This window comes from Comamonas sp. C24C (assembly GCF_053345995.1).
Genome location: NZ_JBKFBC010000003.1, coordinates 262,148 through 317,844 on the forward strand (window position 1 = coordinate 262,148; position 55,697 = coordinate 317,844).

General features: G+C 63.3%; 53 protein-coding genes (1 of these 53 cut by a window edge). 27 read left to right on the plus strand and 26 right to left on the minus strand.

Features of this window, described 5'->3' with window-relative positions; all coding sequences use genetic code 11:
• The 9 genes from tolA to ACLBXN_RS08120 all read right to left on the minus strand — a co-directional run.
• Positions 1-1,068, minus strand: a 1,068-nt coding sequence (tolA, locus tag ACLBXN_RS08080; RefSeq protein WP_447611777.1) for a cell envelope integrity protein TolA, incomplete at its 3' end; no start/stop codon positions are given.
• A 77-nt stretch (positions 1,069-1,145) separates the two neighbouring features.
• Positions 1,146-1,577, minus strand: a complete 432-nt coding sequence (locus ACLBXN_RS08085) for a biopolymer transporter ExbD (protein WP_012839211.1) — start codon at positions 1,575-1,577, stop codon at positions 1,146-1,148.
• A gap of 150 nt (positions 1,578-1,727) precedes the next feature.
• Positions 1,728-2,432, minus strand: a complete 705-nt coding sequence (gene tolQ / locus ACLBXN_RS08090) for a protein TolQ (RefSeq protein ID WP_043005484.1) — start codon at positions 2,430-2,432, stop codon at positions 1,728-1,730.
• Entirely contained in the window at positions 2,429-2,863 is a 435-nt protein-coding gene (gene ybgC / locus ACLBXN_RS08095; RefSeq protein WP_447611778.1) for a tol-pal system-associated acyl-CoA thioesterase, read from the minus strand. Before ybgC ends, tolQ begins: the two co-directional genes overlap by 4 nt.
• Before the next feature lie 52 nt (positions 2,864-2,915).
• A complete protein-coding gene (locus ACLBXN_RS08100) occupies positions 2,916-4,109 on the minus strand; it encodes a pyridoxal phosphate-dependent aminotransferase (protein ID WP_447611779.1) in 1,194 nt (397 codons plus the stop codon).
• A gap of 206 nt (positions 4,110-4,315) precedes the next feature.
• Positions 4,316-4,852: a transcription antitermination factor NusB gene (nusB, locus tag ACLBXN_RS08105; RefSeq protein WP_043005483.1), complete on the minus strand. Its 537-nt coding sequence runs from the start codon at positions 4,850-4,852 to the stop codon at positions 4,316-4,318.
• Positions 4,845-5,318 (minus strand): 6,7-dimethyl-8-ribityllumazine synthase, encoded by a 474-nt coding sequence (gene ribH / locus ACLBXN_RS08110; protein WP_003053262.1) that lies wholly within the window; start codon positions 5,316-5,318, stop codon positions 4,845-4,847. Before ribH ends, nusB begins: the two co-directional genes overlap by 8 nt.
• Before the next feature lie 15 nt (positions 5,319-5,333).
• Positions 5,334-6,455: a bifunctional 3,4-dihydroxy-2-butanone-4-phosphate synthase/GTP cyclohydrolase II gene (ribBA, locus tag ACLBXN_RS08115; RefSeq protein ID WP_003053263.1), complete on the minus strand. Its 1,122-nt coding sequence runs from the start codon at positions 6,453-6,455 to the stop codon at positions 5,334-5,336.
• Between the two features lie 340 nt (positions 6,456-6,795).
• Positions 6,796-7,101, minus strand: coding sequence for a 2Fe-2S iron-sulfur cluster-binding protein (locus ACLBXN_RS08120; RefSeq protein ID WP_211458575.1), 306 nt, complete (start codon positions 7,099-7,101; stop codon positions 6,796-6,798).
• A 552-nt stretch (positions 7,102-7,653) separates the two neighbouring features.
• Here ACLBXN_RS08120 and ACLBXN_RS08125 point away from each other — a divergent pair.
• The 3 genes from ACLBXN_RS08125 to ACLBXN_RS08135 all read left to right on the plus strand — a co-directional run bounded on the left by ACLBXN_RS08125 (position 7,654) and on the right by ACLBXN_RS08135 (position 12,231).
• On the plus strand, positions 7,654-8,565 hold the full coding sequence (locus ACLBXN_RS08125) for an SDR family NAD(P)-dependent oxidoreductase (RefSeq protein WP_034376464.1): 912 nt from the start codon (positions 7,654-7,656) through the stop codon (positions 8,563-8,565).
• Positions 8,566-8,882: 317 nt separating this feature from the next.
• Positions 8,883-10,409 carry a glutamate--cysteine ligase gene (gene gshA / locus ACLBXN_RS08130; RefSeq protein ID WP_447611780.1) on the plus strand — a complete coding sequence of 509 codons (1,527 nt, stop codon included), beginning with the start codon at positions 8,883-8,885 and terminating at the stop codon, positions 10,407-10,409.
• Positions 10,410-10,563: 154 nt separating this feature from the next.
• On the plus strand, positions 10,564-12,231 hold the full coding sequence (locus ACLBXN_RS08135; RefSeq protein WP_447611781.1) for a methyl-accepting chemotaxis protein: 1,668 nt from the start codon (positions 10,564-10,566) through the stop codon (positions 12,229-12,231).
• 17 nt (positions 12,232-12,248) lie between these two features.
• On the opposite strand, the gene ACLBXN_RS08140 is transcribed toward ACLBXN_RS08135, so the two are convergent.
• Together ACLBXN_RS08140 and ACLBXN_RS08145 are read right to left on the minus strand one after the other, a co-directional pair.
• Positions 12,249-12,467 carry an oxidoreductase-like domain-containing protein gene (locus tag ACLBXN_RS08140; RefSeq protein WP_080757974.1) on the minus strand — a complete coding sequence of 73 codons (219 nt, stop codon included), beginning with the start codon at positions 12,465-12,467 and terminating at the stop codon, positions 12,249-12,251.
• Positions 12,464-12,688 (minus strand): hypothetical protein, encoded by a 225-nt coding sequence (locus ACLBXN_RS08145; RefSeq protein WP_043005478.1) that lies wholly within the window; start codon positions 12,686-12,688, stop codon positions 12,464-12,466. Before ACLBXN_RS08145 ends, ACLBXN_RS08140 begins: the two co-directional genes overlap by 4 nt.
• A 123-nt stretch (positions 12,689-12,811) precedes the next feature.
• Between ACLBXN_RS08145 and ylqF the strand changes: the two genes are divergently transcribed.
• Together ylqF and ACLBXN_RS08155 are read left to right on the plus strand one after the other, a co-directional pair.
• The gene (ylqF, locus tag ACLBXN_RS08150; RefSeq protein ID WP_043005477.1) at positions 12,812-13,759 is read left to right on the plus strand and encodes a ribosome biogenesis GTPase YlqF; all 948 of its coding nucleotides are present in this window, start codon (positions 12,812-12,814) and stop codon (positions 13,757-13,759) included.
• A gap of 154 nt (positions 13,760-13,913) precedes the next feature.
• Entirely contained in the window at positions 13,914-16,199 is a 2,286-nt protein-coding gene (locus ACLBXN_RS08155; RefSeq protein WP_447611782.1) for an EAL domain-containing protein, read from the plus strand.
• Between the two features lie 61 nt (positions 16,200-16,260).
• Here the strand turns inward: ACLBXN_RS08155 and ACLBXN_RS08160 are convergent, their stop codons facing one another.
• On the minus strand, positions 16,261-17,460 hold the full coding sequence (locus tag ACLBXN_RS08160) for a M20 aminoacylase family protein (RefSeq protein WP_211458583.1): 1,200 nt from the start codon (positions 17,458-17,460) through the stop codon (positions 16,261-16,263).
• 339 nt (positions 17,461-17,799) lie between these two features.
• Between ACLBXN_RS08160 and ACLBXN_RS08165 the strand changes: the two genes are divergently transcribed.
• Positions 17,800-18,819 (plus strand): DHH family phosphoesterase, encoded by a 1,020-nt coding sequence (locus ACLBXN_RS08165; RefSeq protein WP_447611783.1) that lies wholly within the window; start codon positions 17,800-17,802, stop codon positions 18,817-18,819.
• A 52-nt stretch (positions 18,820-18,871) separates the two neighbouring features.
• Here ACLBXN_RS08165 and ACLBXN_RS08170 read toward each other — a convergent pair whose 3' ends face one another.
• Positions 18,872-19,624, minus strand: coding sequence for a pseudouridine synthase (locus tag ACLBXN_RS08170; RefSeq protein WP_211458587.1), 753 nt, complete (start codon positions 19,622-19,624; stop codon positions 18,872-18,874).
• Between the two features lie 201 nt (positions 19,625-19,825).
• Here ACLBXN_RS08170 and rarD point away from each other — a divergent pair, with 201 nt between their 5' ends.
• Both rarD and ACLBXN_RS08180 read left to right on the plus strand, forming a co-directional pair.
• Complete coding sequence (rarD, locus tag ACLBXN_RS08175; protein ID WP_447611853.1) at positions 19,826-20,716, plus strand: EamA family transporter RarD; 891 nt, start codon at positions 19,826-19,828, stop codon at positions 20,714-20,716.
• 81 nt (positions 20,717-20,797) lie between these two features.
• A complete protein-coding gene (locus ACLBXN_RS08180; RefSeq protein WP_447611784.1) occupies positions 20,798-21,793 on the plus strand; it encodes a diaminopimelate dehydrogenase in 996 nt (331 codons plus the stop codon).
• 99 nt (positions 21,794-21,892) lie between these two features.
• Here the strand turns inward: ACLBXN_RS08180 and ACLBXN_RS08185 are convergent, their stop codons facing one another.
• Positions 21,893-23,188 (minus strand): MFS transporter, encoded by a 1,296-nt coding sequence (locus ACLBXN_RS08185; RefSeq protein WP_447611785.1) that lies wholly within the window; start codon positions 23,186-23,188, stop codon positions 21,893-21,895.
• Positions 23,189-23,532: 344 nt separating this feature from the next.
• Here ACLBXN_RS08185 and ACLBXN_RS08190 point away from each other — a divergent pair, with 344 nt between their 5' ends.
• Positions 23,533-23,880 carry a MoaF-related domain-containing protein gene (locus ACLBXN_RS08190; protein WP_043005470.1) on the plus strand — a complete coding sequence of 116 codons (348 nt, stop codon included), beginning with the start codon at positions 23,533-23,535 and terminating at the stop codon, positions 23,878-23,880.
• A 420-nt stretch (positions 23,881-24,300) separates the two neighbouring features.
• Here ACLBXN_RS08190 and ACLBXN_RS08195 read toward each other — a convergent pair whose 3' ends face one another.
• Complete coding sequence (locus tag ACLBXN_RS08195; protein WP_043005469.1) at positions 24,301-25,134, minus strand: META and DUF4377 domain-containing protein; 834 nt, start codon at positions 25,132-25,134, stop codon at positions 24,301-24,303.
• 381 nt (positions 25,135-25,515) lie between these two features.
• On the opposite strand from ACLBXN_RS08195, the gene ACLBXN_RS08200 reads away from it, so the two are divergent.
• A complete protein-coding gene (locus tag ACLBXN_RS08200) occupies positions 25,516-26,022 on the plus strand; it encodes a DUF2242 domain-containing protein (RefSeq protein WP_447611786.1) in 507 nt (168 codons plus the stop codon).
• A gap of 113 nt (positions 26,023-26,135) precedes the next feature.
• Here the strand turns inward: ACLBXN_RS08200 and ACLBXN_RS08205 are convergent, their stop codons facing one another.
• The 5 genes from ACLBXN_RS08205 to ACLBXN_RS08225 all read right to left on the minus strand — a co-directional run bounded on the left by ACLBXN_RS08205 (position 26,136) and on the right by ACLBXN_RS08225 (position 33,871).
• Positions 26,136-27,014 (minus strand): peptidoglycan DD-metalloendopeptidase family protein, encoded by an 879-nt coding sequence (locus tag ACLBXN_RS08205; protein ID WP_447611787.1) that lies wholly within the window; start codon positions 27,012-27,014, stop codon positions 26,136-26,138.
• Between the two features lie 113 nt (positions 27,015-27,127).
• A complete protein-coding gene (locus ACLBXN_RS08210) occupies positions 27,128-27,754 on the minus strand; it encodes an FMN-binding negative transcriptional regulator (RefSeq protein ID WP_447611788.1) in 627 nt (208 codons plus the stop codon).
• A 118-nt stretch (positions 27,755-27,872) separates the two neighbouring features.
• Entirely contained in the window at positions 27,873-29,999 is a 2,127-nt protein-coding gene (locus ACLBXN_RS08215; protein ID WP_447611789.1) for a DUF3300 domain-containing protein, read from the minus strand.
• Between the two features lie 324 nt (positions 30,000-30,323).
• Positions 30,324-31,745, minus strand: coding sequence for a YdgA family protein (locus tag ACLBXN_RS08220; protein ID WP_447611790.1), 1,422 nt, complete (start codon positions 31,743-31,745; stop codon positions 30,324-30,326).
• Positions 31,746-32,053: 308 nt separating this feature from the next.
• The gene (locus ACLBXN_RS08225) at positions 32,054-33,871 is read right to left on the minus strand and encodes a glutamine--tRNA ligase/YqeY domain fusion protein (protein WP_043005465.1); all 1,818 of its coding nucleotides are present in this window, start codon (positions 33,869-33,871) and stop codon (positions 32,054-32,056) included.
• 226 nt (positions 33,872-34,097) lie between these two features.
• On the opposite strand from ACLBXN_RS08225, the gene ACLBXN_RS08230 reads away from it, so the two are divergent.
• From ACLBXN_RS08230 to ACLBXN_RS08250, 5 genes are all read left to right on the plus strand, one after another.
• Entirely contained in the window at positions 34,098-34,430 is a 333-nt protein-coding gene (locus tag ACLBXN_RS08230; RefSeq protein ID WP_043005464.1) for a hypothetical protein, read from the plus strand.
• 133 nt (positions 34,431-34,563) lie between these two features.
• Positions 34,564-35,007 carry a type II 3-dehydroquinate dehydratase gene (gene aroQ, locus ACLBXN_RS08235; RefSeq protein WP_447611791.1) on the plus strand — a complete coding sequence of 148 codons (444 nt, stop codon included), beginning with the start codon at positions 34,564-34,566 and terminating at the stop codon, positions 35,005-35,007.
• The gene (locus ACLBXN_RS08240) at positions 35,001-35,939 is read left to right on the plus strand and encodes an alpha/beta fold hydrolase (protein ID WP_447611792.1); all 939 of its coding nucleotides are present in this window, start codon (positions 35,001-35,003) and stop codon (positions 35,937-35,939) included. The genes aroQ and ACLBXN_RS08240 overlap by 7 nt, the downstream gene beginning before the upstream one ends.
• A complete protein-coding gene (gene arfB / locus ACLBXN_RS08245) occupies positions 35,936-36,346 on the plus strand; it encodes an alternative ribosome rescue aminoacyl-tRNA hydrolase ArfB (RefSeq protein ID WP_447611793.1) in 411 nt (136 codons plus the stop codon). Before ACLBXN_RS08240 ends, arfB begins: the two co-directional genes overlap by 4 nt.
• A gap of 196 nt (positions 36,347-36,542) precedes the next feature.
• Positions 36,543-37,235, plus strand: coding sequence for an alpha/beta hydrolase (locus ACLBXN_RS08250; protein WP_043005460.1), 693 nt, complete (start codon positions 36,543-36,545; stop codon positions 37,233-37,235).
• Here ACLBXN_RS08250 and ACLBXN_RS08255 read toward each other — a convergent pair.
• The 3 genes from ACLBXN_RS08255 to ACLBXN_RS08265 all read right to left on the minus strand — a co-directional run bounded on the left by ACLBXN_RS08255 (position 37,229) and on the right by ACLBXN_RS08265 (position 38,769).
• On the minus strand, positions 37,229-37,561 hold the full coding sequence (locus ACLBXN_RS08255; RefSeq protein WP_043005486.1) for a DMT family transporter: 333 nt from the start codon (positions 37,559-37,561) through the stop codon (positions 37,229-37,231). The two genes, ACLBXN_RS08250 and ACLBXN_RS08255, sit on opposite strands and share 7 nt — an antisense overlap.
• A 141-nt stretch (positions 37,562-37,702) precedes the next feature.
• Positions 37,703-38,509, minus strand: coding sequence for a type I methionyl aminopeptidase (gene map / locus ACLBXN_RS08260; RefSeq protein ID WP_447611794.1), 807 nt, complete (start codon positions 38,507-38,509; stop codon positions 37,703-37,705).
• On the minus strand, positions 38,506-38,769 hold the full coding sequence (locus ACLBXN_RS08265) for a ParD-like family protein (RefSeq protein WP_407713665.1): 264 nt from the start codon (positions 38,767-38,769) through the stop codon (positions 38,506-38,508). Before ACLBXN_RS08265 ends, map begins: the two co-directional genes overlap by 4 nt.
• A 386-nt stretch (positions 38,770-39,155) precedes the next feature.
• Here ACLBXN_RS08265 and ACLBXN_RS08270 point away from each other — a divergent pair, with 386 nt between their 5' ends.
• Positions 39,156-40,535 (plus strand): NAD(P)/FAD-dependent oxidoreductase, encoded by a 1,380-nt coding sequence (locus ACLBXN_RS08270; protein ID WP_407713664.1) that lies wholly within the window; start codon positions 39,156-39,158, stop codon positions 40,533-40,535.
• A 1-nt stretch (position 40,536) separates the two neighbouring features.
• On the opposite strand, the gene ACLBXN_RS08275 is transcribed toward ACLBXN_RS08270, so the two are convergent.
• The 3 genes from ACLBXN_RS08275 to ACLBXN_RS08285 all read right to left on the minus strand — a co-directional run bounded on the left by ACLBXN_RS08275 (position 40,537) and on the right by ACLBXN_RS08285 (position 44,901).
• Positions 40,537-42,207 (minus strand): phospholipase D family protein, encoded by a 1,671-nt coding sequence (locus ACLBXN_RS08275; protein WP_447611795.1) that lies wholly within the window; start codon positions 42,205-42,207, stop codon positions 40,537-40,539.
• Between the two features lie 22 nt (positions 42,208-42,229).
• Complete coding sequence (locus tag ACLBXN_RS08280) at positions 42,230-43,837, minus strand: alkaline phosphatase D family protein (RefSeq protein ID WP_447611796.1); 1,608 nt, start codon at positions 43,835-43,837, stop codon at positions 42,230-42,232.
• Positions 43,838-43,923: 86 nt separating this feature from the next.
• On the minus strand, positions 43,924-44,901 hold the full coding sequence (locus ACLBXN_RS08285) for an NADPH:quinone oxidoreductase family protein (protein ID WP_043005454.1): 978 nt from the start codon (positions 44,899-44,901) through the stop codon (positions 43,924-43,926).
• 123 nt (positions 44,902-45,024) lie between these two features.
• Between ACLBXN_RS08285 and surE the strand changes: the two genes are divergently transcribed.
• The 11 genes from surE to ispG form a co-directional block, all read left to right on the plus strand.
• Positions 45,025-45,810 (plus strand): 5'/3'-nucleotidase SurE, encoded by a 786-nt coding sequence (gene surE, locus ACLBXN_RS08290; protein WP_447611797.1) that lies wholly within the window; start codon positions 45,025-45,027, stop codon positions 45,808-45,810.
• Complete coding sequence (locus tag ACLBXN_RS08295; RefSeq protein WP_034376608.1) at positions 45,807-46,592, plus strand: protein-L-isoaspartate(D-aspartate) O-methyltransferase; 786 nt, start codon at positions 45,807-45,809, stop codon at positions 46,590-46,592. The genes surE and ACLBXN_RS08295 overlap by 4 nt, the downstream gene beginning before the upstream one ends.
• A 13-nt stretch (positions 46,593-46,605) precedes the next feature.
• Positions 46,606-47,475 (plus strand): peptidoglycan DD-metalloendopeptidase family protein, encoded by an 870-nt coding sequence (locus ACLBXN_RS08300; RefSeq protein WP_447611798.1) that lies wholly within the window; start codon positions 46,606-46,608, stop codon positions 47,473-47,475.
• A gap of 2 nt (positions 47,476-47,477) precedes the next feature.
• Positions 47,478-48,536, plus strand: a complete 1,059-nt coding sequence (locus ACLBXN_RS08305) for an RluA family pseudouridine synthase (RefSeq protein WP_447611799.1) — start codon at positions 47,478-47,480, stop codon at positions 48,534-48,536.
• A gap of 99 nt (positions 48,537-48,635) precedes the next feature.
• Positions 48,636-49,787 (plus strand): SMC-Scp complex subunit ScpB, encoded by a 1,152-nt coding sequence (scpB, locus tag ACLBXN_RS08310; protein WP_447611800.1) that lies wholly within the window; start codon positions 48,636-48,638, stop codon positions 49,785-49,787.
• On the plus strand, positions 49,784-51,373 hold the full coding sequence (locus tag ACLBXN_RS08315; RefSeq protein ID WP_447611801.1) for a pseudouridine synthase: 1,590 nt from the start codon (positions 49,784-49,786) through the stop codon (positions 51,371-51,373). The genes scpB and ACLBXN_RS08315 overlap by 4 nt, the downstream gene beginning before the upstream one ends.
• A 122-nt stretch (positions 51,374-51,495) precedes the next feature.
• A complete protein-coding gene (gene ndk / locus ACLBXN_RS08320) occupies positions 51,496-51,921 on the plus strand; it encodes a nucleoside-diphosphate kinase (RefSeq protein ID WP_003053316.1) in 426 nt (141 codons plus the stop codon).
• A gap of 130 nt (positions 51,922-52,051) precedes the next feature.
• Positions 52,052-53,173, plus strand: a complete 1,122-nt coding sequence (gene rlmN, locus ACLBXN_RS08325) for a 23S rRNA (adenine(2503)-C(2))-methyltransferase RlmN (protein WP_447611802.1) — start codon at positions 52,052-52,054, stop codon at positions 53,171-53,173.
• Positions 53,174-53,198: 25 nt separating this feature from the next.
• Positions 53,199-54,050: a type IV pilus biogenesis/stability protein PilW gene (pilW, locus tag ACLBXN_RS08330; RefSeq protein ID WP_447611803.1), complete on the plus strand. Its 852-nt coding sequence runs from the start codon at positions 53,199-53,201 to the stop codon at positions 54,048-54,050.
• Positions 54,043-55,026, plus strand: coding sequence for a helix-turn-helix domain-containing protein (locus ACLBXN_RS08335; protein ID WP_447611804.1), 984 nt, complete (start codon positions 54,043-54,045; stop codon positions 55,024-55,026). Before pilW ends, ACLBXN_RS08335 begins: the two co-directional genes overlap by 8 nt.
• Before the next feature lie 19 nt (positions 55,027-55,045).
• Positions 55,046-55,697 carry the 5' portion of a flavodoxin-dependent (E)-4-hydroxy-3-methylbut-2-enyl-diphosphate synthase gene (gene ispG / locus ACLBXN_RS08340; protein ID WP_447611805.1) on the plus strand. Its footprint extends 629 nt past the window's final position, so the window shows 652 of its 1,281 coding nt (coding positions 1-652); the start codon lies at positions 55,046-55,048; its stop codon lies beyond the right edge, outside the window.

Below are 55,697 nucleotides of genomic sequence, written 5' to 3' on the forward strand. Positions count from 1 at the left end.
CACGGCGTCGTCCCAGGCCGCGTTGCCGCTGGACTTGGAGATCGTGGCGCTGGTGATGGTGCCGTCCGGTGCCGTGCGCACGCGAACCTCGGCACGCGGATTGCCGCTGACCGCATCGGGGTAGACGATGTTGGGCTTGACGCGCGCTGCCACCTTGGCCGCATAACCCGCCGAGGGGCCGCCGCTGGCACTGCTGCCCGCACCACCCGTGCGGCTGCCGCCGCTGCCGGCCTGATCGCTGCCGCCGGAGCCGCCAGCCAGCCCTTGCAGGCGTGCCAGCTCGGCCTTGCGGCGGTCATCGGCTGCCTTGGCATCCTTGGCGTCCCTGGCAGCCTTCTCCTTGGCTTCCTTGGCTGCCTTTTCCTTATCGGCCTTGTCCTTCTCGGCTTTTTCCCTGGCAGCCTTGTCCTTGGCGGCTTTGTCGGCCTTTTCCTTTTCGGCCTTTTCCGCTTTTTCCTTCTCGGCCTTGTCCTTGGCAGCCTTGTCGGCCTTTTCCTTTTTCTCGTGCTCGAGCTTTTCCTTGCGTTCCTTCTCCGCCTTTTCAGCCTTCTGCTTTTCCAGCTGAGCCTTTTCGGCCTTTTCCTTCTCGGCCTTGTCCTTCTCGGCCTTGTCCTTCTCTGCTTTTTCCTTGCGTTCTTTTTCCCGCTGTTCGCGGGCTTCCTGCTCCGCCTTTTCCTTCTTCAGCTGCTCCTGCTTTTTCTTCTTGGCCAGGGCGATCTCGGCCTCATGATCGTCGTCAGGGGCCTGGACCTTGGGGGCTGGAGCAGGAGGAGGCAGAGGCGCAACCACGGGCTCCGGTGGAGGTGGCGGCGGCTCGGGTGCCGGGGGCGGTTCCGGAGTGGGCTCCGGGGCAGGGGGCGGCGGTGTCACGGCGGCGGCAGAGGCGGGCGCGGAACTGCTCCAGACCTCGGCTTCGACCATGGCTTCGTCGGCTTCTTTGGGGGGGCGCACCGTCCACAGTAGGGCCGCGATCAGCAACCCGTGCGCGGCCAGGGCGAGCGACCATGAGCGCGCCCGGCCTTTGGGGCGGGGCGGGGCAAACTGATCGCGATCTTGCTGGTTAGGCATGGTGAATTGGTGGTCTGCGCGGGCTGCGGCTTCAATGCATCAAAGTCGCGGCCGGAGGCAGAGCTTCCTGTAGGGGATCAATTGCTGGAAGAGGAAACGACGCCGAAGGCAATGCGCTTGACGCCGGCCTTGGACAGCGTGGTGTGCGCCTTCATGACGTCGTCAAAAGGCAGACCCTTGTCGGCGATGATCTGGATGGCGCTGTCCTCGCCCTGGCCTTGCTGCCAGGACTGGGCCAGACCCTTGAGGTCGTCGAGCTTGATGGTCTGGGTGTTGCTGCCGTTCTTGAACTGGATGCTGCCGTCCTTGTCGAGCAGCACATAGGCAATGTTCTTGGTCGGCGGGCGCGAGGACTTGCCCGCGCTGGGCACGTTGATGGAGCCCGGCGTGAGCATGGGCGCCGTCACCATGAAGATGATGAGCAGCACCAGCATCACGTCGATGAAGGGCACCATATTGATTTCGTTGACGGTGCGGCGATTGCGACCGCGTGAACTCATGGCTGGCATGGATCACACTCCTTACAAATAGACTGCTCAGCGCAGGCCCAAGACACCCGGCAAGGGCTGCCGCGCAGCAGGGGCTGCCCCAGCGAAGCTGTCGCCCTCCTGCCGAAGAGGGAGGGAGCAGGCGCGAAGCGACTCAGGGCCTGCTTCATCTCAATGGCCGGAGGCGGAGCCGCTGGCCGTGGCGCCGACATTGCGCTGCAGGATATTGGAGAACTCCTCGATGAAGGTCTCTTCCTGGCTGGCGATGCGGTCGATGTGGTGGGCGTAGCGGTTGTAGGCCGTCACGGCGGGGATGGCTGCAAACAGACCCATGGCGGTGGCGACCAGGGCTTCGGCAATGCCGGGGGCCACGGTGGCCAGCGTGATCTGCTCCATATTGGCAAAGCCGGTGAAGGCGTGCATCACGCCCCACACGGTGCCGAACAGGCCGACATAGGGCGAGACCGAGGCCACCGTGCCCAGGAAGGACAGGCCGGATTCGATTTCGTCGAGTTCGCGCTGGAAGCTCGCGCGCATGGCACGGCGCGTGCCGTCCATCAGCGTGGCGACATCGCCGATACGGCGCTCGCGCAGCTTCTGGTATTCACGCATGCCGCTGGCAAAGATGCGCTCCATGGGGCCGCCGGTCTTGGCATTCTGCGCCGCAGAGGCGTAGAGGTCGTTGAGGCTGGTGCCCGACCAGAAGTCCTGCTCGAAGTTGTCGTTGAGCGTGCGCACGCGCTTCAAGGTCTGGGCCTTGCGGAAAATGGTGGCCCAGCTCGCTATGGATGCGATCACCAGGATCAGCATGACCAGTTGCACCACCCAGCTGGCCTGCATGATGAGGCTGAGGATGGACATGTCTTGGGAGTTCATGAAAGTTGCTCCAGGATATGGTTCGGAATTCTCGCGGGGCGCATGGTCGTGCCATCCACCCACCCAATTCGGATCGAGCCCGTGCACAGCGGCGTGGACTCTTGGGACTGACTGTCGGAATGCACCAGCAGCGCCTGCTGCTCGATTGTGAGCGAAGCACGGCCGGCACTTTTCAAGCTAGCGGTAACAAAGAGTTGGTCATCGAGTCGCGCCGGGTGCAGATATTCAAGCTGCGCAGACGTTACGACAAAGATGCCGCCGGTTTGTTCCCGCAGCTTTTGCTGGGCGATGCCCAGCGAGCGCAACCACTCGGTGCGGGCACGCTCGAAGAACTTGAGGTAGTTGGCATAGAACACGACGCCGCCGGCGTCGGTGTCTTCCCAGTAAACGCGCATCGGGAATGTGAACACCCCGGTTGCGGCGGCTTGCATGGCATCGGCCCCGTCAGGCAAGGGCGCTGGTTGGCTCTGCATCATCACGGATTCAGCAGAAGAGCTTTTTCATGCGAGCAATGGCTTCCTGCAACTGCTCCATCGAGTTGGCGGTGGAAAAGCGGACATAGTTCGCCGTCTCGGCCTGACCGAAGTCGCGGCCGGGGGTGATGGCCAGGTGAGCCTGGTTCATCAGTGCATAGGCAAAGTCCCAGCTGCCCTTCACGCCGAGCTTTTCGGCCGCGGCGCGGCAGTCGGCCCAGGCGTAGAAGGCGCCGTCGGGCTTGACGGGCACGGGCAGGCCGATCGATTCGAGAGCCGGGATGAAATAGTCGCGGCGGGCCTTGAACTCGGCGCGGCGGCGTTCGTATTCGGCGATGCTTTCGGGCTCGAAGCAGGCCAGGGCCGCATATTGCGAGACGGTGCTGGCGCAGATGAACAGATGCTGGGCCAGCATCTCGATGGGCGCGACCAGCGATTCGGGCACCACCATCCAGCCAAGGCGCCAGCCCGTCATATTGAAGTATTTGCTGAAGCTGTTGATGGAGATGATGTCATCGCCCAGCTGCAGGGCCGATTGGCCGAAGGCTTCGTCGTAGGACAGGCCCAGGTAGATTTCATCGACGATGGTCAGCCCGCCTTTGGCGCGCACGACGTCGTGGATGCGGCGCAGCTCGTCGGGAGCAATCGAGGTGCCCGTGGGGTTGGAAGGCGAGGCCAGCATCACGCCGCGTGTGCGCTCGCCCCAGGCTGCTTCGACCTTGGCGGCGCTGAGCTGGAAGCGCTCCGCAGCCGAAGAGGGGATCAGCACCGGCTTGCCCTCGGCCGCCGAGACAAAGTGGCGGTTGCAGGGGTAGCTGGGATCGGGCATCAGCACCTCGTCGCCCTCGTCGATCAGGGCCAGGCAGGCCAGCTGCAGCGCGGCCGAGGCGCCGGCCGTGATGATGATGCGGCGCGCCGGCACGTCCACGCCGAAACGGCTGGCGTACCAGGCGCTGATGCGCTCGCGCAGTTCGGGCAGGCCCGGTGCCTGGGTGTATTGCGTGCGGCCGCCGCGGATGGCGCGCTCAGCCGCTTCCTGCACCAGAGGCGGGGCGCTGAAGTCCGGCTCGCCGATGTTCAGGTAGATCATGGGCGTGCCGCTGGCGCTGGACTGGCGGGCCACTTCCTGCGCGTGCTTGGCCATTTCCATGACGTAGAAAGGCTCGATGCGTTGGGCGCGGCGGGAAAGCTCGATGACGGACATGGACGACGTTATTCTTTCAATCAATCAGCGTTCGGGAGCAATCTGGCAACTGCAGGGCGTGCGCTGCAGCAGCTTTGCGCCCATAAAAAAACTGCAACCAGCCAGCGGGTGCACGATAGCACCAGCGGCCCTGTTGCAGTGTTTGCTTTGACTATGCATGCAGCGGCAGCAGGGCCGCGCAGGCGCGGCGCTGCTGGTCAAGCGCTTCAGCTGGCAGACTTGTTGGCGCGGTCATGCGCCACTTCGGTGGCACGCAGCTCGGGTGCCAGCCCGTTGAGCACGGCGTTGACATACTTGTGACCGTCGGTGCCGCCAAATTCCTTGGCCAGCTCGATGCACTCGTTGAGCACCACGCGCCAGGGCACGTCAGGGCAGTTCTGGAACTCGTACACGCCAATCCACATGCAGGCATGTTCGATGGGCGAGATCTCTGTCAGGCCGCGATCGAGCTTGGGCGTGATCAGTGCATCCAGGGAGACTTCGTTTTCCACGCAGCCGCGCAGCAGTGCGTCGTAGTGCACCACGTCGGCCTTGTGAAAGCCGGCCAGATCGCGCGTGAAGCGGTCGATGTCGAGCACCGCATTGCGGCCCACGATGTGCTGATACAGACCTTGCAGTGCGAATTCGCGTGCGCGGCTGCGGTTGGACTTGGAGCCCGCCTTGCGTGCGCCGGTGCTGGTCAGGCCGGTGCGCTTCTGGGGTGGGCGGCGCGAGCCGGACTCGCTGGATTGTTCTTCACTCATGATCGTCGTAGGAGTTGAGCAGATTGGCCATTTCCACGGCGACGCGGGCTGCGTCGCGGCCCTTCTCGACCTGGCGGGCGATGGCCTGCTCCATGTTTTCAGTGGTGATGATCGCGTTGGCGATCGGCAGCCGGTAGTCCAGGCTCAGGCGTGTCACGCCTGCGCCCGATTCGTTGGCTACCAGCTCGAAGTGGTATGTCTCCCCACGGATGATGCAGCCCAGCGCCACCAGGGCGTCGTACTGATCGGTGTCGGCCAGTGTCTGCAGCGCCACGGGCACTTCGAGTGCGCCGGGGACGGTGACATGGTCGATGTTCTCGGTCTTCACACCCAGTGCCAGCAGCTCGTCGCGGCAGGAGGCAAACAGGGTGTTGGTAATGCTTTCGTTGAAGCGTGCCTGCACGATGCCGATCTTCAGTCCGGCGCCGTTGAGGTTCTGGCCTTGGCCTTTTTCTGCGTTTTGCATCTGGTGTTCCGTCTCTTATTCCTTGGGGATGTAACCCGTGATTTCCAGGCCGTAGCCCGCCATGCTGGGCATGCGGCGGGGCTGGCCCATAAGCTGCATCTTGCTCACGCCCAGCTCGCGCAGGATTTGCGCGCCCACGCCATAGGTGCGCAGGTCCATGCGGCCGCGCTCAGGCGCCTGGGCCGAACGGGCCTTGCCTTCGAACTGGGTCAGCAGCTGCTCGCCGGACTCGCTGCAGTTGAGCAGCACGGCCACGCCCTGGCCATTGCCGTTGATGTACTTGAGGCTTTCGTCCAGGCACCAGGAATGCTGGTTGCGGCCGGTTTCGAGCGCATCGAGCACCGACAGCGGCTCGTGCACGCGCACGGGCACGGTGGTGTCGGGCTGCCATTCGCCCTTGACCAGTGCCAGGTGCACGGAGCCGCTGGGCACGTCGCGGAAGGCATGGGCGATGAATTCGCCATGGGCCGTCTGCATGGGGCGGCTGCCCACTTTCTGCAGCAGGGATTCGTTGCGGCTGCGGTATTCGATGAGGTCGGCAATCGTGCCGATCTTGATGCCATGCTCGGCGCAGAACAGCTGCAGATCGGGCAGGCGGGCCATGGTGCCGTCGTCCTTCATGATCTCGCAGATCACGGCCGAGGGCGTGCAGCCTGCCAGCGCGGCCAGATCGCAACCGGCTTCGGTATGGCCGGCGCGCATGAGCACGCCGCCGTCCACGGCCTGCAGCGGGAAGATATGTCCGGGCTGAACCAGATCGCTGGGCTGGCTGTTCTTGTTCACGGCCACCTGGATGGTGCGCGCGCGGTCGGCAGCCGAGATGCCGGTGGTCACGCCTTCGGCGGCTTCGATGGAGATGGTGAAGGCCGTGCTGTATACGGTGCCGTTGCGCGCGGCCATGGGCGGCAGCTTGAGGAATTCGCAGCGCTCGCGGGTCAGCGTCAGGCAGATCAGGCCACGGCCGAAGCGGGCCATGAAGTTGATGGCCTCCGCCGTGACATGGTCGGACGCCAGAACCAGATCGCCTTCGTTCTCACGGTCCTCTTCGTCAACGAGAACGACCATGCGGCCGGCACGCATTTCCGCCACGATTTCTTCGACGGGCGAGATGGGCACGGGTTGGAGGGAGCTGTTCATGGAATGCCTTCTTGGACGTGAACTGGATGCGATGCACTGCAGTCGGCGGCTGGCGCATGACACGCACCAGTGAGGCATTGCCGACGCCGCCACGGGCGCAGGCAGGACTTCCAAAGAACGTGTGAGGCGGGGGCCGCCTGGGCGGAGCCGCTTTCTGCAGGGCAAGGCCTTGCGGAAAGCGCTCATTCTATTGCAGAGCGGGCTTTGAGCGCGCGAGCCGACCCTGAAACCATGATGCAGTGCAAGAACCGGGCGCAGTTCCAATGCGCGGCGTCCGGCAAGAGCGGCCCTGGAGGATGCGGTCCCCCTTGGGGGAAGCGGCAAGGCGGCTCAGAGTGGCTTACAGATACTCATGATCCTTGAGCACCACATCGCTGTCGGGATAGGCGCAGCAGGGCAGCACATAGCCTTCGGCCTGTTCCTCGGTCGTCACGCCCGGCCACTCGATGTCGTAGTGCACGCTGCCCGATACCAGCTGTCCCATGCAGGTGCGGCAGGTGCCGTTGCGGCAGGAGCTGGGCCAGTTCACGCCGCCGCTCTCCAGCGAGTCCAGCAGGGACTGGTCGGCCCAGGCGTCGACCTGCTGGCCGCTGGGCTCGCACTTGGCGATGAAGAAGGGAGGGGCAAAAGCAGAGGCGTTGGACATGAGGCGCTGTGGTGATTCTTTGCAAAACCCGTTGTTGTAGCTGGTTTGCCAAGGCCGTGGGCCCGGTGCGGATTGCCTGTTTTTTCGGCACTGATAAATGTGACGTTAAAAATCAACGACTTGCCTGACTTATTCATGGGGCAGTTGCAGTTGTTCACAAGGATGTCCAGCGTAGGACGGGATAAGTGGCCGTCTGTCGGCGGTGGTCTGATCAAAAAACAGGCATTTTGTAAAAATCCTGAAAAATCAATCATTTGAAACATTGCTGCAAAAGCTATTCAGGCTTGTCCACAGGCTTGTTGAGAAAAATTGGGGAAAAGCCCGTCGCTTGTGGATGACTGATATTTGCTATTGAAAAAAGAGCTTCTAGCGCTTGCAAATATTGAAATTTGAATAGTTTTGATATTGAAATCAAGTGATTGATTGTAGTAAAAGCTTCCGGATTGATAGCACTCTCCAGACTTACCCGCAGGCAGTCGCAAACGCTACGTTGCGCTGCAGCATGGGGGCTTAAAGTGATTGCATCAATGCACATGCAAGGAGCAAGACATCATGGCAATGGATTTTCAAGGTCGTGTGGCCATCGTGACGGGAGCGGGCGGCGGTCTGGGGCGTCTGCACGCGCTGGCCCTGGCCAGGCGCGGCGCCAAGGTGGTGGTCAACGATCTGGGCGGCGCGGTGGACGGCTCGGGCGGCTCGGCCACGGCGGCGCAGCAGGTGGTCGATGAAATCCGTGCGGCGGGCGGCGAGGCGATTGCCAACGCGGCCTCCGTGACCGACTTCGAAGCCGTGCAGGCCATGGTCAAGCAGGCCATCACGGCCTGGGGGCGCGTGGACATCCTGGTCAACAACGCCGGCATTCTGCGCGACAAGAGCTTTGCCAAGATGGACATGGCCGACTTCCGCCTGGTGGTCGACGTGCACCTGATGGGCGCTGCCAACTGCTGCAAGGCCGTCTGGCCCTATATGCAGGAGCAGAACTATGGCCGCATCGTGATGACGACCTCGTCCACGGGCCTCTATGGCAATTTCGGCCAGGCCAACTATGGCGCGGCCAAGCTGGCCCAGGTGGGCCTGATGCAGACGCTGGCCATCGAAGGCGCCAAGCACAATATCCGGGTCAACGCACTGGCCCCCACGGCGGCCACACGCATGACGGCGGGCCTGCTGCCCGAGCCGGTGCTGGAAGCCTTGAAGCCGGAGGCCGTGGTGCCCGCCATGCTGGTGCTGGCCCACGAGAGCGCGCCCACGCGCACCATTGTCTGCGCCGGTGCCGGCGGCTTCGAGGCCGCGCACATCACCATGACCGAGGGCATTTATCTGGGCATGGGCGAGACCGTTCCCGAGGAGCTGGCCGCGCGCCTGGCCGAAGTCACGGCCAGCGAGGGCCAGCAGGTGCCGGCCAGCGGTGCCGTCCAGGGGCAGGTGGAAGTGGGCAAGGCCATGAAAGCACATGGACATTGATCAAAGCCAAGCTCGCGGCATTTTTTGGCCCGTGCCGGCGGCGGCTACGGCTGCCAGCTGCGATTAGCACAGCTGAAAAAAGCCCTCTTGCGAGGGCTTTTTCTGTTTGGGAGTGAGCATGTGCTCATGCCAGGGCTTCGGTTAACCTGACAAATTTCTGGCGCGGCCACGGGCTTGTAGCAGCTCAACAGGCCGAAAAACGTGGTTAAGCGGCCAGCCGCCTTCGCGTTGTGCCTTGTTTCTCTATCATTCGCCGTCTGGGCGCGATTGGGCAGACGAGGTTTGTCGTCAGCGTCTTCACTAAGAAGGTAAAAACAATGAAGACATCGCAGGCCGCCGTGAATATGCCCACCGCCGAAAGGCTGCTGGGCATTCGTCGCGGCATCGAGAAAGAGGGACTGCGGGCACTGGCCACGGGCTCGCTGGCCCTGACGCCGCACCCTGCGGAACTGGGCTCGGCTCTCACGCACCCGCACATCACCACCGATTACAGCGAGTCCCAGCTGGAACTCATCACCGGCGCGCGCCTGGGTGTCGAGGAATGCCTGGACGAGCTCACCGAAGTCCATCAGTTCGTGCTGCGCAACCTCAGCGAAAGCGGCGAGCTGATGTGGAACGCCAGCATGCCCTGCCGGCTGCCCACGGACGAGACGATTCCGCTGGGCCGCTATGGCGGCTCGCACTCGGGTCGTTCCAAGAGCGTCTACCGCATGGGTCTGGGGCACCGCTATGGCCGCCGCATGCAGACCATCTCGGGGATTCATTACAACTGGTCGCTGCCCGGAGTGAGCAGCGACCAGTACTTCGCGCTGATCCGCAACTTCCGCCGCAACGCCTTTGTGCTGCTGTACCTGTACGGTGCCTCTCCTGCGCTGTGTCCCTGCTTTGTGGAAGGGCGCGAGCATCGCCTGCAGCCGCTGGGCGACGGCAGGAACGCACTGTATCTGCCCTATGCCACATCGCTGCGCATGGGGCGTCTGGGCTATCAGAGCGATGCGCAGTCCAGCATCAATGTCAGCTACAACGGACTCGAGGGCTATGCGGATTCACTGCATGAGGCACTGACCCGTCCATACCCGGCCTACGAGCAGCTGGGCGTGAGAAACCCCGGGGGCGACTACAACCAGCTGGGCACGGGTCTGTTGCAGATCGAGAACGAGTTCTACGGCACCATCCGCCCCAAGCGCACCGTCAGGAGTGGCGAGCGCCCGCTGCACGCGCTGCGCGAGCGCGGCGTGGAGTATGTGGAAGTGCGGCTCATGGACATCGATCCGTATGAAACCGTGGGCATCGCCCCGGCCACCATGCGCATGATCGACGTCTTCCTGCTGCACTGCCTGCACAGCGACAGCCCCGATGACACGCCCCAGGAAATCGCCGACCTCAAGCACAACCAGCATCTGGCCGCCGAGCAGGGCCGGGAGCCGGGCCTGACGCTGGTGCGTAACGGCCAGCAGGTGCTGCTGACCGAATGGGCGCAGGAAGTGCTGGAGCAATGCCGTCCCTATGCCCAGGCGCTGGATGCCGCGCATGGCACGGGCGACTACAGTGCCGCGCTGGAGCAGGCACTGGCCCGCGTGCAGGACGCGCAGTCCACGCCCTCGGCCCATGTGCTGCAGGAGCTTACCGGCGCCTACGACAACCATTTCATCGACTTCATGACCACGCAGTCCGCCAAGGCGCGCGATGCCTTGCTGGCCATGCCCTGGACGGCCGAGCAGCAGGCGCGCTACGAGCAGATGAGCCAGGAGTCGGTGGTCGCGCAGCGGGCCATCGAGGCCGCCGACACCATGACGTTCGAAGAGTGGCGCCAGCGCTATATGGACCCTGCAAGCCTGCGCTGATTGTCTGAGCTCAGTCGCTGAAAGCGCTTGCGGCCTGTGGGTTGCAAGCGCTTTTCCCATTGCGCGGGCGGTGGTGTCACAGCCTCGTCATCTGTGTTTCATATCGTAACGATCGGCGGGGCACTGCGCTCCGCGCTTGATCGGCGGTGTGCTCATGTTGTTGAAGAAATTCCAGAACCTTTCGGTGGCTCGCAAGATGTGGGCTTTGTTCCTGGGGCTGTTGCTGTGCAATGTGCTGGTGGCAGGCGGCCTGTTCAGCTATTTGCAGAATGTGGAGCAGCGGGTCAGCGCAGCCGTTCAGGCCACGGACAAGCGCATCAATCTAGCGCTGCGCTGGCAGGCGCTGACACTGCAGAGTGTGGAGGCTGCGCTGGCCAGCGTGCTCTCGTCGGAGGAGCATCTGATCGCTCAGCTTTCGCAGAAAGCGCGAGGGCTGATGCAGCAGGCTGCAGGTCTGCAGCAGCAGGTACAGGCCGATGCCCAGACCGAGGTGGATAGAGGCGGGCTGGCCAAGGTGGAGCAGGAGCGCAAGGCCGTGCTCGATATCTATGAAAAGGCCTATCAGGCGCGCGATCTGGGCAAGGCCTGGGAGGCGCAGAAGCTGGTGGACGAGCAACTGATCCCGGCCTCCAGGCGCTATGTCCAGGCCCAGGATGCCTTTATCGAGGCCCAGCAGCAGCAGCGCCTGGATGCCGAGCAGCAGGGGCGCGAGCAAACCGCCGTCGCCAAGCGCATGGCCGTGGGTGTGGGCCTGTTCATGGGGCTGGTGGGGGCGCTGCTGTCGCTGGCGACGATTCGCTCCATCACCACTCCCCTGAGCGAGGCCGTACAGCTGGCGCAGACCATTGCGGCAGGCGATCTGAGTTTTTCGCCGCCGTCAACGGGGCGCAGCGACGAGCTGGGTCGGCTCATGCAGTCGCTGGCGCTGATGACGCGCCAGCTGCGGGGCCTGGTGGGCGAGGTGCAGGGCGGCGTGGAGGCCGTGGCCGCCGCATCCAGCCAGATGGCGCAGGACAATAGCGACCTCTCCGATCGCACGGCCCATGCGGCAGAGCAGCTCAAGGCCACGGTCAGCAGCATAGAAAACATGGTCACCCTGGTCACCCATTCGGCCGACAGTGCGCGCCATGCCGACCAGAGTGCGCGCAGCGCTGCCGAGGCGGCGGCCAGCGGCGGCAGCGTGGTGCAGGAGGTGGTGCGCAACATGGAGCACATGGCGCAGAGCAGCCAGCAGGTGGCCGCCATTGTGGGAGTGATAGACGGAATTGCCTTCCAGACCAATATCCTGGCGCTGAATGCCGCCGTGGAGGCGGCGCGGGCCGGCACCCAGGGCCGCGGCTTTGCCGTGGTGGCAGCCGAGGTACGCGAGCTGGCCCTGCGCAGTGCCGAAGCGGCCAAGCAGATCCGCCAGCTGATGGACCATTCCACCCGGCAGATGAAGTCGGGCCAGACGCTGGCGCTGCAGGCCGGTCAGCGCATGGAACATATCGTGCGCGATGTGCGCACGGTCAGCGGTCTGATCGCATCGATCACCGAGGCAGCCCAGGCGCAGAACCAGGGCATTGCCCAGATCAGCGAGGCGGTGCAGGCCCTGGACCATATGACCAGCCAGAACGCCGGCCTGGTGGCGGAGTCCAGTGCGGCGGCGCGCGAGCTATTCCATCAGGCGCAGCGACTGGAGGCCGGGGCAGGGCGTTTCCGGGTCAGCTACCAGTCGCTGGGCAACGAGATCGTCGATATCGATATCGATTTCGATGATGATGCTATGAAAGATGAGGCTCGTCCGCGTACCCTGCCTGCGCTGGAAGCCGAAACGGCATAAGTTTTGGCAGCCTGGTTTCAGCCTGCGGTCAGGGCTTCGGACGCATCTTCCAGCCAGAAAGACAGCGCACCGTAATAGCCTTCCCAGACGCAGCCGTTGCAGCCGCGCCCGCAGCAGCTCGTGGGCTCGGGTGGCGGCTGGCGCAGCGTCACCTCCGCTGCCGCGGCGCGCTGCTGCCAGAGTGCGATCTGGCTGCGAGCCTGGGTCAGCGGCTGCAGCAGGGCTGCATCGCTCATTTTTTGAAGCGAACCCAGAGAAACTGGGCTATGAATGCCAGACCGAGCACCAGCGCGAACCAGCCCACGATGTGGGACTGGGCAAACAGCTGGGCGATGCCGCTTTCGGGCTTGAACACCGGAGCCAGCAAGATGATGATGCCGATCAGCGCAATCGTCAGCCCTTTGATCAGGATTTCGTTGCGGGATTTGGGCTTTTGGGGGGCGGATGGCAGGGGCATAAGCGAGCGGACAGGTCAGAAAAGCAGAGGCAGATTATCCTTGCGCGCCTGAATTCACCGACATAAAAGGGTGTTTGCGCCGATTGCGTGCCTACACCCCGCACAACAAGAAAGATCTGCGCTATGGCCATCCAATGGTTTCCCGGTCACATGCATCTGACGCGTCAGGCCATCACGGAGCGCGTCAAGGAAATCGATGTGGTCATCGAGGTTCTGGATGCGCGCCTGCCTGGCTCCAGCGCCAATCCCCTGCTGCAGGAGATGACGGGCCACAAGCCGCGCCTGAAGATACTCAACAAGCAGGACATGGCCGATCCCGTCCAGACCAAGGCCTGGATGGACTGGTACAACGCCCAGAGCGAGACCCGCGCCATCGGGCTGGACGCCTCGGAGCCGGCTCCCACCAAGCGCCTGATCGAGCAGTGCAAGCTGCTGGCGCCCTCGCGCGGCGGTCTGGCCAAGCCCATGCGCGTGCTGATCTGCGGCGTGCCCAATGTGGGCAAGTCCACGCTGATCAACTCCATGAGCGGCAAGACCCAGGCCAAGACCGGCAACGAGGCCGGTGTGACCAAGCTGGAGCAGCGCATCGTGCTGGCCGACGATTTCTACCTCTGGGACACGCCGGGCATGCTGTGGCCGCGCATCATCGTGGAGAAAAGCGGCTACAACCTGGCCGCCAGCGGCGCCGTGGGGCGCAATGCCTATGACGAAGACCTGGTGGCGCTGGAGCTGCTTTTGTATCTGCAGAAGCACTATGCCCCCATGCTGGAGGCGCGCTACAAGCTGGGCATTTCGGCTGAAGACATTGCGGCGCTGCACGATGACGAGTTGCTGACGCTGATCGGCAAGAAGCGCGGTGCCGTGATGAGCGGCGGCCGTGTGAATCTGCAGAAAGCGGCCGAGCTGGTGCTGACGGACTTCCGCGATGTGAGTATTGGCCGCATCACGCTGGAGACTCCGACCGAGTTCGAAGCCTGGCTTGCCGAGGGCCAGCAAAAGGATGCGGAGCGTCAGGCCAGGAAGGACGCCCAGACCAAGGCGCGCCGAAGCGCGCGCCGCCGGCAGCCCTGAGCTTGCGGCTAACGCCCGGCCCCGGGCGGCGCAGGCAGATGGCATCGGGCAGGCCTGGCGTGCAGATTTTCTGAATCAGACTTGCCAGGGCGATTGAACTTATTGGCAACTACCCCTAGCATTCATCATTCAGTCTGAATGCTAAAGGGCTTGCATGCGGCGTCATTTTGTCGAGGCCAGATACCGGTTGCCCATGCGTCGCATGGTGTGGCTGGGCTGTCTCTGGATGTGGGTCCTGGGCGCCATGATGAGTCTGGTCTGGTTGCTGGCACCCGCGGTGGACGACATGGACCTGGCGCTGTCCGGCGGCGTCATGCTGCTGTCGCTGCTGTGCATGGGACTGGCCAAGACCAGGAAATGGGCCTGGGCCGTGTCCTGTTTTGTCTGGGGCAACTGGCTGCTGAGCCTGCTCTGGGCCTGGCACACGGGAGGGCTTTACGGGCCCGCCGTGATGGCTTTCCCGGCCTGGCTGGTGGTTGCGGTCTGGGTGCAGGGCACGCGTGCCGCCCTGGCGATGCTGGGCCTGTCCACCTTGGTCGTCGCCGCTCTGTGGTGGCTGGCGCCCCAGATCGGCATGCCGGCTGCGGCGCTCTCGGCAACCGAGCACCTGCTGGCGCTGATCCATGTGGTGGGCATGATGATGCTGGTGCTCATCATTTGCCTGCAGGCCAGGGCCAGCCTGGGACGACGCGTTCAGAAAAGCATGGAAACGCTGGCTGCGCTGGAGGCCAGTCAGAACGAGCTGCGCAAGTTCTACCGGGCGGTCGAGCAGAACCCGGAGAGCATCGTCATCACCGATCCCCAGCTGAAGGTCGTGTATGTCAACGAGGCCTTTCTGAGCCGCTCGGGCTATGCGCGCGAGCAGGTGCTCGGCCAGTCGACCGAGCTGGTCTCCACCATGGGCATGGATCGCAGTCATCGTCAGCGCGCGCTCAAGCAGCTGGCCACGGGCACGCTGTGGCGCGGCGAGATGACCAATCGCACGAGCAAGGGCGAGGCCTTGCGCGAATCGGTGCTGGTGACGCCGATTCGCACGCCGCAGGGCGAGGTCGTCAATTATGTGGAGCTCAAGCGCGATCTCTCCGAGCGTGTGCTGGCCGAGCGCCGCATCCATGACCTGGTCTATCTGGATCCGCTCACGGGCCTGCCCAACCGCCATTCGCTGACCCTGCATCTGCGCGAGCTGAACCTGGCCCGCCAGGACGCCTGCCATGGCCTGCTGCTTCTGGATGTGGATCGCTTTTCCGTCTTCAACGATGTGCATGGCATGCAGCACAGCGATGAGCTGGTGCAGGCCATGGGGGCCAGACTGGTCGAGGCGCTGCCCGACGATGCCTGGATTGCGCGTATCGCGGCTGCGGAATTTGCCATCGTCTTCGATAGCCTGCACAAGCATGCCCAGGGCGTGGAGGAGCAGCTGCAGCAGTACGCGCTGACCTTGAAGAAGGCCTTGCAAAAGCCGTTTTCCCTCAATAGCTGGATCGAGACAGAGTTTGTCAGCTGCTGCATAGGCGGTGCGGTGCTGGAGCCGGCCCTCAAGGGCGGCAACAGCCATGACGTGCTGCGCTTTGCCAGCGTGGCCCTGCATGAGGCCAAGCAGGGCGGGCCGGGCAGCGTGGTCCTGTTCGAGCCGCGCATGGCTCAGGATGTTTACCGGCGCGTGCGCATTGCCAAGGATCTGTACCACGGCATCTCCCAGGGCGAGCTGCGCCTGTATCTGCAGAGCCAGACCGATGCGCGCGGTCGATGTGTGGGCGCCGAGGCGCTGGTGCGCTGGCAGCATCCGGAATGGGGGCTGGTCAGTCCGGGAGAGTTCATTCCGGTGGCCGAGGAGTCCGAGCTCATTGTGCGTCTGGGTGACTGGGTGCTGCGTCAGGCCTGTACGCTGCTGGCGAGACCGGCAATGGCGGAGCGCGGTCTGCGTCTGTCGGTCAACGTCAGCGCCCAGCAGTTCGGGCATGAGGACTTCATGGCCACGCTGGACAAGATACTGAGGGAGACCGGTGCCAATGCACGCCAGCTGACGCTGGAGATCACTGAAGGCACCTTGCTGCGGGATCTGGACCAGGCGCGCCGGCGCATGCTGGCTCTGCGCGGCCTGGGGATTGAGATCTCTCTCGATGACTTCGGCACCGGCTATTCCAGCATGTACAGCCTGCAGCATCTGCCGATCCAGGAACTCAAGATCGACAGGAGCTTCGTCAGCGGCAGCCATCGCTCCGAAAAGGACGCGGCTCTGGTGGAGGCCATGCTGCTGGTGGCGCACCGCTTGCAGCTGCGCGTGGTGGCCGAAGGCGTGGAGCTGTCCGAGCAGGCGCTGCAGCTGACGCGATGGAACCCGGACATCGTGCTGCAGGGCATGCTGCTCGGGATGCCCATACCGCAGCAGCGCTGGCAGGTCGAGGTACTGGGCGAGCCCGATACGGATGTCAAGACGTGAAAAAGCCCGCAACCATTGCTGGTTGAGGGCTTTCAGCGATGAATGCCGTGGCTGGCCGTGATCAGGCTGCCGGCTGTTCGAAGTAGCGACGCGCCAGCAGATCCCAGAATCGGGAGCCGCGGCCGATGTTGTCATCGTTGAAGTCGTAGGCCGGATTGTGCAGGCTCACGCCGGGTTGGCCGTTGGTAGGACCGTTGCCGATCCAGCCATAGGCACCGGGCACGGCCTCAAGCATGAAGCCGAAGTCTTCCGAGGTCATGGCGGGCAACACGTCGTCAAAGGCCTTGTCCTCACCCACGGCCTCGCGCATCACGGCGGCCATGAACTTGGCTTCGCGGGCATGGTTGGTGGTGTTGGGATAGGAGCCGGGGCGCAGGGTGAACTCGGCGCTGCACAGGTGGGCTGCGGCCACATGCTCGCTGATGCGCTTGATGCCTTCGATGAACATCTCGCGCGTTTCCTTCTTCAGGGTGCGCACGGTGCCGGCGATGATGGCGTCATCGGGAATGATGTTTTCCACGGTGCCGCTGGTGATCTTGCCCACGGTGAGCACGGCCGAATCCAGGGGGTCGGTGCTGCGTGAGACCAGGGTCTGCAGCTGGCTGACGATGGCGCAGGCCACGGGAATCGGGTCCAGCGTGGTGTGGGGCATGGCTGCGTGGCCGCCCTTGCCGTGCACCTTGATCTGGAAGCGCAGGGTGGAGGCCATGATGGGGCCCACACGCACGGCCATCTGGCCGGCCGGCAGCGAGGGCCAGTTGTGCAGCGCAAACACGGCCTCGCAGGGGAATTTCTCGAACAGGCCGTCATCCATCATGGCCTTGGCGCCGGCACCGCCTTCTTCGCCGGGCTGGAAGATCAGGTGCACCGTGCCGTCAAAGTCGGGCTGCTGCGCCAGCGTGGTGGCGGCTCCCAGCAGCATGGTGGTGTGACCGTCGTGGCCGCAGGCATGCATGCGGCCCTTGTTCTGGCTGATGTGCTCGAAGGTGTTGATTTCCGTGACGGGCAGAGCATCCATGTCGGCGCGGATGCCGATGCTGCGACCGGGGTTGTCCTTGCTGCGGCCCTTGCCGTAGATGCTGGCGACGACGCCAGTCTGGCCCAGGCCACGATGCACGGTCAGGCCCAGGGCCGTGAGGTATGCGGCGACCTTGTCGCCGGTGCGGTGCTCTTCGTACTTGAGCTCAGGATTGGCATGCAGGTCGCGGCGAAAACTGAGCAGCGTACCGAGGTGAGGAGTGATATCGGGTGTAGATCGCATACAGGGGCCGCGGAGCACCCAGCGCTGTAACTGTCGTGGCAGGCAAGCGTCGCGGGCCTGCCGGTGACCGCAGCATTTCAATAGCAAGACCCCCATCATAGGCGTACGCGAGGAGTGGGGGCTTAGGTAGATACCGAAATCAGGGATTTCAGCGTTTGTGCTAACCGAGAAAAAAGCAAGCGGTGACTCACCAGGCCCGATCTCTGTGGCGCTCGGGGGCGAATGTCTCGTCAGTCATGTTTTTTGCGGGCCCGGGCAGTGGCTCTGGCAGCGGTCTGATGCAGCGGCAATGTCCTGCGCACCAGCTTGCTGCGGCGCAAACGGCGAAAATACGGGCTTATGACCGCACAGAACGCCAAAACTTCCCTGTTCCAGCAACTGCTGGTGCGTCCCGATCGCAACGATCCCAAGCCCCTCATCCTCTACCATGGCCGTCGCTGCCCCGACGGTTTTGGCGCGGCGCTCGCGGCATGGCTGTTCTATGAAGGCCAGGCCGAGTTTCGCGGCCTGGACCACGGCGAGATTCAGACGGCCGACGATCTGGGCGAGCTGGCCGGTCGCGCCGTCTATGTGCTGGACTTTGCCTTCGAGCCCGCACTGATGGCCGAGATCGAGTCGCGCGTGGCCAAGCTCGTGGTGCTGGACCACCACAAGAGCGCGGCCGAGAAGCTCAGCGGCTACCAGTGCCAGTGCGGCGTGATCCATTTCGATATCAACAAGTCCGGCGCACGCCTGGCCTGGGAGTTTTTCCAGGCCGACAAGCCCGTGCCCGGCCTGATTCGCTACATCGAGGACCGCGACATCTGGAAATGGGAGTTCCCCGAAAGCGCGGCCTTTCTGGCTGCCCTGGACATGGAGCCCGTGCGCAGCTTCGAGCGCTGGGCCGAGATTGCGGCCTTCACGCCTGAGCAGGAAGCCGTCTACATGGCCCGCGGCGGTGCCATGGACGAAAAATTCCAGAAGCTCTGCGCCGATATCGCCGACGGCGCCCAGGTGCTGGTGTTCAACGGCCAGCAGGGCCTGATGGTCAACTGCCCCGGCATGTTCCACAGCCAGGTGGGCGACCTGCTGGCACGCCAGAGCGGCAGCTTTGCCCTGATGTGGCATGCCAATCACAAGGGCACCAAGGTGGGTCTGCGCTCGCGCTCGGAGTTCAACTGCATTCCTCTGGCCGAGAGCTTTGGAGGCGGCGGTCACGCCCAGGCTTGTGGCTTCAAGATGGGCAACGAGCGTCTGGTGGAATTGCTGCAGGGCGAGCTCAAGGCCGATCCCGAGGCGCAATACGAGTTTGTGGCCGCACCCAGCCTGCAGTTCGACGAGGAAGGCAAGTGGGTTCGTGCCACGCCCAAGTCTGTCTGATTTCAAAAATCATAGCTTTCAGCGCTTTATATAAAAGGGCTGAAAGCTATTTTTATGGGGTGGGCTGCCAGCCCGGCAGGGCCAGCAGCTTTTGCCAGTCCTGCGCTTCCTGCACCTGGGGCAGGGCAGACCAGTCGGCCTCGAAGCGCAGGAGCTGGCCGCTCACGGGGTGGGCGATCTCCAGTGCCCTGGCATGCAGCCACAGCCGCTGCTGACCCAGGCGCTCGGCCCACCAGCGGTTCAGCGGACCCTTGCCGTGGGTGGCGTCGCCGATGATGGGGTGGGCCACATGCTTGAGGTGGCGGCGGATCTGGTGCCGGCGGCCCGTGGTGGGCAGGGCTTCGACCAGGCTGATGCGGGTCTCGGGGTGCCGGCCGTCCCAGCTTTCGGGCCAGGACAGGCGTGCCAGACAGCGCAGGCGCGTGTGCGCCTCCTGCACCGGAGCATCCTCGGGTGCATCGTCGGGCTTGAGGGGATGATCGACTTCCACCGCTTCGGGCAGCCAGCCGCGCACCAGGGCCCGATATTCCTTGCGGGTTTCATGGGCTGCAAAGCGGGCCGCCAGGGCCTGGGCTGCTTCCTTGTTCAGCGCCATGAGCAGCACGCCGCAAGTGCCCTTGTCCAGCCGGTGCACGGGCCAGACGTGGCGGCCCAGCTGGTCACGCAGCGTCTGCATGACAAAGCGGGTCTCGTGCGCATCCAGTCCTGTGCGGTGCACCAGCCAGCCGGCGGGTTTGTAGACCGCGACCAGATGCTCGTCCTGCCAGAGGATATGCAAAAAGGGATTGTGGGCGGCGTCGGGCATGAAGAGGGCAGGCAGTACAGGGCGAGCCGCACTCTAGCGCACAGTGCAAAGCTTTGCTGACCAGGGCCTGCCTGCCGGCAGGCCGCGCCGTGGCCGAGAATCGGTGCAGGCCGCTCGACGCCGGCCCATTTGGGGAGACTGCTGCCAGCGCATGACGGATCAAGGCTGGCAGCCATTTGGAGGCTTGATCTTGTGTCTGTGATGTTCAAGGGCGTGGTGGTTTCGGTACTCGCGTCTGTGCTGTTCGCTTCGCTGTATTACCTCTCGCCTTTTCTCACCCCGCTCGATGGCGAACAGATCTTCGGCTGGCGCGTGTTGGTGACGCTGCCCTTCACAACGGCCCTTCTGTTCGCTCTCAAGGAGGTGGCGGCGGTACGCGCCTTGCTGGCGCGAGCCCTGGCCCAGCCCAGCTTTGGACTGCTGCTGGTGCTGAGCTCGGCGCTGCTGGGCGTGCAGCTCTGGATTTTCATGTGGGCACCCATGAACGGGCGTGCGTTGCCGGTGTCGCTTGGATATTTTCTGCTGCCGCTGGTGATGGTCGTGGCCGGGCGCTTGCTGTTTGCCGAGCGCCTGACCCCCGGCCAGGGCCTGGCCACGCTGGTGGCGGCTGCGGGCGTGGCACACGAGTTCTGGCAGGCGGGCGGGATGTCCTGGGAGACCTGGGTGGTGGCGTTGGGTTACACGGTGTATTTCTCGCTGCGTCGCTGGCTGCAGACCGATACCTTGGCCGGTCACTGGATCGACATGGCCCTGCTGGTGCCGGTGGCGGTCGGCTTCACATTGCGCGCGCCCGGCAGCTGGCCGCTGGTGGCGGGCCATCCGATGCTATGGGCCCTGCTGCTCTTGCTGGGTATGGTCAGCGCCGTGGCGCTGGCGCTGTACATGATTGCCAGTCGCTGGCTGCCGCTGGGTCTGTTCGGACTGCTGTCCTATGTGGAACCCGTCTTGCTGGTCGTGGTGGCCTGGCTGCTGGGCGAGAGCATGGAGCCGCAGCAGCAGACCAGCTACGCGCTGATCTTTGCCGCCGTGGGCCTGCTGATCCTCGACGGCCTGCTGCATTCATGGCGTGGGCGTTCACACACATCGGACTGAGAGTGCCGGAGTTGTTGCCCCAGATTGGTGCGTCGCAGGGCAATAATGGAAACTTTGTTTTCTTTGAAGGAACTGCTCGTCATGGCATCGACCCCATCCCCTATCCGCGTTGCTATCGTCGGTTACGGCAATCTGGGCCGCGGCGTGGAAGCTGCTGTCGCCAGGAACCCCGATATGCAGCTCAAGGGGATTTACACCCGTCGCGACCCTTCCGGACTCAAGCCCCTGGATGCCGGCACGTCCGTGCACTCCATGGACGCCTTGCTGTCGCACAAAGGCCAGGTCGACGTGCTGATTCTCTGCGGCGGCTCCAAGGACGATCTGCCCACGCAGGCGCCCGAGCTGGCGGCCCATTTCAATCTGGTCGACAGCTTTGACACCCATGCCCGCATCCCCGAGCACTTTGCCAATGTGGACAAGGCTGCCCGGGGCGGACAGTGCACGGCCCTGATCTCGGCGGGCTGGGACCCGGGCATGTTCTCCATCAACCGCGTGCTTGGCGAAGCCCTGCTGCCTGACGGCGCCACCCACACCTTCTGGGGCAAGGGCCTGAGCCAGGGCCATTCCGATGCCATCCGCCGCGTGGAAGGCGTGGCCGGCGGCGTGCAGTACACCATCCCCGTGCAGGAGGCTGTCGACAAGGTACGCTCCGGCGTGCGCCCCGAACTGTCCACCCGCGAAAAGCACCAGCGTGAATGCCATGTGGTGCTCAAGCAGGGGGCCGATGCCGAGGCCGTGCGCAAGAGCATCGTGGAAATGCCTCACTACTTCGACCAGTACGACACCACGGTCCATTTCATCAGTGCCGAGGAACTGGCTCGCGATCATGCCCGCATGCCCCATGGCGGCTTTGTGATTCGCAGCGGCAACACCAGTGCCGAGAACAAGCAGGTCATCGAATACCGTCTGCAGCTGGACAGCAACCCCGAGTTCACTTCCAGCGTGCTGGTGGCCTATGCCCGTGCCGTGCACCGCATGGCCCAGAGCGGCCAGCACGGCGGCAAGACCGTGTTTGACGTGGCCCCCGGCCTGCTCTCGCCCAAGAGCGCCGACCAACTGCGCGCCGAGCTGCTGTAAACCCCTGCAGCCATGAAAAAGCCTCGCGACACCGGCGAGGCTTTTTGGATGGGAACAGGCCGCAGCGCCGATCGATGAATCGCCGTCAGCCAGGCTGGCTCAAGTGGCTGCGGGGGCGGCGACACCGCTCACGCGTGCGGCATCCTCCAGCCTGTCCACGTCGCGCAGTGGCTTGAACAGCGTCATCCAGCCGGCCACCACGCCCAGGGTGCACAGACTGCCCAGAATGGCGGCGGGAACCGCACCGAACCAGGAGGCGCTGCTGCCCGCGCGGAACTCGCCGAGCTCGTTGGAAGAGCCGATGAACAGCATGTTCACCGCATTCACGCGGCCGCGCATATGGTCGGGTGTGGAAAACTGCACCAGTGCGCCTCGGATATAGACGCTGACCATATCGGCTGCACCGGCCACGGCCAAGGCCAGCATGGACAGCACAAACCAGTGCGATAGCGCAAACACCAGGTTGGCCAGCCCGAACACGGCCACGGCAGCAAACATCACCTTGCCCACGTGGCGGTTGATGGGGCGAGACGCCAGCCACAGGCCCATGCAGACCTCGCCCGCGGCCATGGAGGAGCGCAGCAGGCCCAGGCCTTGCGGGCCGACCTGCAGCACCTCGTGTGCATAGACGGGCAGCAATGCCACTACGCCGCCCAGCAGCACGGCAAACAGATCGAGCGAGATGGTGCCCAGGATGATGGGGCGGGTGCGCATGAAATGCAGACCTTCGGCAAAACGCTGCCACATGGTGGTTTGCCCGTCGATACCGATCATGGGGCTGGCAAAGCGCACGGGGACCTGGCTCAGCAGGACCGCACCCAGAATCAGGGCGATGCCGCAGACCGCATAGGTCAGCACGCCGCCACCGAGTGCATAGAGCAGGCCGCCCAGCACAGGGGCGGCAATCGCCGAGATGCGCATCAGCATGCTGTTGGTGGCCAGGGCCTTGGCCAGCTGCTCGCGGGCGACGATCTGCGGCAGCAGGCTTTGCAGCGCCGGTCCGCTGAAGGCGCGGCTGCAGCCAAACAGCACCAGCACGGCGTAGATCCAGTGCACATCGTGCGCTCCGCTCTCGGCCAGCAGCCACAGCAGTCCCGAGCACACCGCGGCCACCAGCCAGCTGATGCCGAGCAGGCGTTTGCGGCTCATGCGGTCACTAAGATCACCGGCGGGAATCAGCAGGCCCGCCATGGGCAGGAACTGCGCCAGCCCCACATAGGCCAGAGACAGCGGCTCGCGTGTGATGTCGTAGACCTGCCAGGCCACCACCACGGCCTGCATCTGCTGGGCAAACATGGCCAGCATGCGTGCCAGCACGAAATTGACAAAAGCGGGGTCGCGCAAGGGCGCAACAGTGGAGGCCTGGGGGGCGCTGGGTGGGACGGGGCTGGACAAGGTGAGATCCGTGAATGCGGCCGGGGAGGCTGGGGAAGGCCTGGGCTGGCTTCCTGCCTCGGCGACCTGAAAGGTCAGAGGGCCGAGTATGCGCGATCGCCTTGTTTTCTGCACAACGTGTGGCCGCCATGAGCATTCACTTCTGCTGCAGTTCGTATCCGGCAAGCAGGCTGCGGATTGGCCGTCAAGCCGTGCAGGAGAGAAGCCTTGTTTGTCAAAAAATGTTTACCGACGAAGGCATGAGTCACTTTCCCACACGCAAAAAAACGGCGCGGATTCATCATAGCTTCACGCAAACGGTTTGGCTTTATGAATAGCGAAGCTTTCTCTCAAGGAGTGACATCATGTCCATGCTTTCGATGCAATACGCAGGAACTCTTCTGGGCCGCGAAGCAGTCATTGAATTCCCGGACAGTCAGGCCCAGGTCCGCTACACCGCCAGCGGGCAGATGCGCTGGCGCGTGGTGGACTCGCAGGGGCATATCTCCGAGGGCTGCGAGAACCTCAGCTATCTGCAACTCAGCGACCATCTGCACTTTCTGAACTGGATCGAGAAAACCGGCTTCACGGTAAGCCAGGTTATCGATTCGGCCAAAGGCACGGTGCAGGCCTTCTGGTCCTATGCCGACAACCAGTGCGAAACCGGTCATCGTTCCTCCATGTTTGTCGAAGGCCGCTTCCGCCTGCGTTGAATCTGCCGGCTCCTGCCCGGCATGCAGCGCAGGCAGGGGTCAGCGCAAAGAGTGTGTGAGAGGTCAGTGTCTTCCTCTCTTGCCGACATCCGAACGATGTCGGTTTTTTGTCCGTGAAACATCTAAGGACCACCGGACGCTGCGTATTTTTTGATCGCTGCGGCCCAAGCTAGCACCGGTGCGGCTTTGCCCCGTTTTCCCGAGGTTTGTCCACAGGCGGCTCCACAGTCGCTGGGCATAACCTGCCATCGTGCTTGCCGAGCGGTTGCGTTCAGGCAATGCTCTCTAAGTGGCTATGGCCAAACGGAAATCGCATCCGGCAGCAAACCGTGCCGGATGCGCGCGGGGCGTGAAACATCGGCGCATGAGAATGCAAAAAAGCCGGCACCATGGCCGGCTTTTCGGTGCCAGGGTGCTGGCTTATTTGCGCTTGTCGGCGATGGCCGAAGACACCACCATGTCCAGCACATAGACATAGCTCGATGCGTCGGCGGGCACGTTCTGGCGCTTGAAGCGGTTGATGCGCAGCACATTGCTCACGCCGGCTTCATGCTTGTAGCCTTCGATCTCGCTGTAGAAGTTTTCCCACTGACCGGTATAGGTCTTGACGCCGTTGTCGCCATAGCGAATTTCACGCACCTGCAGGCATTGGTAGTCCTTGATCACGCCGTGGCTGCAGGCCTTGCGCTCGGGGGCCACTTCCAGAAAGATGCGCTCGGGCGCGCTGCCGTACTGGGTCTGGGCGGTGGGCTTGCCGTTGAGCTGCCAGCGCGTGCCGTCGATGAACTGCAGTGTCAGGCGAGGCTGCTCTGCGGCGGAGCCAGCGAGCTGCACTTTCCACTGCTTGGCCGTGGGCAGAATGCGCGCGACCTGCTGCTCTAGCATCATCAGCTGGTTGTCGTTGCAGGCACGCAAGGTGCTCATGCCGCGTTGCAGATTGATGCGCTGGCCTTCGATGCTGTAGGCCGACGAGATGACGTTGCACAGATTCTTGACGACGACGCGCTGGTCCACAAAGTCCAGCTCGATGGGGGCCTGGCTGGAGCTCAGGAACCAGCTCTGGTCCTCATTGCCGGCAGGCGTGTAGGCCTGCTGCAGCTTCCAGTGATAGGCGGTCAGCGATGCGGCATCACCTGCGGGGCCTGTAGGGCCGGAGGGGCCGGGCTTGCCTGCACCGCCGCCGCCTGTCGTACCGCAGGCGGCCAGCGTCATGGAAGCAACAAGGGGAAGGCACCAGGTCCAGCGAAATTTCATAGGGTTTCCTTTTTGGGGAATGGAGGAATACGGCAAACCGTGTCAGCTCAAAAAGAGTCTGGCTGACCATATCAGTTCCCTGCGGGTTGTATCTGACCTTAACCCAACCTTGGTCATTGTTTTGACGTTCCATGGCTTCAGAGTGTCAACAAATGCAGCTCGCTGAGGGGCGTGGCAAAAACTAGAAGGATGAAAGCCCGGTAAAGATCGCAAAAATCCGTACGGCTAGACAGCGCTTCGTCAAATTAGCCTTTGCCAAGCTGCTACGCTTCGAAGCTTGGGCTGTGGAAGAGAATATGGTCCGGGCATCAAGGAGTTTCTGTGCGCTTAGGTGGTGTTGCTTTGTTCGGTCTGAATTGGGGGCGGTTGGGTGCTGTTGGCATGTTGGCAGGATTGCTGGGCGCCTGCTCGGCCACTGCACCGCAGCAGATGCCGGTGCAGGAGGCTTTCGACTCCAGTTCCACCTTCTCCCGCGGCTTTGATGCGACACCGGCACAGACCTGCGAGGCCGCGCGCCGCGCCTTGCTGAGCCAGGGCTATATCGCCACGGCCAGGACGCAGGAGCTGATCGAAGGGCGCAAGAACTTCCAGCCCAATACAGAGACCAACCTGGAAATCAATTTCCGGGTGGTCTGTGTGCCGCAGACCAGCGACGGTCTGGTCAGCCTGGGTTTCGCGACGGCGCTGCAGGATCGCTATTCGCTCAAGAAGAGCGCGACCTCGGCCAGCGTGGGTGTGAGTGCTCTGGGGTCGCTGTCGCTGCCCTTTTCTTCCAGCAACGATTCACTGGTCAAGGTCGGCAGCGAGACCATTTCCAAACGCAGCTTCTACGATAGTTTTTTCGAGCTGGTGGAGAACTATCTGAAGCAGGATCAGGATGCGCCATAGTTTCGATTAAATCGGCCTGTAGCGCTTGATGGGTATGCGTTTGAGGTCCTTATTTGATAGCAATATAGTCAAAAGCGGCTCGGGGGAGCCGCTTTTTTGTCGGCGAGATCCGTTCAGATGAACAGCGCCGGATCCACCATGGCGCGGTTCAGCATCACGCTCCAGTGCAGGTGGGGTCCGGTCACGCGGCCGGTGGCTCCGACCTTGCAAAAGGCGTCGCCTGTTTGCAACTGGTCGCCCGGTTTGCAATCCACCTGGCTCAGGTGGCAGTACATGGTGAGCAGGCCGCCGCCATGGTCCAGCCAGACCGTGCCGCCGTTGAAGAAATAGTCGCCCACATCGATCACCTTGCCGGGCAGCGGTGCGCGCACCGGCGTGCCCGTAGGGGCGGCAATGTCCATGCCGCTGTGCGGATTGCGTGACTGGCCGTTGAAGACACGGCGCAGGCCGAAGCTGCTGGAGCGGCGGCCCGGCACCGGCACGCGCATGTGCAAGCTGCCGGAAGGCGGCTGGGTGAAGGTGGCCATCACGGTTTTCAGGTGGGCGGCCTCGCGTTCGTAGCGGGCATTGTCTTCGGCAGACAGGTCCACCGTCTTGGGCGAGACCTTGAGGCGCTGCTCCACATACTGTTTGTCGCGCACCGTATAGCTCATGCTGCGCGAACGGCCATCGGTCTTCACGCCAACGCTTTGCTCACCCGGTGTGGTTGCAAGCGGTATGCCCACGAGTGCGGTCCACTCGATCATGTCGCCCACCACCAGAACCTCGGACTCTGCGGCTGTGACCAGGGGTCGTGCGGAAGCCGGGCCCAGCGACAGGCGCGCGACGCCACCGGGAACCCGGCTGTCCTGCGGCCAGAGCGCGCTGTCCGAGCTGGCGCTGCGTGCTGCCCAGGCCGGTGCTGCGGCAAACAGCGCTGTTTGCGCCATCCATTGCAGCAGGCGACGGCGTTCGGGCGGGAGAGAGGGGCTGGTAAGTTTTTCGGTCGGCATGGTGCTTATCGGGTTGTGCAGGCATTGTGCTGTATTGCTATCGATAGCGGAGCTAAAGGCGATACAGACACGTGAGCTTTACGCTGGCTGTGCCTTGAAGACCGGCTGCGCGATCAGGGCTGGCGCATGTTCCGGGCCAGGTCCAGCTGTCCCCGCTGCTCCAGGGCCTGGGCTGCAGCAAGCCGGTCGCGCTGCTGCTTGTTCTGGCTCAGCTTGAACTTGGCTTCCAGGCGGTCGACGCTAATTTCCAGGCCCACGATGGCGCCGAGCATGCGCTGCAGATAGTCGGGCGCAGCGTCGCTCATCTTCCATGGGGCCTGGGCATTGTTGCTGGCCTCGTGGCGGCGGGTGAGCCGGCCCACCACGCCGCGCACGAACTTCTCATCGTCGCGCACGCTGATGCGGCCATGGGCATGGACCACACGGTAGTTCCAGGTCGGGACCTGCTCGTGGGTCTCGTGCTTGCTGGGATACCAGCTGGGAGAGATATAGGCCTGCTCGGCACGGAAGATCACCAGCACGGAGCTGTCGTCCCGGATCTGCTGCCACACAGGATTGGCGCGCGCCACGTGGGCGATCAGGCGTAGCAGGCCATCCTCGTCCTGCAGCAACTCGAACGGCAGGTGATTGGCGTCCAGCCCCGCGTCGGACTGGGTGACCAGGCAACCCAGCGGGTGAGCCTGGATTAGGGCATGCAGGGCGGTGGGGTCGTCGACCTTGAAATGGCTGGGGTTGTACATGAAGACCTGCTGCAGTGAGTGGCGCAAAAACGCATGGCCTTGTTTATACAGCCGTGCAGGCCGCGCACTCACAAGCCGCCTGCGTGACAGGCAGCCTGGCATGAGGGCGAGCGGCGTTTCAGCGGTGCTCGCGATCCCCGCGGGAGCGGCCCTCGGCGCGCGCCGCCTGCATGCGGGCCTGCTGTTCGGCCTGGTGCTGTTGAGCCTGCATCTGTGCTTGCTGCTGGCGTTGGGCCTGTTCCTGCGCCCGCTGTTGCTGCATCTGGGCTTGCTGCTGGCGCTCTTGCTGCATCTGCTGCTGGCGCTGAGCCTGCTCCTGGGCACGCTGCTGTTGCATCTGGGCTTGCTGCTGGCGCTCCTGCTGCTCTCGGGCTTGCTGCATTTGCTGTTGGCGCTGAGCCTGCTCTTGGGCGCGCTGTTGTTGCATCTGCTGCATTTGTGCCTGCTGCCGATGCTCTTGCTGATCACGGGCTTGCTGCATTTGCTGTTGACGTTGAGCCTGCTCCTGGGCGTGCTGCTGTTGCATCTGTTGCATCTGCTGCATTTGTGCCTGCTGCCGATGCTCTTGTTGATCACGGGCTTGCTGCATTTGCTGTTGGCGTTGAGCCTGCTCCTGGGCGTGCTGCTGTTGCATCTGCTGCATTTGTGCCTGTTGCCGATGCTCTTGCTGATCACGGCCTTGCTGCATTTGCTGTTGGCGTTGAGCCTGGTCCTGGGCGCGCTGCTGCTGCTGCTGCTGCATCTGGGCTTGTCGCTGGCGCTCCTGCTGCTCGCGGACTTGCTGCATCGCTTGCTGGCGTTGGGTTGGCTCCTGTGAACGTTGCTGCATGGCTTTCTCGGCCATGGCAGCCTGCATCTGCGGTGCCTGCGGTGGATGGCGATCATGCGGGTCTTGAGGCGGCATCAAGGCATTGCCATTGGATGCGCGCGGCCCGCCTGGAGCCTGGTTGGGTCCCTGGGCAAAGCCCGGCCTGCCCGGTAGCTGTGTAGCCAGGGGGCTCTGTGCTGGCTGGCCCTGGTTCAGGCCATGGCCACCGGCTGCCATGGCGGCGGCACCGGCGGCAGCGCCGGCCGCTGCGCCCGCAGCCATCGTCCCCGGCCCAGCAAGGACGCCTGCCGCCTGGGGCTGCCCGGCCGGCTCGCGGCGCTCGCCTGTGGCATTTTCATGGATGCTGTTGATATAGGTGTTGTCCGTGCGATGGATGTTCTGCACCACGGTTCGCGACTGCGATATATAGGTGGTGTTGTTGTAGACCACGGCCGGACGGGCCTGCGGGGGCGGGGGGCGGTCGCCGTGACGCCAGGGCCTTTCGGAATCGCCCCAGTGCATGTTCCAGGCATTCCAGCCCCAGGACGGATGCCTGTCCATGGACCCGGCCAGCACGATGGCGGTGCCAAAGCCCATGAGGCCGGCCATCACGGGCACGCCGGCCACGGGAGCCGGAGGCGGCACCTCCACATAGCGGTAGCCGCCATATACGGGCAGCGGCTCACCGTAGACCGCAGCCGGGTCGTACTGAGGAACGTAGACCATATCAACTTGGGAGGGGCTGATTTCAATGAACTGCTCCGGTGGCTCTATGACAGGGTCGGGCAGCGGTGTGACCACGGCTCCTGGCGTATAGGCCACGGCGGCAGGCGTGGACGCCAGGTTGACCTTGAGCTGGCTGGAGGTCTTGAGCGTGCCGGCCTTGTAGGCCCGGTTGCGCATGACCTGTATGGCGTTCATCACATCCGAGGGATCGTTGTAATAGGCTTTGCCGAGCGCCGTGGTCCAGGGCAGGTTGGAAGCCAGCTGTTCCAGCACGTTGGGAAACTGGGTCAGTGATTTGACGGAAGGGTCCCAGTTCTGGGTGTTGACGGCGTTGCTCAGCGCCGTCTTCTGCAGTCCGGGGTTCTGCCCCAGCCAGGTTTCGGCGGCGCTGATCTGGTCTGGATAGGTGGCACCGGCCAGGATCTGGGCCACCAGCTTGTCCGGGTAAAGCGCAATCGGCGCCACCATCCGGTAGAGCGCGTCAGCACCGGGTGGCACATAGGCTGCAGGCTGAGGCTGTGGGGCATCGGACAGGGCGGCCGGAGCGGCGGCCGAGGGTGCACTGTCCGCCTTGATCGGCGAATCCTTGTCGTTGCAGGCGCTCAGCGCCATGGCGGCGGCCAGGGCAATCATGCCCGGATGCCATAGGCGGGCGACCGTGTTTGGCTGCAGTTCCGGCTGCTGGGGCCGGGTCCTGGGGAAATGCGACATCTGACGCTCCTTGCGCCGCGCCGTGCAAATCACGGTGCTTTGGCGGATGCTGTTTTAACGCCAGTTTTGAGCCGTTGTTGACAGAGTGTTGTAAGCAAATAAAGCGAGTGACTGCAGGCCATGCTCCAAGAGGAAATGTAGATTTTGATAGCTTCTTTCGTAGTGTGGGTAAGGCTTAAAGGCTGAAATAACAAAAACTTTGGGCAAAGCATGCAGAGGGCGGTTTCTCGCCTGTATCTCCACGTTCGGGGCGACTTTTATCCATGAAAAAGGCCTGCGCGAGGCAGGCCCTGGAGCGATCCGTGACGCAGCACGCCGGTCACATCATTCGGTCATGGTGCCCATGAGTGTGCTCGTGCCCATGGCGTCCAGCGGCTTGCCGTTGACCTGGAATTCACCCTTGGCATAGACGATCTCGGTGCGCATCTTGCCGTCCTTGTCTTCGAAGATGCCTTGCTCCTTGAGCATGTCCAGGCTGGCTTGAGTCTGGGCTTTGGCGGCTTCCTCGATATCTTCGGGCTTGTACTCGCTCTCGCCTTCAAACACGGCCAGCAGGCTGGAGCGCCTGCGCGAGAGCATCATGTTTTCCATGAAGGGCTTGGGCATATCGGCCTTGAGGCTGACCTTCAGGTCCTGCAGCAGAGTGCCCATCTTCTCGCCATCGCCCAGATACTGAATGGCAGCCGCGAACTCGCTTACGCCGTCGGGGGTGCGCATGGACAGGCGTTTGAGTTCGATCGCGGGCTGGCGTGCCAGCGCCTGTGTCAGCGACTTGAGCATTTTCTCGCGCAGATCGCCGCTTTGCTGCTCGTCAGCGCTTTCATCGTCACCGGCCTCGCCTGCGGCACCGAGCAGCGGGTTCTTGCGCTTGCTCATTTCCACGACCTGGTTGATCCAGTTGGCATCGACATTGTTGAACGCCATGTCCAGCACCAGGTCATCAGCCTGTTTGTCTTCGAGCTTGGCGGTCTTGATGCCGGTCTTGAGCGTCATTTCCACAACCTCGCCTTTGAGGATGGTGTCCGAATCCATGGTGATGCCCTCAAAGTGGCTGGCAGAGCTCTTGCCTTCCTCTTCCTGCTTGGTGGCAGCAATCTTGGCAATCGTCATGGCAAACGGGCCGGTCCAGAACTGCTGGCCCGGGGGCTGCTTCATGTCGAAGCGCATATCGGCCTTGTCCAGCGTCACGCTGCCTTCCTCGTCCTTGAACTGCAGGCCGGCGAAGCTGCCCGTGCCCTTGGCGGCCTTCATGTCGGCGGGCATGTCCCAGACGATCTTCATGCCGCCCCAGTTCATTTCGCTGTCCTTGATCTTGCTGCTCACGGCCGGCGATGTCATGACGTTGGAGCTGCTGCGGCCCCAGCCGACCTTGGTGTCGACTTCCAGCGGAGAGCGTCCATTGAGCGCAGTCTTCAGCTCCTGGTCCGCATTCTCTGGCAGATTGAAGCTGGTGTGAATCTCGGCGGCATGGCCCAGGGGCAGCGGGCCGTGGCTGATCTTGTGCTCGGCGGTGAACTGGACTGGCTCGTCGCCGCTGTCCAGGGTCCATACCGTTTTGGCGGTGGAAGAAAAAGCGCCGCGGTCATAGCTGGTGACCTGAATCTTCACGCCATGCTCGCTCCACTTGTCCAGGCCGTCGGTAAAGCTTTGCTGCAGCTTGCCGCCCATGTAGTAGCTGGTGCCCAGTGTTCCTGCCACGATCACGGCGACGGCCGCTGCAATGCCTGCTCCTGCTTTTCTGTTCATTCTTGACCTTTGATGAAAATAAAAAATCCGCGAATGAATTGCGGATTGGTAATGTTGCGGTGAGCAGGATTCTAGAAAGAAAATAATCAAATGCTCTGAATTTCAGAACATTTTAGGAAAATGTTCATCGAGTATTGAAAATCAATACCGACGGTATTTATTTCAATATGTAACAATTATTTGGGGCGCCATCCATTTCCCGATCGGAGAACCGAATGGCTGTTCTCGGGATAAATGCCGCAGCGGTTTGGGCAATAAAAAAGGCTGCCAGTGAATCCTGGCAGCCTTGCTGAAACTGGCTGGAGCGTTTACTTGCCCCAGCTGTCCTTGAGCCCGGTGATCTTGTTGAACACGGGCTTGTCGCTGCGGTGATCCTTGCGGTCGGCTACAAAATAGCCAAAACGCTCGAACTGGAACTTGTCATCAGCCTGGGCCGCCTTGAGCGAAGGCTCCACATAAGCGGTGACCACCTTCAGGCTGTCGGGGTTCAGCAGGCTCAGGAAATCCTTGCCGCCGGCATCGGGTTGCGGGTCGGTGAACAGACGGTCGTACATGCGCACTTCGGCCTGCAGGCCGTCGGCCACGCCCACCCAGGTGATGGCGGCCTTGACCTTGACGCTGTCGGCGCCCGGTGTGCCGCTCTTGGTGTCGGGCACCACGGTGGCCAGCACCTTGGTCACATTGCCGTCGGCATCCTTTTCGGCGCCCGTGCATTCGATCACATAGCCGCCCTTGAGACGGACCTTGTTGCCGGGGAACAGGCGCTTGTAGCCCTTGGGTGGCACTTCAGCAAAGTCTTCGCGCTCGATCCACACTTCACGGCCAAGGGTGAAACGGCGCTCCGGCACGGTTTCACCTTCTGCAGCGTGGGGCAGGGCCGGCAGGTGGCAGTTCTCCAGATGTTCGGCGCTGCCAAACACCTCGGCCCAGTTGCTGAGTTCGAGCTTGACCGGGTCCAGCACGACCATGGCGCGGTGGGCCTTGTTTTCCAGGTCTTCGCGCAGGCAACCGTCCAGCGTGCCGTAGTCGATCCAGGCGTAGTCCTTGGTTACGCCGATGCGTTCGCAGAAGTTGCGAATGGACTCAGGCGTGTAGCCGCGGCGGCGCAGGCCGACCACGGTGGGCATGCGCGGGTCGTCCCAGCCGGTGACGAACTGGTTGTCCACCAGATGCTTGAGCTTGCGCTTGCTGGTGATCACATAGGTCAGGTTCAGGCGCGAGAACTCGTACTGGCGGGGTTGGGGAGCGTCGATCAGACCGCCTTCGCGCAGATGGTTCAGCAGCCAGTCATAGAAGGGGCGCTGATCCTCGAACTCCAGTGTGCAGATGGAGTGGGTGATGTGCTCGTAGGCATCCTCGATGGGGTGCGCAAAGGTATACATCGGGTAGATGCACCACTGGTTGCCGGTGTTGTGGTGCTCGGCATGGCGTACACGATAGATGGCCGGGTCGCGCAGATTGATATTGGGCGCGGTCATATCGATCTTGGCGCGCAGCACGGCGGCGCCATCGGCAAGCTTGCCGTCCTTCATGTCGGCAAAGCGCTGCAGGTTTTCGGCCACGGAGCGGTCGCGGAAGGGGCTGTTCACGCCGGGACGGGTGAAGTCGCCGCGGTTGGCCTTCATTTCGTCGGCCGATTGCTCGTCCACATAGGCCAGACCCTGCTCGATCAGGTAGACCGCGCAGCGGTACATGAAGTCGAAGTAATTGCTGGCGAAATAGAGGTTCTCGTGCCCGTCGGCATCCTTCCAGTCAAAGCCCAGCCAGCGCACGGCATCGATGATGCCGTCCACATATTCCTGATCTTCCTTTTCCGGATTGGTGTCGTCGAAGCGCAGATGGCAGACGCCGCCGAAGTCGCGTGCCAGACCGAAGTTCAGGCAGATGGACTTGGCATGACCCACGTGCAGATAGCCGTTGGGCTCCGGCGGAAAGCGGGTGCGGATCTTGGCTTCGTCGACCTGGCCACTCTGGTGATGCTGGGCATCGCCGGGCGCGCCGCCCCAGTGACGGGTGGCATAAGTGCCTTTGTCCAGATCCGATTCGATAATCTGGCGCAGGAAGTTGGTGGGCTTGACCGCTTCAGGGGCGGAGTTGTTGGATTTGGAGGCGTCAGCAGAGCTCATTGCACCATTTTAGGCCGGCTGCCATGACCTCATGTCGATCTGCGGACACTGCAGCTTTGCCTCGTGTGCATTTGGACACAATGTTTTTGAGGAACCGTGCCATCCTGACGGGACTCTGAAACGTTATATCCCCAAGGGCCGAAGGCGCTGCACAGATCTGCAGGCTTGCCCTCGGTGACTCATAAACAGAGGAGAGATTGTGATGTCCAGAACAACTTCCCCCCGCATGGCCAAGCTGCTTGCCGCTGGCTCTATCGTTGTGGCAGGCCTGATGGCTGCTGCAGGCGCCCAGGCGCATGGCGGCGTCAGCCTGTCGGTCGGCATCGGCGTGCCCGGCGTGGCTGTGGGTGTCGGCGCTCCCGTTTACGCCACGCCCTATGTGGCACCGGCTCCGGTCTATATGCCGCCACGCCCCGTCTACTATGCGCCTCCGGCACCGGTCTACTATGCGCCGCCGCCGCCCGTGTATCGTCCCGCACCCGTGATGGTCGTGCCCGGCCCGATCTACTACGGTGGCGGCCCGCGCTGGCGTGGTCATCACCATCATCACTATCGTTGATGGCATCGATGGCAGAGCCTTGAAAGACTCTGCACCACAGACGGCTGCTCAGGCAGCCGTTTTTTATGTCTGCAGGCCGGGTGCCGCGCTCGCATAATCCGGGGCAGTCCTCAAAAATCAGGAGAGTGCTTCCGTGAAAACCGTCTATGTCCTCAATGGCCCGAATCTCAATCTGCTGGGCATGCGCGAACCTGCCATCTATGGCTCGGCCACGCTGGCCGATGTCCAGAAGCTCTGCGAGGAAGCTTGCCTGCGCCATGGCCTGAAGCTTGAGTTCCGTCAGAGCAACCATGAGGGCGAGCTGGTGGACTGGATTCACGAGGCAGGCCGGCTGCACGCCAAGGGGGAGTTGCAGGCCCTGATCATGAACGCCGCAGCCTATACCCATACCAGTGTGGCGATTCTCGATGCCGTCAAGGGCACGGCCGTGCCGCTGGTGGAACTGCACATCAGCAATGTCCATGCGCGCGAAAGCTTTCGCCATCATTCCTATCTGTCAGCCACGGCGCGTGCCGTGATGTGCGGTTTTGGCGTGGCTGGTTACGGCCTGGCCATCGATGCGGTGGCGCAGTGGTGACATCGGCGGTTGAAGCCGCCAGCTCCCTGGACCAGGTCTCGCAGGAGCTGGGTGTCGACGTACCGCCAGCGATTGCCCGGCTGCAGGCCACGGCGCAGCGCGTGCAGACCCGACTTTGCGAAGCCGCCGACAGCGGCTCGATGGTCTGGCATGGCTGGCAGCCCCCGGCCGGGGTGGCGCAGCGTGACTTGCCGCTGGTGCTGCTGCATGGCGGCAGCGGCAGCTGGACGCATTGGTTGCGCGTGATTGAGCCGCTGACCGAGGCGGGCTACAGCCTGTGGCTGGCCGATCTGCCGGGTTTTGGCGAATCCGATGGCGTGCCCGGCGGCATGGATGTGGACACCATGCTGGAGCCTCTGGCCCATGGCATCCGGCAACTGCTGGGCAATGCCGGTGCGGGCCCTGTCTGCGATCTGGTCGGTTTCTCCTTTGGCGGCATGACCGCCGGTCTGCTGGCCGCCGAGCATCCGGAGCTGGTCCGCAAGCTGGTGGTGGTCGGTGCTCCCGGCATGGGAATGACCGAGGGACGCAGCGTGCGTCTGCTGGGCTGGCGGCATCTGCCGGGTCTGGAAGCGCAGATGCAGGCCCATCGCCACAATATCGCGGCCCTTATGCTGCATGACGCGGCGCTGATCGATGAGGAGACGCTGGCGCTGCATGCACTCAATGTGGCTCGTGACCGGCTGCCGCGCAGACGACTGTCGCGCACCGATGTGCTGGCCCGGGCTCTGACCCGTATCAAAGTGCCGGTGGCGGCGATCTATGGCGAGCATGACCCGCTGTATGCGGGCTGCCTGGCCGAGCTGCAACTGCTGATGCAGCGCCAGTGCCTGGGGGCACTGGACTGGCAGGTGATGCGAGGCGTGGGCCATTGGGCCCAGCACGAGGACCCGACCGCATTCTGCGCCGCGCTGCTGGAGGTTCTGCCGTGAGCAATGCTGCCGCCCTTGAGCTGACCGAGTCCGATGTGCAATGGAGCGCTGTGCGCTCTCAAGGCCCGGGCGGCCAGAATGTGAACAAGGTGGCCAGCGCCGTGCATCTGCGCTTTGACATCCGGGCCTCGCGTCTGCCGTCCGATGTGCAGCAACGCCTGCTGGCGCTGGGCGATTCGCGCATCACCACCGATGGGGTGGTGGTCATCAAGGCGCAAAAATACCGGACCCAGGAACACAATCTGTGGGATGCACTGCAGCGCCTCAATGCGCTGGTGGCCACGGTTGCCAGGCCGCCACGTCCGCGCAAACCCACCAAGCCGACCTGGGGCTCGCAGCAAAGACGTTTGCAGGGCAAAAGCCTGCGCTCCGGCATCAAGGCCTTGCGCGGCAAGGTGCATGACTGAGCTTGTGTAGCGGCAAAGCGACGCTCAGGCCGCTCAGTTGTATCAAAAAGCCTGTGCTGGCTCCATCGGGATACGGGCTGCCACCTCAGCCGGCTGCGGGTCTGCGCTATATTGTTTTGATAGCTGCAGTCGCAGAATGCAAAGGCGCTACAGCCTGTTTCCCTATCAAATTCCGTGCTGCCTTCGGGAGTTATCCATGAGCACATTGCCTTTGACTTATCTGGAGCGGCCCGCGCAGCTTGCCGCCGGCCGGCCTGCCTGGCTGCTGGTGCTCATGCATGGCGTGGGCAGCAATGAGCAGGACCTGTTCGGCCTGGTGCCCTATGTGCCGCCGCAGTTTCATGTGCTCAGTCTGCGCGCGCCCTTTGCCATGGGTATGGGCGCCTACGCTTGGTTCCAGTTCACCGTGGATGCCGATGGCACGCGCCATATCAATGTGCCGCAGGAGCAGCAGGCGCGCATCTTGCTGCAGCAGACGGTGGAGCAGGCCGCGCAGCAACTGGATATCCCGCCCGAGCGGGTGGTGCTGGGAGGCTTCAGCCAGGGGGGCATCATGAGCCTGAGCCAGCTGCTCACGCAGCCCCAGACCTTGCGTGCCGCACTGGTCTGGCACAGCCGTCTGTTGCCCGAGATCGCGTCGCTGCACGCGCCCGCTGCCGCCTTTGAGGGCAAGTCGGCCTGGGTCAGCCACGGCACTTATGACAATGTGATTCCGCTGACCAGCGCTCATGCCGTGCGTGACCGCCTGGCCTCCTTGCCTTTGCAGCTGAGCTATCACGAGTATCCGGGCGCCCATGAGATCCGGCCCGAGGAGCTGCGTGCCAGTATGCAGTGGCTGCAGGATCTGACGCAGTCAGTGGATGACTTCGGAAGCGAAGGCGATCAGTGACCGGCAGTCTTTGAAAACAGATTGATCACCAGCACGCCGCCCACAATCATGGCCATGCCGGCCAGGGCGGGGGCATCGAGCTTCTGGCCTTGCCAGAAATAGGCGACGGCTGAGACCAGCACGATGCCCACACCGGACCAGATCGCATAAGCCACGCCCGTGGGAACGGTGCGCAGCGTCAGCGACAGCAGATAGAAAGAAATCGCATAGCCCACCAGGGCAACAGCGGTGGGGCCGAGCTTGGAGAAGCCGTCCGACCTGGCGAGGAAGGAGGTGGCAATCACCTCGCAGATGATGGCCAGGCCCAGATACAGGTAATTTGTCATCCCGGGCACTGTAGTGCGGCAGGAGCCGGACTGTTTCCAGGCCAGCTCCAAGACCCCGGGCGGCTTCTGGCCGTTATTGCCAAAATCCGGCGGCTGTGCGCACATCGCCTGGGGCAATGTGCAACCCCAGGGCACGCCGGATCAGATGGCGGGGTACTCGCCGGTACCCTCGGGCCAGGGCGTCAGCACCTCGAACCCGGTCTCCGTCACCAGCACCATATGCTCCCACTGGGCGGACAGCGATTTGTCGTTGGTGATCACGGTCCAGCCGTCAGACAGTTCGCGTGTGGCGGCCTTGCCTGCGTTGAGCATGGGCTCGATGGTGAAGATCATGCCGGGCTGCAGCACCAGTCCCTGCCCCGGCGTGCCGTAGTGCAGCACCTGAGGCTCGTCGTGATAGACCTTGCCGATGCCGTGACCGCAGTACTCGCGCACGATGGAAAAGCGCTCGCGCTGGGCCACGGTCTGGATGGCATGGCCCACATCCCCCAGCGTGGCTCCGGGCCTGACGGCGCGGATGCCGGCCACCAGGGCCTCATAGGTGGTACTGACCAGGCGCCTGGCCAGATTGCTTGGCTGGCCCACGTAGTACATGCGGCTGGTGTCGCCGATCCAGCCTTCGGGTGTGGTCACTGCGACGTCGACATTGATGATGTCTCCGTCCTTGAGGACTTGCTTGGCATCGGGGATGCCATGACAGACCACGTGGTTGACGGAAGTGCACACGGTCTTGGGAAAACCGTAATAGCCCACATTGGTGGGCGTGCATTTCAGCTCGTTGACGATGTAGTCGTGACAGATCTTGTCCAGCTCCTCGGTGCTCACGCCGGGCTGCACATGGGGCGTGAGCATGGCCAGCACCTTGGCGGCCAGGCCGCCGGCCTTGCGCGAGAGGTAGATGTCGGTCGCGTCATGAATGGGCACGACTTTCTGCTTGCCGCGCTTCATTGCATGCCTCCCACCAGGCGCACTGGACGAGGGCGGCGCACGACGGCGTCGGCTTCATGCGCGCTGACAGGCTGCAGCTCGCGCTTGGCTTGCTGCAGCAGCAGGGCGCAGATGCCTTCGTAATTGAGCTGGGGGTGATGCTCGGCCAACTGGCCTACACGCAGCCAGTGCTCGGCCTGGGCATTGATGGAGCGGCCGAGGGCCGCGCTGGAGACACGAATCTGGTCGTGCAACTGGTCTGAAATTTTGACGATTCCCATGGCCGAGCATCATAAGGCTGGTATACGTTTCGTATATTGACAAACTCAAATTGCATGGTTGAAGCAGCGGTTTTGCCGCTGCTTGACAGGCGCAGTTCGTCGCACAGGGTTTCAAGCCCCTTCCGAATGACATGGTGCTCAAGAAGTTGATAGCGCGCCACGCTTGATTGGCATTGCTTGTAGCTTGGGGCGTTCAGAAAACTGAAAGCTTTTAAAGCCAGGCTTGCGTCCATGCTGCTCAAGTCTTATAAAAGATATATATCATCATTATTTGCCTTGTCCATATTGAGTTTCCTGCTATAAAAATTGAAGAACAATCAATGCGTGCCAGACATCTTGAGATGTTCTGGCGTCCGGTTACAACAGACGCAGAGTCAGGGTCGTTCATGGAAAACGCAGTCAATCAAGCAGAGCAGGGCGAGCAGCCCGTCACCGAATCCCAGGAGCCGCAAGCTCGAAAGCCTCAGCCTCCACACGATGGACACCGGGCCCGCATCGTGGTCGTGGGCGGTGGTGTGGCGGGGCTGGAGGTGGCCACTGCCCTGGGCAAGCTCAAGAGCGAGAGCATTGACACGGTGACGCTGGTGGACAGCGACTCCGCCCATGTCTGGAAGCCCATGCTGCACACGATTGCCGCCGGCACCCGCGACTTGGCTCAGCAGCAGACCACTTATCTTGCCCAGGCCACTGATGCCGACTTTGCCTACCAGCCCGGTGAGATGTGTGGCCTGGACCGCGATGCGCGAGAAATTCTGCTGGCCCCCATCTATGCACCCGATGGCCGCGAACTGGTAGCGGGTCGGCGTCTTGCCTATGACAAGCTGGTGATTGCGGTGGGCAGCGGCGCCAACGACTTCGGCACGCCCGGCGTGCATGAGCATTGCTTCATGATCGACTCGCGGCGCAAGGCCGATGCCTTCAACCAGGAAATCCGGCTGCGCATGGTGCGCTGCATGACCAGCGGGGAGCAGTTGCAGGTCGCCATCGTGGGCGGCGGTGCCACGGGGGTTGAGTTGGCGGCAGAGCTGGTCCAGCTTGCAGAAAGTGCCACGGCCTACGGCGCATTGGGTGAGGCGGCCAAGTTCCGCATCGTGCTGATAGAGGCAGGCTCGCGCTTGCTGCCCAGCTTTCCCGAAGAAATCTCCGAAGCCACGCGAGTGCGGCTGCAGGCCCTGGGCGTTTCCGTGATCGTCGGCGGCCGCGTCAGCCGTGCGACCGAGCAGGGGTTCGAGCTGGCCAATGGCGAGTTGATTCCCGCCAGCCTGCGTGTCTGGGCAGCCGGGGTCAAGGCGCCGGAATTCCTGATGCAGCTGGGTCTGCAGACCACGCGCAGCAATCAGCTGCTGGTCAATGACGAGATGCAGACCAGCGACCCCGATATCTATGCCCTGGGCGACTGCGCCAGCTATACCTTGCCGGGCAAGCAGGAGGCCCTGCCTCCCACAGCCCAGGTGGCCCACCAGCAGGCCCGCTATCTGATCGAGACCCTGCCCCATGTGCTGGAGCGTCCCGGCGCCAAACCCGTGGGCTTCGCCTACCGCGACTTTGGCGCCTTGGTGTCCCTTGCGCATTACGACGCCTATGGCTCGCTTGGAAAGTTCGGCCTGTTCAACGGCGGCGTGATCCGTGGCCGCATGGCCATGCTCAGCCACATCATGCTGTACCGCTCGCATCAGGCGCGGCTTTACGGCTTCTGGCGCGGCGGCCTGCTGTGGCTGATCGATCTGATGAATGCGCGGCTGCGTCCCTCCATCCGTCTGGACTGAGCTACAAAAGCCCTTCGATGGGCAGCCAGCTCAGAACCCGCACCATGAAGCGTTGCCACCAGCTGGTGCCGGGGTCCGCACTGAAAACCTGGGTTTCATGGGGCGGCTGCGGATTCTGGCCCGTCCAGCTCAGCCGGCCCTGCGCGTCCAGCTGCACCTTGTAGGCCATGCGCGGCAGATGCTGATCCAGGCTGGTGCTGACCTGCTGGCTCAGGGCCGGGTCTTGGATGACCACGCCCATTTCGGTATTGAGCATGGCCGAGCGCGGATCAAAGTTGAAGGAGCCGACAAAGAGCTGCTTGCCGTCGACTGCAAAGGTTTTGGCATGCAGGCTGGCACCGGAGCTGCCTGTTGTGGCGGAGCTGCCGCTCAGCGCGGCAGGTGACGGGGCTTCGCGCTTGGGAGCCTTTTCGGCAGGCTCGCTCCTTGGCGCCTTGTCCGGCCCGGTGGCTACGGGCTGGCTGCGCAGATCGATCTGGCGGCGCATCTCGTAGAGTTCCACGCCCATCTTCAGCAGCGGCTTGCGGTATTTCTCGTAGCCCGCATGCACCACGGCCACATCGGTCGCCTCCAGGCTGTTGGTCAGAATGCGCACCCGCACCCCTTGCTGGCGCAGGAGTCCAAAGGCGTCGACCCCGGCCTGGGTAGGCACGAAATAGGGTGACACCACTTCCAGCAACTGCTGCGGCTTGCCAATCACCGGCTGGAGCTGGGACAGCAGCAGGTCCTCGGGCGCTGCTTCGCGCAGGACCTTGGCCGGGTCGTCGCTGACCAGGGTGGTCTCGGCCCATTGCAGCGGCAGTCGACCCGCCAGCAAGTCGGTGCTGAAGCGGCTGCGGCTTACGGCCTGCACATAGGCCTGGGACTCCGGGCGATTCACATCGGCGTGCAGGCCTGCATAGACTTTGTCCACGGCCTGCTGCGGCATGGCGGGCAGCAGGCTGGCTGCCGGGTAAGCGGAGGGACTGTTCCAGTAACGGTCGAATTCCGCTGCCACCTCACTCACCACCGAGCCTGTGGCCACCACATCGAGGTCGGCGAACAGCACGCCATCGGAGGCGGCAAAGTACTCGTCACCGATATTGCGTCCGCCAACGATGGTGGCGGTGGAGTCGGCCGTGTAGCTCTTGTTGTGCATGCGCCGCTGGGTGCGCGCGAAGTCCGTCACATAGCCGATCACCTTGGGTGTGCGCACAGCGAAGGGATTGAACAGCCTCACCTCGATCTGCGGATGCTGGTCCAGAGCTGCCAGCATGGCGTCCATGCCGCCGGTGCCGCCATCGTCAAGCAGCAGGCGCACACGCACGCCGCGGTCTGCCGCAAGCAGCAGCTCGTCGAGCAGCAGATGGCCTGTGGTGTCGTTGCGCCAGATGTAGTACTGCACATCGAGGGTGCGCTGCGCGGCTCGGGCCAGCAGGGCGCGGGCAGCATAGGCGTCATGGGCATCGGCCAGCATGTGAATGCCGCTTTGCCCCGGATGCGCCTGCTGCAGCGGCTCGAGAGCCTGGCCGAGCCGGGTTTGCAGGGCCTGTTCGGCACTCAGCGCCTGTGTGGCAGTGCGATCCGGCATGGGCGGCAGGCCGCAGCCTGCAAGCAATCCTGCAATCAGCAGGGTTGCCGCCGTGCCGCGCCACAGGGGAATTTCGGGTCTCGAGGCCTGTGTGTTTTGCATGACCCGAGTATGCCGCAGCGCATCAGGCGATCTTCACTGGGCCGGCGCGGCGATCCTCCACCACAAAGCGTGCCAGCGTGTAGAGATTGCTGTCGGCCTGGAGCGGGTTGCTCACGGCGCGCAGCTCCGTGGTCATGGACTGCGGCGTGATCTCCACGAGGCTGTAGCCGCGCTCCTCGCAGCGTGCGAAAACCACTTGGGGGTTGTGGGCCACGATGGCGTCGACCCTGGCCTGTGTCGTGCCGCTGTGCGAGCTGATGGAGGTGCCGCAGAATTCGCTGGCAATCACCGGATTGGCCTTGTCCGGAGCCTGATCGGCCTGGGCTGCAATGGCGCAGACATAGTTCTGGTGAATGTCTCCGCCGAGGAGCACGCTGTTGCGTGGCTGGCTCTCGGCAATCTGGCGCACCAGGCGCTGGCGGGCCTGAGGGTAGCCGTCCCAGCTGTCGGTTGACTGCCGGCCATTGGGATGCCTGCGGGCCGCGAACAAGGTGGTCTGCACCACGGTGCTCCAGCGGGTGGCCTCGGCCCTCTGGCGAGCATCATCCTGCAACTGCCGGGCCAGCCAGCGCTCCTGGTCCCAGCCCAGAAAGCTGCGCCCCGGATCTTGCAGGGCAGGGCATTCGGCCGGGTCCACGGTGCCCGTGCTGGCCTTGCCCTCGGGGCGGCAGGCCTGCAGATCGCGGTACTGGCGGCCGTCCAGCAGATGCAGTCTGGCGAGCTTGCCCCACTGCAGACTGCGGTACAGCGCCAGGCCTTGAAAGTTGCGCTGCAAAGCGTTGTCACGCAGTGGCATGTTTTCGTAAAAAGCCTGCCAGGCCGCCATGCGCCTAGCCAGAAAGTGAGTGCTGTCCCCGCGCCCGTACTGGGCCACATAGTCGTTTTCAACCTCGTGATCGTCCCAGATGACAGACCAGTTGCACACGGCATGGGCGGCCTGCAGATGGGGGTCGCTCTTGTGCAGTGCATAGCGGTCCCGGTAGTCCTGCAAGGTCTGGGCAGTACGCAGCGGCTGCGCACGGGCCAGTCCATCGGGCTTGGCCGGTTGCGCATATTCATAGATGTAGTCGCCGAGAAACAGCACCAGATCGGGCGAGGCCTGCGCGGCATCGGCCCAGGCGCTGTAGAAGCCATGCTCCCAGCGCTGGCAGGAGGCCACGGCCAGGCGCAGCCTGCGCACATCGGCTCCGGCCGCCGGGGCGGTGCGGCAGCGTGCGGTGGTGCTGAAGGCGTCGCCACAGCGGAAACGGTAGAAATACCAGCGGTCAGGGCTCAGGCCGTTGACCTGCACATGGATGGCATGGCCCCATTCGCCACTGGCCTGGGTCTGCCCATGGGCCACGGTCTGGCGGAATTGGGCATCATGGGCCACTTCCCAATGCACGGTCTGTGCTGCCAGGTCAGGGGCGGCCGCTGTGCCCAGATAGTCCAGAGGTGCTGTCAGCCGCGTCCAGATCAGGATGTTGTCGGGCTCCGGGTCGCCGCTGGCCACCCCCAGGGTGAACGGGTTGTGGGCCAGCGATTCCGTGGCACGGGCCCAGGCTGGCAGGGCGCCCACGGCCGTGGCAAGGCTGGAGGCAATCAGAAAGCGCCGGCGCTCCGGCGCGGGCGTGTAAAGACGAGAAAACATGGCGATGCTGTGGTGTGGGGTTTTTGTAGCCAGTGGCTGGAAGTATCTCCCCGACTCCACAGGCATCGCCGCGGTTTACCGCAGCTTTACGCGTTGACCAGCACCAGCTTGCCCTGTACCTGGCGCGAGCCCATGCGCTCATAGGCGGCGAAGAGCTCGCTCATGGGCATGGTGCGGTCGATCACGGGCTTGATCCTGCCCTGGGCCCACCATTGAGACAGCTCCTGCATCATGGCTGCATTGTTCTGAGGCTCGCGCTTGGCGAAGTCGCCCCAGAACACGCCGACCAGGGAAGCGCCCTTGAGCAGAGGCAGGTTCAGCGGCAGCGAGGGGATGGGGCCGGAGGCAAAGCCGATGATCAGATAGCGGCCGCGCCAGGCAATGGAGCGGAAGGCCGGCTCGGCAAACTCGCCGCCCACGGGATCGTAGATCACGTCGGGACCCTTGCCGTCGGTCGCGGCCTTGATGGCTTCCCGCAGATCACCCTGGCTGTAGTTGATGGTGACGTCCGCACCTTGCGCCTTGCACAGCGCACATTTCTCGTCGGTGGAGGCCGCTGCAATCACCCGTGCGCCGGCCGCCTTGGCGATCTGTATGGCTGCCGTGCCAACGCCGCCCGCGGCGCCCAGCACGAGCACGGTCTCGCCGGCCTTGAGCTGACCGCGGTCGATCAGCGCATGGTGGGAGGTGGCATAGGTCATGATGAAGGCGGCGGCATCGACAAAGGGGAAGTCGACCGGAAGCGGCATGCACATGGCGGCTGGTGCCAGCGTATGCGTGGCGAACCCGCCCGTGCCCGAAAGACAGGCCACATGCTGGCCCACCTTGAGATGTTTGACGCCTTCGCCCACGGCCTGCACCACGCCGGCATATTCCGAGCCCGGCACAAAGGGCAGGGCCGGCTTGATCTGGTATTTGTTCTGCACGATCAGCAGATCGGGAAAGTTCAGGCTGGCTGCCTTGACTTCCAGCAGCACCTGGCCCGGGCCTGGCTGTGGTGTGGGCTGCTCGGTCCATTTCAGGGTCTCGACGCCGGTGGGGGTGGTGCAAAGCCATGCGTGCATATCTTGTCTCCTGATCTTCTTGAGGTGAGATTGGGGGGAATCGGCTCGCAGATGATAGAAGTGTGGTGCGAATGCCGCGTGTCTCTGTCGTGACCTTGGAGCCGCCTACAATCCGCCTCATCCATGAAGATTCTTATTTGCAATGACGACGGCTTCCAGGCCCCAGGCATCGTGGCTTTGCACGATGCGCTGCGCACCGTGGCAGACGTCGAAGTGGTGGCGCCCGAGCACAACAACAGCGCCAAGTCCAATGCGTTGACGCTGAACGCGCCGCTGTATGTGCACCAGGCCTATAACGGCTTTCGCTACGTGAACGGCACGCCTGCAGACTGCGTGCATATCGCGCTGACCGGCTTGCTGGGCTACCGGCCCGATCTGGTGGTCTCGGGCATCAACAACGGCGCCAACATGGGCGACGACACGATTTACTCGGGCACCGTGGGGGCGGCCATGGAAGGCTATCTGTTCGGCATTCCGTCGATTGCCTTCTCGCAGGTGGACAAAGGCTGGGCCGAGCTGGAAGCGGCGGCCGCCACGGCGCGTCAGATGGTCCAGGAGATGCAGTCCCAGCAACTGATTGGTGTCTTGCCGTGGCTGCTCAATGTGAACATTCCCAATATGCCGCTGGATGCGCTCAAAAGCGTCAAGCTGTGCCGCCTGGGGCGCCGCCATGCGGCCGAGCAGGCCATTCAACAGCAAAGTCCGCGCGGCGAGACCATGTACTGGATCGGCAGCGCCGGCGCTGCCAAGGATGATTCCGAAGGCACGGATTTTCATGCCACGGCCCATGGCCATGTGTCCATGACGCCGCTCAAGGTCGATCTCACCGATCATGAAAACCTGGGCTACTGGGCGCAGACAGCCAGCAAGCTGGCAGGTTCGTCCACACCACCGACGGCGGTATCGTGAGCGAGCGTCGTCCGCCTCAGGTGCCGGGCTGGATTGCACGTTCCGTGCAGACAGGCACCAGTGCGGCGCGGCCGCCCGTTGCTCCCAAGCCCATCAATCCCTTGCGTGTGGCCGCTTCGCCCGTGGGGGTGGGGCTGGATTCCTCCACGGTGCGCTCCCGCATGGCCCAGCGCATCGGTGCGGCCGGCGTCAGCAATCCCGCCGTGCTGCAAGCCATGGCCACGGTGGAGCGCCACCGCTTTGTCGACAGTGCTCTGGTCAACCAGGCCTATGAAGACACCAGTCTGCCTATCGGCCTGGGTCAGACCATCTCCAAGCCCAGCATCGTGGCCCGCATGATCGAGCTGCTGCTCGACTCCGATGCGGCTCGCAACGGGCAAGGGCGCGTGCTGGAAATCGGCACCGGTTGTGGCTATCAGGCCGCGGTGCTGTCCATGCTCACCAAAGAGGTTTATTCGATAGAGCGGCTGCGCGGCCTGCACGAGAAGGCACGCAGCCATCTGCGTCCCATGCGCCTGTCCAATGTGCATCTGATCCTCGGAGACGGCATGGTGGGTTTTGCCAGTGGCGCGCCCTATGCGGGCATCATCTCCGCTGCCGGCGGTGACGTGGTGCCGCAGGAGTGGTGCGACCAGCTGGCTGTGGGCGGACGTCTGGTGGCTCCGGTAGTGGTTGGCGCCGGTAAGCAGGCACTGTTGGTGATTGACAAGAGTTCACACGGTTTTACTCAGACAGTTTTGGAAGCAGTCAACTTTGTCCCTCTAAAATCGGGGATCGCCTAGAAGGGAATAGCTTATGTTGGTATCGCGAAGTCTTGGTGCATGGGGAATGGCCGTGCTGGCAGGTGTCATCCTGGCCGGTTGTGCTGCCCAGGCAAACAGGGCTCCTGTGGAGGACCGCGGACAGTCGGCCTCCTCGTCTTCAACTGTGGACGTCAAGTCGCTGCCCGGCGCTGAAAATGCCGGCAAACCCGGTTACTACACCATCAAGCCTGGCGACACTCTGATCAGGATTGGTCTGGAGCACGGCCAGAGCTGGAAGGACATTGCTCGCTGGAGCAATCTGGACAATCCCAACGTGATTGAAGTCGGTCAGGTGGTGCGCGTGGTGCCGCCCGGACGTGACACGCCCGCCGCATCGTCCGGCTCGGGCCGCGGTGTCGCGCCCGTGGTCGTGGGTGGTGGCAGCACCGCAGCGACGACCACGCCCGTGACTCCCCCGGCGGCAACCGCAACGCCCGTGCCTGCTACACCGGCCACACCAGCAACCAGCCCCGCGCCTGTTGCCAAGGGTGCCGATGATGTGAACTTCATCTGGCCCGCCAGCGGCTCGCTGATTGCCGGCTTTGACGAGCAGCGCAACAAGGGCTACGACATCAGCGGCAAGGCCGGAGATCCCGTGCTGGCTGCGGCCGATGGTCGTGTGGTGTATGCCGGTGCCGGCCTGCGTGGCTATGGCAACCTCATCATCCTCAAGCACAACAACACCTATCTGACCGCCTACGCCCACAACCAGTCGCTGCTGGTCAAGGAAGATCAGGCCGTGAAGAAGGGTCAGAAGATCGCTGAGATGGGCAGCACCGATGCCGATCGCGTCAAGCTGCACTTCGAGGTGCGTCGCCAGGGCAAGCCTGTCGATCCTTCTCGCTATCTGCCCTCGCGTTGAGCATGGCCTCGCAACGCAAGCAAGCCGCACAAGCCCCTGCTCCGCAGGGGCTTGTGCCTTCTGACGCGGTCGAGCAGAGCTGGGACGAGGCAGCCGAAGACGGCATTGCCTCGGCCGAGGTCGAGAACCGCGAACTCACAGTCGCCGCCGAGCATCATGGTCAGCGTGTGGACAAGGTGCTGGCGCTGGGAGTGTCCGAGTTCTCGCGCAGCTATCTGCAGCAGTTGCTGGCCGACGGTGCGGTCACGCTCAACGGCAAGGTTCTGCTCAAGCCTTCGGTCAAGGTAGCCGTGGGTGACCGTCTGCGCGTGGAAATGCGGCCCACCCAGCAGAGCATGGCCTTTCAGCCTGAGGCCATGGATCTGCAGGTGGTCTATGAGGACGAGGATCTGCTGGTCATCAACAAGCCTGCGGGTCTGGTGGTGCATCCGGCGCCCGGCAACTGGACCGGCACACTGCTCAACGGCCTGCTGGCGCGTGACGAAAAAGCACGCCAGGTGCCGCGTGCAGGCATTGTTCACCGGCTGGACAAGGACACCAGCGGCTTGATGGTGGTGGCGCGCAATCGCAGCACCATGGATGCGCTCATCAAGATGATTGCTGCTCGGGAGGTAAGCCGCCAGTATCTGGCGCTTGCCCACAAGCAATGGGGCAGCCGCAAGCGCCGCGAGGTTGATGCGCCGATCGGTCGTGACCCGCGCAACCGCCTGCGCATGGCGGTGGTGGATCTGAATCTGCATCCCGGCAAGCAGGCACGTACCGACTTCGATCTGCTCGATGGCGATGCAGCGCACAGCCTAGTGCGCTGCACGCTGCACACCGGTCGCACACACCAGATCCGGGTGCACATGGCTTCGCTCGGCCATCCGCTGATAGCCGATACGCTGTATGGAGGTCAGCCCGAGGGAGGGCTGGAGCGCCAGGCGCTGCATGCCTTCAGACTGGTCTTCGAGCACCCGGTGACGAAAAAGCCGCTGGTCCACCATGCACCGCTGCCACAAGACATGGCCGGTGCACTGGATTTATGGGGTCTGCGTTACAATCTGCCGGAAAGCCTCTGACCATCACTCGCATGGCATCTTTGGGGCGCTTCCCTCTCTTCTTAGAATCAGGCGTCCCACCGCAGTCGGTGCGACAGCCGCTCCCGAAACGCTGCGCCCATGAATACGGTAGATGCCAAGCGGGTTCTTGAAACAGCATTGATTTGTGCCCCACAGCCTGTGACGCTGCGGGAATTGCGCTCACTCTTTGATGATGTGCTGGGCTCGGACACGGTTAAGGATTTGCTGCTGGACCTGCAAAAGGACTGGGCCCTCAAGGGCGTGGAACTGGTGCAGGTGGCTTCTGGCTGGCGCTTTCAGAGCCGGCCCGAAATGCGCGTTTACCTGGACAAGCTTCATCCCGAGAAGCCGCCCAAGTACACGCGGGCGACGCTGGAGACGCTGGCCATCATTGCCTACCGTCAGCCGGTCACGCGGGGTGATATCGAGGATATTCGCGGCGTGACCGTGAACAGTCTGATCATCAAGCAGCTGGAGGACCGGGGCTGGATCGAGGTCATCGGTCACCGCGAAACCGTGGGGCGGCCAGCTCTGTTTGCCACTACGCGCCAGTTTCTCGATGATCTGGGTCTGCAGTCGCTGGATCAACTGCCCATGCTGGAGGAAACCCAAGCCCAGCAAAGTCTGTTCAAGGCGCTGGATGGGGATGAAGGCGAACCAGCCGCCGCGCCGGAGGCCGGTGCGGAGGAGGCCAAGCTCCAGGAGGGCATGGAGGGTGCAGAGTCGGCAGACGCCGTGACAGAGTCCGATGCGGCGGAGAGTGAGATCCTGCGGGCCCAGGATGAGGAAGATGGCGCGCAGGAGCTGCCGGATGCCGATGTCGACCTCGTGGCGCAAGCGCCTGCAGTGCTTGTGTCGGAGCTACAGCCCGAGGCTGATACACCGGAGTTGGACTCATATCCGGAGCAAACGAAGGATGGCATTGCGCAAGCTGCTACTGAAGAGATAGCGACTGAGTTGCCGGATTTGGAGCCAGGGCCGACCGAGGAGCCGCCGTCCGTGAGCAAGCACAAGGCAGCCAGGCCCGCCAGGACTGCCAAGGCGGCAGAGCCGGAGCCCAAACCGGCGGCCAAGAAAGCCGGACGTACCGAGTGGGTGGGCCTGAAGGCGTTTCTCGAGGATGACTACGGCAGCGACGACGAGGCCGAGGACGCAAAGACGAAAGCGCGGGCCGACGATGCCGTCGGGTCGGCAGAACAACGAATTGTGGAGGGTGACGATGGCGTCATCCCCGAAGGAAAACTGGAATGAACAACGAGACATCGAACCCGATGCCCGAGTCCGCAGCCGCTTCGCCCGAAGCCGAGCCGGTGAAGAAGACTCGCAAGCCCCGCGCAGCCAAGGCCGATGGTGCCAAGGATGCTGCCGAGGCCAAGAAGCCAGCGGCAACGCGCAAGCGTGCCGGCGTCAAAAAGGACGCTGCTGCCGAGGCCAAGCCAGCGCGCAAGCGTGTGACCAAGCCACGTGCCGAAGAAGCCGTGGCCGTCGAGGAGCTGGTTCAGCCCGTGGCCGAGCAGGAGGCTCAGTCCCTGGACCAAGATCAGGACCATGACGCAGCGGATGCCGTTACTGCCGAAGTGGCTGTGGAGCGCGTTGCAGCTCCTCATGGGTCCAAGGGGCGCAAGGGTCAGAACATCGACTTTGCCGATGTGATCTCGGGCGACTTCGACGACGAGGAAGAGAACGGCAGCGCCATGCCCGCCAAGCGCGTGCTTGCGCCCCAGGTTGATTCTCCCAAGCTGCACAAGGTGCTGGCCCAGGCCGGCATGGGTTCGCGCCTGGAGATGGAACAACTGATCCTGGAAGGGCGCATCTCGGTCAACAACGAGCCTGCCCACGTCGGCCAGCGCATTCAGTTCGGCGATATCGTCAAGGTCAATGGCCAGCCCATTCGCTTCCGTATCGACCCGCCGCCCGCACGCGTGATTGCCTATCACAAGCCCGTGGGCGAAGTGGTGACGCATGACGATCCGCAGAACCGCCCCACGGTGTTCCGCAAGCTGCCCAAGCTGCAGCATGGCAAGTGGCAGTCGGTGGGCCGCCTGGACCTGAACACCGAAGGGTTGCTGCTGTTCACCAGCTCGGGCGAGCTGGCAAACTCGCTGATGCACCCCCGCTTCGGCCTGGAGCGTGAATACGCGGCCCGCGTGCTGGGCGCGCTGAGCAAGGAAGAAAAGCAGCGCCTGCTGGACGGCGTGCAGCTCGAAGACGGCGAAGCCAGCTTTGGTGCCGTGGAAGATGGCGGTGGCGAAGGTGCCAACTGCTGGTACCGCGTGACCATCTCCGAAGGCCGCAACCGCGAAGTGCGTCGCATGTTCGAGGCCGTGGGTCATGCCGTCAGCCGTCTGATCCGCATTCGCTATGGTGCCATGATGCTGCCGCGCGGTCTCAAGCGCGGCGCCTGGGTGGAGCTCGATCAGGCCGATATCCAGGCGCTGATGTCGGCAGCTGGCGTCAAGGAGCGTGCTCCCGTCGAGCGCAACAACAGTGGCGCCCGTGGTGCCAACAACCGTGGCGGCCGCAACAACCGCAGCGGCGGTCGCGGCAATGGCATGAATGCCGATCGCGCACCCCAGGGTCGCCGTGAAGGCGGTGGTCAGCGCCGTGGCGAGTGGGACGGCAATCGTCCGGCACCCAGCGGCATGCTGGGTGACAACCCGCGCAACAAGTCCGGCGGCCGCTCCGGTGGCTCGGGCCGCTCGCAGGGGGGCGGTCAGCCCGACCCCATGCGTACCTCGGTGGGCTATATCGGCAGCGACAGCCTGTCGCGTGCCCGTCAGAACGCCAAGCGTCGCCCTGGTGGCGGCGGTGGTGGCGGTCGCCGCGGCGGCCGCTAAAAAGGCGTCCGTAAGGATTTGAGTGCTGCCTGGACTTCAAGGTCTATGGCGGCACCGCTAAAATCAATTGTTTTGCTTTTTCGGCAAAAACCCATAGTAACCCTGATTAGGAAATAATCATCATGGCTATCGAACGTACCCTCTCCATCATCAAGCCCGACGCAGTTGCCAAGAACGTGATCGGCCAAATCTACGCCCGCTTCGAAGCTGCTGGCCTGAAGATCGTGGCTGCCAAGCTGGTGCACCTGTCGCGCGGCGAAGCCGAGCAGTTCTACGCTGTGCACGCTGCCCGTCCTTTCTTCAAGGATCTGGTGGACTTCATGGTCTCCGGCCCCGTGATGATTCAAGCTCTGGAAGGCGAGAACGCCATCCTGAAGAACCGTGAACTGATGGGCGCCACCGACCCCAAGAAGGCTGAGAAGGGCACCATCCGCGCCGACTTCGCCGACAGCATCGACGCCAACGCCGTGCACGGCTCCGACGCTGCTGAAACCGCTGCAGTGGAAGTTGCCTTCTTCTTCCCCGGCATGAACGTGTATTCGCGTTAATCCACGCTAGCTTTACAGCATGCTCTCGCTGACGCCAGCGCTTCGCCCGGGCGAAGCAGGTGTCAGCACTTGAAGATGCTGGCCACGGCGTGGCAAACACCGTTCGCAAGACGCCTCGCCACATGCCGATATGACTACTAATTTGCTTGATTTTGACCTCGAAGGACTGACCGCTTATTGCGAGCAGCTCGGGGAGAAGCGTTTCCGTGCGACGCAGCTGTTCCGCTGGATTCACCAGCGTGGCGCATCCGATTTCGACCAGATGACCGATCTGGCCAAGTCCCTGCGCGAAAAGCTCAAGAGCCGGGCCCACATTACCGCTTTGCCTGTGGTGACCGAGCATGTCTCTGCCGATGGCACCGTGAAGTGGCTGTTCGATGTGGGTGACGGCAATGCCGTCGAATCCGTTTTCATTCCTGAGGACGACCGTGGCACGCTGTGTGTCTCGTCCCAGGCCGGTTGCGCCGTGGGCTGCCGCTTTTGCTCGACGGGGCATCAGGGCTTCAGCCGCAACCTCGATACTGGCGAAATCCTTGCCCAGCTCTGGTATGCCGAGCATTCGCTGCGCAAGCGTTTCGGTACCGAAGATCGCATCATCTCCAACGTGGTGATGATGGGTATGGGCGAGCCGCTGCAGAACTACAGTGCGCTAGTGCCCGCCCTGCGCGTGATGCTGGACGACCATGGCTACGGCCTGTCGCGCCGCCGCGTGACGGTGTCCACCTCCGGCGTGGTGCCCATGATGGATCGCCTGTCGCAGGACTGCGCCGTGGCGCTGGCCGTTTCCCTGCATGCGCCCAACGATCCGCTGCGCGACAACCTGGTGCCGCTGAACAAGAAATACCCGATTGCTGAGCTGCTGGATGCCTGCGAGCGCTATCTGGAGTTTGCACCGCGCGACTTCATCACCTTTGAATATTGCATGCTCGACGGCGTTAATGATCAGCCGGAGCATGCGCGTCAACTGATAGAGTTGGTGCGCGCGCGCGGCGACGGCAAGAGCTGGTGCAAGTTCAATCTGATTCCATTCAATCCCTTCCCGGCATCGGGGCTGCTGCGCTCGTCTGCAGCGCGCGTGACCGAATTTGCCGCCATGCTCAGCAATGCCGGCATCGTGACCACGGTGCGCAAGACCCGCGGCGACGATATCGACGCGGCCTGCGGTCAGCTGGCTGGTGACGTCAAGGATAGAACCCGCGCTGTCGAGCGTATGGCCAAGCAGCGCACCATCCCGCTCAAGCAGGTGTCTTGACGGAGCTTTGAATAAAGGACAATCAATGAGGGCAGTGGCACAGCGACCGGTTTGGCGACATTGGGGCTTGTTGGCCCGGTGGGGGGTACCGGTTGCGGTCGCGGCACTTGTGGGCTGTACCTCGACGACGACCACCACCACTTCCTCTACGTCCGTTCCCCAGGCTTCCGTGGTCAGCACGGGCGCAACCCAGGTCGCCGATGCCAATCGCCGTGCGCAGATCCGTCTGGAACTGGCGGCCAACTACTTTCAGGCCGGGCGCCTGGACGTGGCCATGGATGAGGTGGGCCAGGCCTTGGCTGCCAAGCCCGATTACGCCGATGCATACGGTCTGCTGGGCCTGATCCTCATGCAGAACCAGGACTGGACACAGGCCGAGGTTGCCATGCGCAAGGCCGTGGACCTCAATCCGCGCGACGGCAACCAGATTCACAATTACGGCTGGATGCAATGCCAGCAAAAGCATTTCGATGTAGCCCAGCAATGGTTTGACAGGGCCTTGCAGGCGCCGGGCTATCGCGAGCAGCCCAAGACCCTGCTGGCCAAGGGTATGTGCTACCAGCAGGCAGGCCAGCTGGAGCAGGCCTACCAGAACATGTTCCGCGCCTACGAGATGGATGTGGGCAACGCCGCTACGGGTTACAACCTGGCGAATGTGCTCTGGCTCAAGGGTGATCTGAAAAAAGCGCAGTTCTACATCCGGCGCTTGAATAACAATAGCAACCAGGCCAGCGCAGAAAGCCTCTGGCTGGGAATCAAAATAGACAGGGCATTGCACGACGACATTGGAGCGCGTCAACAGGCCGATCAGCTGCGCGAGCGTTTTCCTCAATCGCGTCAGTGGCTGGCCTATGAGCGCGGAGCTTTCAATGAGTGAGGCTGCGGTGGAAGAGGAAACTATGCAAAGCGAAGAGCAGGCGCCAACTCCGGCACAGACCACGGCGGGGGCCTTGTTGCGTCAGGCGCGGGAAGCGGCCCGCATGCAGCTGCCCGTGATGGCGGCAACATTGAAGGTGCCGCAGCGCAAGCTGGAAGCGCTGGAGGCTGATGACTACGCGGCCTTTCCCGATCATGTGTTCATGCGTGCCCTGGCCATGGGCATGTGCCGGACTTTGCATATCGAGGCCGATCCGGTGCTGGCCCTGCTGCCGCGCACCGAGATCAAAAGCCTGGCCAACACGGGTCCCGGCATCAACGAAGCCGTGAAGGTGCGCAGCAGCTTCAAGGTCACCGGGACATCGCTGGACTCCGGCAACAGCAGCTCGCGCAAGATCGCGGCAGGCGTGCTGATTCTGCTGGCGGCAGCGGCTGCCGTGTACTTTGTTCCCTTTCATCAGGTGATTGACGGCGCCGATACGGCAGACGTCCAGGCCCAGATGCCCGCGCAGGCGGAGTCTGGCGAGGCGACCGTGATGGGTGCTCCTGTGACCGAGTCCTCGGCCCAGGCCGAGGAGGCTGCTCAAGGCGGATCGGCCGCGACAGCGGCCGCGTCGACCGAGTCAGCGACGGCTGCAGCGACTGCCGGCGTAACGGGCGCGGCTGCCGGAACTGCCCCTGCCGCCGCTGCCCAGGCAGCCACACCGGCCGCCGAGGCAGCCACGCCCGCAACCGGCGCAGGCGGCCTGCTGGTGCTGAAGGTGAATGCCGGCCAGTCCTGGGTCAAGGTCAGGGACGCGGCCGGCAAGGTGGTGCTGGAAAAGACCCTGTCCAAGGATGAATCTGCGACTGCCGAAGGCCAGTTGCCCCTGTCGGTGATTGTGGGCAATGCCAAGGGCACGCAGGTGACGGTACGTGGCGAACCCTTCGATATCTCGAGCACACGCGACAATGTGGCTCGCTTCGAGGTGAAGTAACCGTTCGAGGTAAACAAGAGTGCAAGATTCTCAAAGCTCGCAGCAGCTCAGCCAGGCGATAGCCATCGCCAGCCCGCTGCCGCGCAAATCGCGCCAGGCCCGTGTGGTGTGGCGCAACAACGTGGTCACCGTGGGGGGCGATGCGCCCGTGCGCGTGCAATCCATGACCAATACCGACACCGTGGATGCGGTGGAGACCGCCATCCAGGTGCGTCAGCTGGCCCAGGCCGGCTCGGAGATGGTGCGCATCACGGTGAACACGCCCGAGGCGGCGGCAGCCGTGCCCTATATCCGCGAGCAACTCGACCGCATGGGTGAGTATGTGCCGCTGGTCGGCGACTTTCACTACAACGGCCACCGTCTGCTGACCGACTACCCCGACTGCGCCCAGGCGCTGTCCAAGTACCGCATCAACCCCGGCAACGTGGGCAAGGGCGACAAGAAAGACAAGCAGTTCGGTCAGATGATCGAGATTGCTGCCAGGTACGACAAGGCCGTGCGCATCGGCGTGAACTGGGGCTCGCTCGACCAGGAAATCATGGCTGATCTGATGGATCAGAACAGCCGTCGCGAGAAGCCCTGGGAAACGCGCCAGGTCATGTATGAGGCGCTGATCACCTCGGCCATCAGCTCGGCCGAGCTGGCCAGGAACATCGGCCTGAATCCCGACA

Bases quoted from the DNA above. Each gene is read 5' to 3' on its own strand.
- ACLBXN_RS08085 (WP_012839211.1), bottom strand. From the start codon at position 1,577: ATGCCAGCCATGAGTTCACGCGGTCGCAATCGCCGCACCGTCAACGAA.
- tolQ (WP_043005484.1), bottom strand. From the start codon at position 2,432: ATGAACTCCCAAGACATGTCCATCCTCAGCCTCATCATGCAGGCCAGC.
- ybgC (WP_447611778.1), bottom strand. From the start codon at position 2,863: ATGCAAGCCGCCGCAACCGGGGTGTTCACATTCCCGATGCGCGTTTAC.
- ACLBXN_RS08100 (WP_447611779.1), bottom strand. From the start codon at position 4,109: ATGTCCGTCATCGAGCTTTCCCGCCGCGCCCAACGCATCGAGCCTTTC.
- nusB (WP_043005483.1), bottom strand. From the start codon at position 4,852: ATGAGTGAAGAACAATCCAGCGAGTCCGGCTCGCGCCGCCCACCCCAG.
- ribH (WP_003053262.1), bottom strand. From the start codon at position 5,318: ATGCAAAACGCAGAAAAAGGCCAAGGCCAGAACCTCAACGGCGCCGGA.
- ribBA (WP_003053263.1), bottom strand. From the start codon at position 6,455: ATGAACAGCTCCCTCCAACCCGTGCCCATCTCGCCCGTCGAAGAAATC.
- ACLBXN_RS08120 (WP_211458575.1), bottom strand. From the start codon at position 7,101: ATGTCCAACGCCTCTGCTTTTGCCCCTCCCTTCTTCATCGCCAAGTGC.
- ACLBXN_RS08125 (WP_034376464.1), top strand. From the start codon at position 7,654: ATGGCAATGGATTTTCAAGGTCGTGTGGCCATCGTGACGGGAGCGGGC.
- gshA (WP_447611780.1), top strand. From the start codon at position 8,883: ATGAAGACATCGCAGGCCGCCGTGAATATGCCCACCGCCGAAAGGCTG.
- ACLBXN_RS08135 (WP_447611781.1), top strand. From the start codon at position 10,564: ATGTTGTTGAAGAAATTCCAGAACCTTTCGGTGGCTCGCAAGATGTGG.
- ACLBXN_RS08140 (WP_080757974.1), bottom strand. From the start codon at position 12,467: ATGAGCGATGCAGCCCTGCTGCAGCCGCTGACCCAGGCTCGCAGCCAG.
- ACLBXN_RS08145 (WP_043005478.1), bottom strand. From the start codon at position 12,688: ATGCCCCTGCCATCCGCCCCCCAAAAGCCCAAATCCCGCAACGAAATC.
- ylqF (WP_043005477.1), top strand. From the start codon at position 12,812: ATGGCCATCCAATGGTTTCCCGGTCACATGCATCTGACGCGTCAGGCC.
- ACLBXN_RS08155 (WP_447611782.1), top strand. From the start codon at position 13,914: ATGCGGCGTCATTTTGTCGAGGCCAGATACCGGTTGCCCATGCGTCGC.
- ACLBXN_RS08160 (WP_211458583.1), bottom strand. From the start codon at position 17,460: ATGCGATCTACACCCGATATCACTCCTCACCTCGGTACGCTGCTCAGT.
- ACLBXN_RS08165 (WP_447611783.1), top strand. From the start codon at position 17,800: ATGACCGCACAGAACGCCAAAACTTCCCTGTTCCAGCAACTGCTGGTG.
- ACLBXN_RS08170 (WP_211458587.1), bottom strand. From the start codon at position 19,624: ATGCCCGACGCCGCCCACAATCCCTTTTTGCATATCCTCTGGCAGGAC.
- rarD (WP_447611853.1), top strand. From the start codon at position 19,826: ATGTTCAAGGGCGTGGTGGTTTCGGTACTCGCGTCTGTGCTGTTCGCT.
- ACLBXN_RS08180 (WP_447611784.1), top strand. From the start codon at position 20,798: ATGGCATCGACCCCATCCCCTATCCGCGTTGCTATCGTCGGTTACGGC.
- ACLBXN_RS08190 (WP_043005470.1), top strand. From the start codon at position 23,533: ATGTCCATGCTTTCGATGCAATACGCAGGAACTCTTCTGGGCCGCGAA.
- ACLBXN_RS08195 (WP_043005469.1), bottom strand. From the start codon at position 25,134: ATGAAATTTCGCTGGACCTGGTGCCTTCCCCTTGTTGCTTCCATGACG.
- ACLBXN_RS08200 (WP_447611786.1), top strand. From the start codon at position 25,516: ATGTTGGCAGGATTGCTGGGCGCCTGCTCGGCCACTGCACCGCAGCAG.
- ACLBXN_RS08205 (WP_447611787.1), bottom strand. From the start codon at position 27,014: ATGCCGACCGAAAAACTTACCAGCCCCTCTCTCCCGCCCGAACGCCGT.
- ACLBXN_RS08210 (WP_447611788.1), bottom strand. From the start codon at position 27,754: ATGTACAACCCCAGCCATTTCAAGGTCGACGACCCCACCGCCCTGCAT.
- ACLBXN_RS08215 (WP_447611789.1), bottom strand. From the start codon at position 29,999: ATGTCGCATTTCCCCAGGACCCGGCCCCAGCAGCCGGAACTGCAGCCA.
- ACLBXN_RS08220 (WP_447611790.1), bottom strand. From the start codon at position 31,745: ATGAACAGAAAAGCAGGAGCAGGCATTGCAGCGGCCGTCGCCGTGATC.
- ACLBXN_RS08225 (WP_043005465.1), bottom strand. From the start codon at position 33,871: ATGAGCTCTGCTGACGCCTCCAAATCCAACAACTCCGCCCCTGAAGCG.
- ACLBXN_RS08230 (WP_043005464.1), top strand. From the start codon at position 34,098: ATGGCCAAGCTGCTTGCCGCTGGCTCTATCGTTGTGGCAGGCCTGATG.
- ACLBXN_RS08250 (WP_043005460.1), top strand. From the start codon at position 36,543: ATGAGCACATTGCCTTTGACTTATCTGGAGCGGCCCGCGCAGCTTGCC.
- ACLBXN_RS08255 (WP_043005486.1), bottom strand. From the start codon at position 37,561: ATGACAAATTACCTGTATCTGGGCCTGGCCATCATCTGCGAGGTGATT.
- map (WP_447611794.1), bottom strand. From the start codon at position 38,509: ATGAAGCGCGGCAAGCAGAAAGTCGTGCCCATTCATGACGCGACCGAC.
- ACLBXN_RS08265 (WP_407713665.1), bottom strand. From the start codon at position 38,769: ATGGGAATCGTCAAAATTTCAGACCAGTTGCACGACCAGATTCGTGTC.
- ACLBXN_RS08270 (WP_407713664.1), top strand. From the start codon at position 39,156: ATGGAAAACGCAGTCAATCAAGCAGAGCAGGGCGAGCAGCCCGTCACC.
- ACLBXN_RS08275 (WP_447611795.1), bottom strand. From the start codon at position 42,207: ATGCAAAACACACAGGCCTCGAGACCCGAAATTCCCCTGTGGCGCGGC.
- ACLBXN_RS08280 (WP_447611796.1), bottom strand. From the start codon at position 43,837: ATGTTTTCTCGTCTTTACACGCCCGCGCCGGAGCGCCGGCGCTTTCTG.
- ACLBXN_RS08285 (WP_043005454.1), bottom strand. From the start codon at position 44,901: ATGCACGCATGGCTTTGCACCACCCCCACCGGCGTCGAGACCCTGAAA.
- surE (WP_447611797.1), top strand. From the start codon at position 45,025: ATGAAGATTCTTATTTGCAATGACGACGGCTTCCAGGCCCCAGGCATC.
- ACLBXN_RS08300 (WP_447611798.1), top strand. From the start codon at position 46,606: ATGTTGGTATCGCGAAGTCTTGGTGCATGGGGAATGGCCGTGCTGGCA.
- ACLBXN_RS08305 (WP_447611799.1), top strand. From the start codon at position 47,478: ATGGCCTCGCAACGCAAGCAAGCCGCACAAGCCCCTGCTCCGCAGGGG.
- scpB (WP_447611800.1), top strand. From the start codon at position 48,636: ATGAATACGGTAGATGCCAAGCGGGTTCTTGAAACAGCATTGATTTGT.
- ACLBXN_RS08315 (WP_447611801.1), top strand. From the start codon at position 49,784: ATGAACAACGAGACATCGAACCCGATGCCCGAGTCCGCAGCCGCTTCG.
- ndk (WP_003053316.1), top strand. From the start codon at position 51,496: ATGGCTATCGAACGTACCCTCTCCATCATCAAGCCCGACGCAGTTGCC.
- rlmN (WP_447611802.1), top strand. From the start codon at position 52,052: ATGACTACTAATTTGCTTGATTTTGACCTCGAAGGACTGACCGCTTAT.
- pilW (WP_447611803.1), top strand. From the start codon at position 53,199: ATGAGGGCAGTGGCACAGCGACCGGTTTGGCGACATTGGGGCTTGTTG.
- ACLBXN_RS08335 (WP_447611804.1), top strand. From the start codon at position 54,043: ATGAGTGAGGCTGCGGTGGAAGAGGAAACTATGCAAAGCGAAGAGCAG.